A 57,483-nucleotide genomic window follows, 5' to 3' on the forward strand; every position below is an offset into this window, starting at 1 on the left:
TGTGGGGTCCTCGTGGGAGACGGTCCGTCTTCTGCGGGGGCCCCACACCCTTTTCTGCATCCACCCACACGCCACCGCACGGCGTGGTGCGGGCGGCGAGCGGGTCGGGTCAGCGCAGCCGCAGGACCGGGCCGGCCAACGGCTTCGGACGGAACGACGTGCTCTTGCGACTGAGCAGGTGCCCCTCGGCCAGCACCGCCCTGATCTCGGGCAGTGCTGTCGGCGGGAGCAGGACCGTCAGATGGTGGCCCGAGACGGACCGCAGGCTCGCGGCGACGTCGGGGACGTAGCGCACCTGGCGGTTCTCGACCCCGCAGGCGTGCAGGACCCCGTCGGTCCAGGCCGCGGCCCCCGTGATGTGGTGCGCCGGGATGCGCAGGACCTGGGAACCTTCGCGGGTCGCCAGGATGACCTCGGCGGTGTCGAGGCTCAGCTGCGCCACCACCGGGTCGGTCTCGTCGAGGAGGGGCCGCACCGAGTCCGCGTGGGCCCGGAGGGCGTCCGCCGCCCGGAGCGGCGCGACCCGGTGCAGGCTCAGGACGTCGACCGGCGTGGCCTCCTGGATCGCCAGGGCGACGAGCAGCCGGTTCTCCCCCTGCCCGGCGAGATGACGGGCCGCGGCGTAACGGTGGTGGCCGTCGGCGATGAGCGGGCGACGCGGGGCGAGGTCCTGCATGAGCGCCCCGCACCGTTCCGCGTCACTGATGTGCCACACCTCGACGTCCACCGGCTCCGCGTCCGGGGTGCGGGTCTGCAGCACCCGCCGGCCCCAGCGTTCGGGGGCCAGGACGGCGTCCCCGGCCAGGCCGGCCGTCTCGTCGAGCAGCAGCACCGGTTCGGAGTCCACCCGGGTGGCGCTCAACCGCCCGGCGCGGTTCACCACAACGTCGCCCATCGTGGCCTCGTGGGCCTGGATGCGGTGGTCGGTGGCCGGGCCGACGCGCAGGGCCGCGAGGAGGAAGGCGTGCAGCCGGTCCTGCTGCCGCTGCCGCACGACGTAGAAGCCGGGGCGGTCCTCGCGGACCGCGCCGGCGTGCAACCAGCGCAGGATGCCCGGCCCAGGTCCCGGGGAGTTCTCCGGGCGCTCGAGCCGCGTCACCGCGTAGGGCGAGGCTTCCATGCGGTGGGCGCGCTCGGACTGGCTCAGTTCCGTGTGCGGCGGGGCGAGGAGCGCCCCGACGTCCCCGACGACCTCGGGGTCGTAGCGCACACCCGAGAAGGGCATGAGCAGCGCCCCCGGCACCGGAGGCATGGGCAGGTGGTGGGGGGCGTCGGGCGCCGGCCCGACGAGGGTGGCTGCCTCCACCGGCAGGACCGGTGACTGCGTCCGTTGTTCACCCATCGGGGCATCCTACGGATGAGGTCTCCTCCTCTGCGTGTGACGCTGGGTCGACGGCACCCCGGTGGTGGGGCGGAAGGGGGCGGGACGCGTGAGCGACGAGGACGAGGGCCGAAACGGTCGACCCGCCGGAGACCTCTACGACTGGGTCCGACGCGCGGAGGAACTCCTCGCCCGGGGCGAGGCGGCCCAGGCGGCCGTCCTCCTGGGGCGTGCCCGGACGGAGGTGCCCGATTCCGTGGGGGTCCTGGAGGCCCTGGCCCGGGCCCAGTACGACTCCGGTGACGTCGGCGCCGCCGCCGACTCCTTCCGGACCATCGTCGGGCTGCGCCCCGACGCTGACTACGCTCACTTCGGTCTGGGGTTGTCCCTCAGCCGCCTGGGACGCTTCCATCTCGCCGCCGAGCACCTCGAGCTCGCCTCCGCGATGCGTCCGGACCGGGCGGAGTACCTCGACCGACTTCGACAGGTCCGCGCCACCTTGGCGGCGCGGCAGAGCCCGGGGAGCCCGTGAGCACCACGTCCACCGAACCCGCCGTCGACCCGACCCCCGCCACGCTGCGGTCCAGTCGTGGCACCTTGCTCGAGGACCACGACGCGCTGTTCCTGGACCTCGACGGGGTCGTCTACGTGGGCCCTCGCGCCGTCCCCCACGCCGTCGACGCCCTTGCGCACGCCCGCGCGGCCGGGCTACGGCTGGCCTACATCACCAACAACGCCTCCCGACCCCCCTCGGCGGTCGCGGAGCACCTGCGCGAGCTCGGCATCCCGGCCGAGGTCGACGAGGTCGTGTCCTCGGCGCAGGCCGCGGCGGCCCACCTGGCGGGCACGCTGCCCCCCGGTGCCCCCGTCCTCGTCGTCGGTGGGGCCGGGCTGCGGCTGGCCCTGGAGGCGGTCGGGCTGCGGCCGGTGTCCTCCCTCGCCGAGGAACCGCAGGCCGTGGTGCAGGGCTTCTCCCCGGACCTGGGGTGGCGTGAGCTCACCGAGGGCACGCACGCCGTCCGATCGGGGCTGCCCTACGTCGCGTCCAACCTGGACCGCACGGTGCCGCACCCCGGCGGCCCCGCCCCGGGCAACGGTCTGCTCGTCGACCTGGTGAGCAGGGCGGCCGGCCGTGGTCCGGACGTGGTCTGCGGCAAGCCGGAGCGACCCCTCTTCGACGAGGCGATCCGTCGCGCCGGGGTCCGCGCACCCCTGATGGTCGGCGACCGGTTGGACACCGACCTGCAGGGTGCGGTGACCGCCGGACTGCCCGGTCTGCTCGTGCTCACCGGGGTCACGGGGGTCGCGGAGCTCCTGGCGGCCGGCCCGCACGAACGGCCCCGGTTCGTGGCCGCCGACCTGCGGGGGACCGGGGACCGCCACCCGGGTGCCGAGGTCCACCTCGACGGCACGTCGACCACCGTCGTGGTGCGCGGGGCGGAGGTGATCGCCCGGGCCGGGACCGTGGAGGTCGTGCGCGATGCGACGGGCGAGGACGGACTGGACCTGCTCCGGGCCGCCGCCGAGGTCGCCTGGCAGTCCGCCGACGCCGGGCGCCCTGTGGACATCCCCGCGCTGGCGACTCGTGTCGGAGGCCGCCGGTAGCGTGGCCGCGTGACCGAGACCCCCCGCCCGGCCCCGACCCCCCGCCCGGCCCCGACGCCCCGTCCGGCCCCGACCCCCGGCCCGCCCCGTCCGTCGTCCGCCCCGTCGGCGGCGACCGCTGTCGGGGCGGCGTCCGCCGGGGAGTCCGCGACGACGTTGACCGGGGCGCTCGCGCGGCTGGACGATCTGGACGCCGTCGTCGTGCACGAGCACCCGGACGTCTTCGCCGCGGTGGACTCCGCCCTGCGGGCCCGGCTGACCGCGGCGGACGGCTGACGGTGCGGCGGCAACGGTTGGACGCCGAGCTCGTCCGGCGAGGGCTGGCGCGCTCGCGTCAGCAGGCGGCCGAGCTCGTCACGGCCGGTCGCGTCCGCGTCTCGGGCGCAGCCGCGACGAAGCCCGCCACCCAGGTCGACCTCGCCGTCGCCATCGTGGTGAGCGAGGTCGCCGAAGGGACCGGACCGGATTACGTCAGTCGGGGCGCGCACAAGCTCGTCGGGGCCCTCGACGCCTTCGACGTCCCGGTCGCGGGCCGGCGCTGCCTCGACGCCGGGGCCAGCACGGGTGGGTTCACCAACGTGCTGCTGCGGCGGGGGGCCGACCACGTGGTCGCGGTCGACGTCGGCTACGGGCAGATCGCGTGGTCGCTGCGCCAGGACGAACGGGTCACGGTCTTGGAACGCACCAACGTGCGCACCCTCGACCCGGCCCTGGTCGCGCCGGCCCCCTCGCTCGTGGTCGCCGATCTGTCCTTCATCTCCCTCACCCTGGTGCTGCCGGCGCTGCGGGCCTGCTCCGCGTCCGAGGCCGAGCACGTGCTCATGGTCAAGCCGCAGTTCGAGGTCGGCCGGGATGCGCTGGGCGCCGGGGGTGTCGTGCGCAGCGCCGAGCTGCGCGCCGGGGCCGTGCGCACGGTGGCCTCGGCCGCCCTCGACGTCGGGCTCGGGGTCCGTGGGGTGGCGGCGAGCCCGCTGCCCGGTCCGAGCGGCAACGTCGAGTACTTCCTGCACCTGCAGGCGGGAGCACCGCCGTTGGACGAGCAGGCGCTGGCCGCGGCGCTGGCCGCCGGCCCGCAGGACGGGCTGCGATGACCGGCGCGCACGAGCACCCGGCGGACGGTGCCGTGCCGGTGGACCGGGACGGCGTGGAGGCCACGGTGGAGTCGGCGACCTGTGCTCCCGGTGGTCGCGCCGTGCTCGTCCTGGCCCACACCGGTCGTCCCGAGGCGGTGGCGGCGCTCACGGAGGTGGTGCACCGGCTCAGCGCGGCCGGCGTGCGCCCGCTGGTGACCAGCGGGGAGGCCGCCAGTCTCGCCCCGCAGGACCGGGACCTCGTGAGCGAGTGCACGCTCGGCGGGGCCGTCGCCGACGCGGAACTGGTCGTCGTCCTGGGCGGTGACGGCACGATCCTGCGGGCGGCCGAGCTGGTCCGGGGCAGCGACGCGGTCCTGCTGGGCGTCAACCTCGGCCACGTCGGGTTCCTCGCCGAGGCCGAACGGGAGGAGCTGGCCGAGACGGTCGCGCGGGTCATCGCCGGGGAGTTCCGCGTCGAGGAGCGCATGACCCTGGACGTCCGCGTCCTGCAGGAGGGCCGGGTGCTGGCCGAGTCCTTCGCCGTCAACGAGGTCGCCGTCGAGAAGGCCAATCGGGAGCGGATGATCGAGCTGGTCGTCGACGTCGACGGGCGACCCCTGACCACCTTCGCGGGGGACGGGATCATCGCGGCGACCCCGAGCGGTTCCACCGCCTACGCCTTCAGCGCGGGCGGACCCGTCGTCTGGCCGGAGGTCGAGGCCTTCCTGGTCTGCCCGATCAGCGCCCACGCCCTGTTCGCCCGCCCCCTCGTCCTCGCCCCCACCTCCGTGGTCGGGGTGGAGGTGCTGCCCGCGGCCGAGGGCGCGGTCCTCTGGTGCGACGGCCGCCGCCTCTTCGAGGCCCCGGTCGGGGCGCGGGTCGAGGTCCGCCGCTCGGCGACCAGCGTGCGGCTGGCCCGCCTGAGCACGGGCATCTTCACCGACCGCCTGGTCGCCAAGTTCGGTCTGCCGGTGCACGGCTGGCGCGGCCCCCGACCGGGAGGTACCTCGTGATCGAGGAGATCCACATCCGCGACCTCGGGGTCATCCGGGACGCCCGGTTGCCCCTCGGGCCGGGCCTGACGGTCCTCACCGGGGAGACCGGCGCCGGGAAGACGATGGTGGTGACGGGTCTCGGGCTGCTCCTCGGTGAACGGGCCGACCCGGCCGCGGTGCGGGCGGGGGAGGCGTCGGCCGTCGTGGAGGGTCGGGTCCTGCTGGAGGCGGGCTCGCCGGTCCGTGACCGGGTCGCCGACGCGGGCGGGGACCTCGACGACGACGTCCTGCAGCTGGTCCGGGTGGTCGCCGCGGGCGGACGCAGCCGGGCCCACGTCGGCGGCCGGGGCGCCCCGGTGGGGGTGCTCGGGGAGATCGCGGAGCACCTGGTGGCCGTGCACGGCCAGACCGACCAGCTGCGGCTGCGTTCGGCGGCGCAGCAGCTCAGCACCCTCGACGCGTTCGCCGCGGCCCTGCCCGGCTCGGAGCTCGCGGCCCGGTCGGGCGACTACCGCCGGGAGTACGACGGTTGGCGGGCCCTGGCCGCCGAGGTCGACCGGCGGACGGCGTCGGCGCAGGAACGCGCCCGGGAGGCCGAGCTGCTGCGCCTGGGCCTGGAGGAGGTCGAGAAGGTCGCGCCGCAGCCCGGCGAGGACGTGGCGCTGCGCGAGGAGTCCGAACGGCTCGGCAACGTCGAACTGCTGCGGGCGGCCGTCGCCGGTGCGCACGCGGCGCTGACCGGGGAGGCCGACGGCGCCGACGACCCCGTCGGCGGCGGTGGCGCCCAGGGGGCCCTGCAGGGTGCGCAGCAGGCTCTGACGTCCGGGGCGGGGCACGACCCGGCCCTGGCCGCCCTGGCCGACCGGGGCGCGGAGGTCGGCTACCTGCTGGCCGACCTCGTCGCCGACGTCAGTTCCTACGCCGCCTCCCTGGAGGCCGACCCGCTGCGGTTGGCGGCGGTGCAGGAGCGACGGTCCCAGCTCACCGCCCTCGTCCGCCGCTACGGGGCCGAGCAGGTCGCCCACGAGGCCGGTCGCGACGGGCCCGGCGGGCCGGGGGCAGGCGTCGGGAGCGGGCCCGACGTGGACGCCGTGCTGCGCTGGTCGCGACGGGCGGCGGCCGCGCTCGCCGACCTCGACGACGACGAGCGCCTCGAGCGACTGGCCCGCGACCGCGACGCCGCTCTGGGGCGGGCCACCGCCCTCGCCGAGCAGGTGCGCGCCCTGCGGACCGGGGCCGCCCGGCTGCTGCAGGAGCGGGTGGACGAGGAGCTCGCGGCGCTCGCGATGCCGAGCGCCCGACTGCAGGTGCAGGTCGGTCCCGTGGAGCTCGGTCCCACCGGCGGCGACGCCGTCGAGTTCCTGCTCGCGGCGCACTCCGGGGCCGCGGCCCGACCGCTGGCCCGGGGCGCCTCCGGCGGCGAGCTCTCCCGGGTGATGCTGGCCCTCGAGGTCGTGCTCGCCGGTGCCGACCCGGTGCCTACCATGGTCTTCGACGAGGTCGACGCCGGGGTCGGGGGTCGGGCAGCGGTGGAGATCGGCCGACGCCTGAGCCGGCTCGCGCGCTCGACCCAGGTGCTCGTGGTCACCCACCTGCCGCAGGTCGCCGCGTTCGCCGACCACCACCTCACGGTCGTCAAGACGGACGACGGCAGCATCACCGAGTCCGGCGTCGCGCGCCTCGACGACGAGGGCCGCGTCGCCGAGCTCGCCCGCATGCTCTCCGGCCGCGGGTCGGGCACCGCCCGCGCCCACGCCCAGGAGCTGCTGACCTCCTCACGTCGGGAGGCCGGCGGGACCGGTTCCGGCACGCCGCGCCCGCGGCGCGCGACGTCGGCGGGGTCGCGGGCCGGACGCGTGGGACGATCGTCCGCGGTGTCCCCGGCGGTGTCCCCGGCGGTGTCTCCGGAGGCGTCCTCCGCGGAGCCCTCCGCGCGGGACTGAGCGGCGGGCACGCGGTGCCCGGGACGTCGGGCGGCGGGAACGGCAGCGCGAGCGGGCACGCAGGATCGAGTACGCAGGACCGGGCAGCAGCACCGGGCAGGGCAGTCGGGCAGGGATCGAGCACGGGAACCGAGGGGTGCAGGGTGCGACGGCGGGGTGCGGGGCGAGCGGAGGACCGGGCACGGTCGGTCGGCTCCGGGGTCCCCAGCGGCCTCGCCCGGGTCGACCGTCGGACGAAGCGGTTGACCAAACGTCTGCGACCGGGCGAGGTGGCCGTCATCGACCACCTCGACCTGGACCGGGTGTCGGCCGAGGCGCTGGTGGCCTGCAGCCCGGCCGCCGTGGTCAACGCCTCGCCCTCGACCTCGGGTCGGTACCCGAACCTCGGTCCGGAGATCCTGGTGGGGGCCGGCATCCCTGTCCTCGACGCCGTCGGGCCCGAGGTGATGACCGCGGTGCGGGAGGGCCGGCACGTCGAGGTCGGGCTGGAGGAGCTCCGCGTGGACGGCGAGGTCGTCGGCCGAGGTCGACGGCTGACGCCGGAGTCGGTGGCCGTCGACATGGAGGCCGCCCGGGCCGGCCTGTCCCTGCAGCTGGAGGCGTTCGCCGCCAACACCATGGAGTACCTGCGCCGCGAGCGCGAGCTGCTGCTCGACGGCGTCGGGGTGCCCGAGATCAGCACGGTGATCGAGGGACGGCACGTCCTGATCGTCGTGCGCGGGTACGGGTACAAGGAGGACCTGGTCACGCTGCGGCCCTACGTCCGTGAGTACAAGCCGCTGCTGATCGGGGTCGACGGCGGGGCCGACGCGATCCTCGAGGCCGGCTGGCGACCCGACCTCATCGTCGGGGACATGGACTCCGTCTCCGACGCGGCGCTGCGCTCCGGCGCGGAGATCGTCGTGCACGCCTACCGGGACGGCCGGGCGCCGGGCCTGGAACGCGTCCACGCCCTCGGCATCGACGCCGTCGTCTTCCCGGCGACGGGCACCAGCGAGGACGTGGCCATGCTGCTCGCCGACGACAAGGGCGCGAGCCTCATCGCGGCGGTCGGCACCCACGTCACCCTCGTGGAGTTCCTCGACAAGGGCCGCGCCGGGATGGCCAGCACCTTCCTGACCCGACTGCGGGTCGGGGGCAAGCTGGTCGACGCCAAGGGCGTCTCGCGGCTCTACCACTCCCGGGTCTCCGACCGGCAGGTCGCGATCCTCGTCCTCGCCGGTGTGCTGGCCCTGCTGGCCGCCCTCGCGGTGACCCCGACCGGGCAGGCGATCCTCGTCGTGACCGGCGCCCGGCTGGAAGGGTTCTGGGCCGACCTGATGAGCGTGCTCAGCGACCCGTGACCCGGCCCGAGCCCGCCCGCGACGCCCCACCCCCCGACAGACAGGACCCCCGGTGATCGACTTCCGCTACCACGTCGTCTCGCTGGTCTCGGTCTTCCTGGCCCTGGCCGTGGGCATCGTGCTGGGCGCGGGTCCGCTCAACGAGGGCATCTCCGTGGGCATCACCGACCAGGTCCGCCAGCTCACCCAGGAGAGCAACCAGCTGCGCAGCGAGCGCGACGAGGCGGCCGCCGGACTGACGTCGGCGGAGAACTGGGCCGCGGCCGTCGCCCCGGCCATGGTCGCCGGACGACTCACCGGACGCACCGTCGCCGTCGTCGAGCTGCCCGACGCCGACGGCGACCAGGTCGGCGCCACCCTCGACCTGCTCCGTTCCGCCGGGGCGGAGATCCGCAGCCAGGTCCGCGTCCAGGACGCCTTCTCCGACCCCACCACGCTGGCCGCGCGTCGCGGTACGGCCCAGGACCTGGCGCAGCGCTACTCCGCGGTGGTGCCCGCCGACCCGACCCCCGACTCCGGGGCCGACTCCGCGACCCTGACCGCCGACCTCCTCTCCCGCGAGCTCGCCGGTGCCCTGCTCACCACGGGCGCCGCCGACCTCGACCCGCTCTCGCCCGCGGCCGCGCAGGCCGGGCAGCTCCTCGGGCAGCTCGCCGACGCGGGGTACGTGGACGTCGAGAGCGGTGGGGACGGTGCGCCCCGGGCGGCGCTCGCGGTGGTCGTCGGCGCCGCCCCGGCCACGACGAGCGGGACCACCGAGGACGCGGCGGCCGCGGCCGGTCAGGTCGCCGCCCTCGCGCTGCTCGCAGCCCTGGACGCGGCCGGGTCCGGCACGGTGCTGGCCGCCCCCGCCGAGGCGGCCGACGACGGCGGCGTCATCGCGGCCCTGCGGGCCGACAACGACCTCAGCGACGACGTCAGTTCCGTCGACGGGCTGCAGACGCCCATCGGTCGGGTCAACGTCGTCCTGGCCCTGCGGGAGCAGGCCACCGGGGGCGCCGGCCAGTACGGCACGGCCGGTTCCGCCGACGCCGTCAGCCCCCCGCTCACCGAGACGGCGTCGTGAGCCGCCGGATCCCGACCGCGCCCCTCGCGCGGGCCGTGCCGGCCGCGGTGACGGCGGGCGTCGTCGGAGTCCTGGCCGCGCGACGGGTGCGCGCCGGAGAGGTGTTCGGCGGACGGGACCGCTGGGAGCGCGTCAACCACCGCGGGAACACGGTGACCCTGCTGGAGGGACCGGCGGCCGGTCTCGCGGCGCTCCTGGGCCTGGTGCCCGCCGGAGCCTGGGCGCCCGCGGGGGCGGTGGCCGTGCTCGGTGCGGGGGGTCTCGGGGCCCTGGACGACCTCACCGAGGCGAGCGAGGACCGGGCCGCCGGGACCAAGGGGTTGCGGGGTCACCTCGGCGCCCTGCGGCGGGGACGGCTCACCACCGGGGCCCTCAAGGTGCTCGGCATCGGGGCCACCGGGCTGCTCGCCGCGGCGCTGACGCCGGGCGGTCGGGCGGCCGGCGGGCGCCACCGTGTCACCGTCCGCGCCACCGCGCTCCTGCTCGTCGACGCCGGTGTCGTCGCCGGCTCGGCGAACCTGCTCAACCTCTTCGACCTGCGGCCCGGCCGGGCCCTCAAGGTCGCCCTGCTCACCGCGGCCGTGCTGCCCGGGGCCGGACGGGTCCCGGGGGCCGCCGTGGCCGGGGCCGCGGTCGCGCTGCTGCCCGACGACCTGGCCGGGCGCAGCATGCTCGGCGACACCGGGGCCAACGCCCTGGGCGCACTGCTCGGGGTCGGCGTGCTCGCCGGTCTCGCCCCTCGCGGCCGGGTCCTCGTCCTGGCCGGACTGACCGGGCTGACCCTGCTCAGCGAACGGGTGTCCTTCTCCGCCGTCATCGCCGCCACCCCCGGCCTGCGGGAGCTGGACGCGTGGGGCCGGTCGTGACCCGGTGCCCGTGAGACCGCGCACCATCGCCGCCGCCGCGGCCTCGGTCGCCCTGCTCACGGTCGCCGCCCGCGTCGCGGGCTTCGGTCGCCAGGTCGCCTACGCCCAGACGGTCGGCGACCAGTGCCTGTCCACCGCCTACACGAGCGCCAACCAGGTCCCCAACCTGCTGTTCGAGATCGTCGCGGGCGGGGCGCTGGCCGGGGTCCTCGTCCCGCTGCTGTCCGCCCGCCTCGCCTCCGAGGACCCGCAGGACCGGGCGGCCGCGTCGCGGACCGCCTCGGCGGCGCTGACCTGGAGCGTGCTGGCCGTCGGCCTGGTCGCGGCCCTCACCGCGCTGCTGGCCCGCCCCCTGATGGGGTCGCTGCTCGCCGGGCAGGCCAGCACGGGGTGCGCCGGCATCGTCGCCACCGGGGCCACGATGCTGCTGATCTTCCTGCCGCAGGTACCGCTCTACGCGGTGGCCGTCGTCCTGGCCGGGGTGCTGCAGGCCCAGCAGCGCTTCACCGCGCCGGCGGCCGCGCCGTTGGTCTCCAGCCTCGTCGTGGCGGCCTCCTACCTGCTCTTCGGTGCCCTGGTCGCCCCGACCACCCGCGCCGGCGACGACCTCACCGCCCTGCCCCCGGCGACCTGGACGGTGCTGGCGGGGGGCACCACGCTGGGGGTGCTGGCCCTCGCGCTCACCCACGCGCCCGCCCTGCGCTCGGGGGTGCGCTGGCGTCCCACGCTGCGCGCCGCACCGGGCGACGGCCCCCGGCTGCGCTCGCTGGCGCTGTCCGGGCTCGCGGTGGTCCTGGCCCAGCAGGTCGTCACCCTGGTCGTGCTGCGGCTCACCAACGCGGCCGAACCGGGCGCGCTGCCCCGCTGGAGCTTCGTCTGGGCCCTGTTCCTGCTGCCCTACGCCGTGCTGGCCGTCCCGATCGCCACCGCCGTCTTCCCGCGGCTGGCCCGCGCCGAGGGAGCCGAGCTCAGCGGGCTGCTGTCGCGGGCGGGACGCACCGTGCTGCTGAGCGCCTCCCTCGGCGCGGCCCTGCTGGTCGCCGCCGCCGACCCCCTCGCCGGGGTGTTCCTCGACGGGGAGGTGGGCTCGGGTCGGACCGGTGAGATGGTCGCCGCCCTCGTCGTCTTCGCGCCGGGACTGCTCGGGTACGGGGTGCTGGCCCTCTGGACCCGGGCCCTCTACGTCCTCGGGGCCGGACGGGCGGCCGCGGCCGGGACGGTCGCCGGGTGGGCGTCGGTCGCGGTGCTCGCGATCGCCGCGACGCGCGTCCCGGGCCTGCCCGTGGTGCCCGCCGTGGCGGGGGCCCACACCCTGGGGTTGAGCCTCGCCGCGCTCCTCCTCGGCCGCGCCCTGCACCGACGGCTCGGACCGGCCGCGACCGCCGGCGGGGTGCGGGCGGTGGCGGCCGGCACCGGCGCGGCGGTGCCGGCCGCCCTCGCCGGTCTCGCCGTCGCGTGGCTGCTCCCCGACCCGGGGGGCCTGCTCGCCCACGTCCTGCGCGGCGCGGCGCTCGCCGTACCGACGACCCTGGTCTGGATCGCCGGGGTGAGCCTCCTCGCCCGCGCCGACGTGCGCGAGCTCCGCACCACCCTGCGCCGGGGGCGCGGGCGGTCCCCACGGACGGAGGAAGCCCGATGAGCGTCCTGGTGCTGGTCCTGGGCAGCAGCGCGGGCGGGGTGGGTCGTCACGTCGCCTCCCTGGCCCGCGCGGAGGCCGGGGCCGGGACGCAGGTGCACGTGGTCGCCCCCGCCGAGACCCTGCGCCGCTTCGAGCTCGACGGACCCGGACTGCGCGCGCACCCGGTCGACATCGGGGCCTCCCTGGACCCGGTCCGTGACCTGCGCGCCGCCCGTGCCCTGCGCGCGCTCCTGCGCGAGCTGCCCGAGCCCCTGGTGCACGCCCACGGGATCCGGGCCGCCTCGGTGGCCGCGGCAGCCGTGCGTCCCAGCCGCCGCTCCCGGGTGCCGCTGGTCCTGACCCTGCACAACGCCGTCCTCGGCGGTGGTCCGCGGGCCGCGCTGGGACGGGCCGTGCAGCGGGTGGCGTGCCGATCGGCCGACGTCGTGCTGGGGGTCTCGGCCGACCTGGTGGCCCAGGCCCGCGCGGCGGGGGCCCCCGTCGCCGAGCGGGCGCTCGTCCCCGCGCCGGCCCGCCCACCGGCCCGTTCCGCGGCCCTGGTGCGGGCCGACCTCGGCCTGCCCGCCGACGTCCGGGTCGTGCTGACGGTGGCCCGCGCCGCGCCGCAGAAGGACCTCGGTCTGCTGCTCGACGCCCTGGCGCGTCGGGTCCCGCCCCCGGCCGGGCCCGACCTGCTCGCCCTGGTCGCCGGGGACGGACCCCTGCTGCCGGCCCTGCGGGCGCGCGTCGACGCCGAGCACCTGCCGGTCCGGCTGCTGGGGGCCCGCGACGACGTCGGCGACCTGCTCGCGGTGGCCGACGTGGTCGTGCAGACCTCGCGCTGGGAGGGACAACCCGTGTTCGTCCAGGAGGCCCTGCGGGCCGGGGCCGCCCTCGTCGCCACCGACGCCGGTGGGACCGCCGAGGTCACCGGTGACGCCGCGCTGCTGACCCCGGTGGGCGACGCCGCGGCGCTGGCCGCGGCCCTGCAGGCCCTCCTCGACGACCCCGACGCGCTCGCGCGGGCGCGGGTGCGGTCGCGGGCCCGGGCCGACGAGCTGCCCGGGCCGGAGGAGGCCCTGGCCCAGGTGCGACGGGTGTGGGGCGCCGCCCGGGCGCGGCGGGGGAGGAGAGGTCCGGGCGTCGGGTAACCTCGAAGTCCGTGGCGAACCGCAGCGGACCTGAGACCCTCACCCAGCACATCTTCGTGACGGGGGGAGTCGTCTCCTCCCTCGGCAAGGGGTTGACCGCCTCGAGCCTCGGCCGGTTGCTGCGCGCCCGTGGCCTGCGGGTGGCGATGCAGAAGCTCGACCCCTACATCAACGTCGACCCCGGCACGATGAACCCGTTCCAGCACGGCGAGGTCTTCGTCACCGACGACGGTGCCGAGACCGACCTGGACATCGGGCACTACGAACGTTTCCTCGACGTGCGCTTCGACGCCTCGGCCAACGTGACCACCGGGCAGGTGTACTCGGAGGTCATCGCGAAGGAGCGGCGCGGGGAGTACCTCGGCGACACCGTCCAGGTGATCCCCCACATCACCAACGAGATCGTCGACCGGATGCGTGCGCAGGCCCGTCCCGACATCGACGTCATCATCACCGAGGTCGGCGGCACCGTCGGCGACATCGAGTCCCTGCCGTTCCTCGAGGCGGCCCGTCAGGTCCGCCAGCGGCTCGGTCGCGACAACGTGTTCTTCGTCCACGTCTCCCTGGTGCCCTACATCGGCCCCAGCGGGGAGCTGAAGACGAAACCCACCCAGCACTCCGTGGCCGCCCTGCGCAACATCGGCATCCAGCCCGACGCCGTGGTCTGCCGGGCCGACCGCGACATCCCCGAGGGCGTCAAGCGCAAGATCGCCTCGATGTGCGACGTCGACGACGACGCGGTCATCGCCTGCGTCGACGCGCCCTCGATCTACGACATCCCCAAGGTCCTGCACCGCGAGGGGCTCGACGCCTACGTCGTGCGCCGCCTGAACCTGCCGTTCCGCGACGTCGACTGGACCACCTGGGACGACCTGCTGCGCCGGGTCCACCACCCGCGCAACCGGGTCGAGATCGCCCTCGTCGGCAAGTACATCGACCTGCCCGACGCCTACCTGTCGGTCACCGAGGCGCTGCGCGCCGGAGGTTTCGCCGAGGACGCGAAGGTCGACATCCGTTGGGTCGCCTCCGACGACTGCGCCACCCCGGCGGGGGCCCAGCGCCAGCTGCACGGGGTCGACGCGATCTGCGTCCCGGGGGGTTTCGGCGTCCGCGGCATCGAGGGCAAGCTCGGGGCCCTCACCTGGGCCCGGGAGAACCTCGTCCCGACCCTCGGGCTCTGTCTCGGACTGCAGTGCATGGTCATCGAGTACGCGCGAACCGTCGTCGGTCTGTCGGCCGCCAGTTCCACCGAGTTCGAACCCGACGCCGCGCACCCGGTCATCGCGACCATGGCCGAGCAGCAGGACATCGTCTCCGGCCAGGGGGACCTCGGCGGCACCATGCGCCTCGGTTCCTACGAGGCGGTCCTCGCCCCGGGTTCCGTCGTGGCCGCGACCTACGGCAGCGAGCGGATCTCCGAGCGCCACCGGCACCGCTACGAGGTGAACAACTCCTTCCGCGAGCAGCTCTCGGCCGCCGGCCTGAGTTTTTCCGGTCTCTCGCCCGACCGCGGTCTGGTCGAGTTCGTGGAACTGCCCGCCGACGTGCACCCCTACTACGTCGGGACGCAGGCCCACCCCGAGTTCAAGTCGCGGCCGACCCGCTCGCACCCGCTGTTCTCCGGCCTGGTGGCGGCCGCGCTGGAGCGGCAGCGTTCCGAGCGGCTGCTCGAGGTCGACCCGGCCCCGGCCGAGGAGGACCGGGCCGCGCCCGCGGTCGAGTCGCCCGGCGCGGAGTCGGAGCGGGTCCCCGAGGGCGTCGAGGCGCGTTCGTGAGCCCCGACGCGCAGGGTTCCCCGGACGGTCAGGGTTCCCCGGACGGTCAGGGTTTCCCGGACGAGCTGGGGGTCCCGGTCGTGGCCGGTGCGGACCTGCGCGACGAGGTCGAGCACCGGCGCGTCCGCTCCATCGAGGAGGTGTTCCACGGGCGCATCTGGAACGTCGTGCGCGAGGAGGTCGAACTCCCGGCGACGGAGGGGGAGCCGCAGACCCTCGTCCGCGACCTCCAGCAGCACCCGGGGGCGGTGACCGTCCTCGCGCTGGACGCCGCCGAGAACGTCTACCTGGTCCAGCAGTACCGCCACCCGGTGCGCCGGTTGCTGTGGGAGCTGCCGGCGGGCCTGCTCGACGTCGCGGGCGAGGCCCCCCTCGTCGCCGCGCAGCGGGAACTGGCCGAGGAGGCCGACCTGGTCGCCGGGGAGTGGGCCGTGCTGGCCGACTGGTTCAACTCACCCGGCGGTTCCAGCGAGGCCAACCGGATCTACCTGGCCCGGGGTCTGACCGCGGTGCCCCCCGCGCAGCGCCACGTCCGCGAGGACGAGGAACGCGACCTCGTGCCCGTCCGGGTCCCCCTGGACGAGGCGGTCGCCGCCGTCCTCGACGGTCGCTGCGCCAACCCCGGCACCGTCATCGGGGTCCTGGCCCTGCAGGCGGCCCGGGCCGCGGGCTGGAGCACCCTGCGTCCGGCCGACGCCCCCTGGCCCGAGGGGCTGACCCGGCCGGGCCAGGAGACCTGACCGGCCGGTCGGCCCCCGGTCCCGGGACGCTCAGCCCTCCCGGACGCTGGCGACGAAGCCCACCACCTGACGCTGCAACCCCGCCGCCGTCTCGGCCAGGCCCGGTTCCCCCGGGCCGCCGGAGACGGCGGCGGTGATGGCGGCCACCTCCTCGGCCATCCCCCGGATGCTGCCGACGACCCCCTCGATGACCCCGACCGCCGCCTCGGTGACCCCGAGGTTGGTGCTCACCTCGGCCGCGATCACCTGGTTGGTGCGGGCGGCCTCCTCGGCCAGCCGCTTCACCTCGTTCGCGACGACGGCGAAACCCCGGCCCGCGGTCCCCGCCCGTTCGGCCTCGATCCGGGCGTTCAGGGCCAGCAGGCGCGTCTGCGCCGCCACCCGTTCGACCAGCTGCACCGCCTCCGCGATGCGCGCCGAGGCCTCCCGCAGCGAGGTCACCGCCGTCACCGCCGCCTGCGCCTCGGCGACCGTCTCGACGGTGCTCCGGCCGAGCTGCTCGGCGCTGCCCTGCGCGGTCGAGGCCGCCTCGTGCACCCGGTTGCTGACCGCGAGCACGCCCGCCTCCAGCTCGTCGGCCAACCCGGCCCGGACCTCCGCGGAGCGCCGCAGCTCCTCCGCGGTCTGCTCCCCGGCCGCCCGGGCGTTCTCGATGATGCGGGCGCCGTTGCGGAAACTGCCCTTGGTCCCTGCCGGGAGGAACCGCCGGAAGTAGCGGCCCTCGCTGGCGGCGGTCAGCGTCGCCGAGGCGTCCCGGACGAACGCGTCGGTCATGTCCAGGCAGTGGTTGAACGCCCCCCGCAGTGCCACCAGGTGCTCGTCGTCGCCGAGGTGCGGGACCCGGGCCTCCAGGTCGCCCCCGGCCGCGCGGCCGGCCACCTCGGCCAGGACCTTCAGCGCCCGGTCCTGGTGGCGCACCGCCCGGCTCACGCCCGCACCGCCGTGCGCGCGAAGGACTCGGCCTCGTCGGTGATCCGCCAGAACCACCCGTCGTAGTCGGTGCCCTGCTGCTGCAGGATCGTCGAGAACAGCTCGCGCGAGGCCGCGGTGGCCTCCTTCGCCGAGCGGTGCGGGGCCTCGGCCTGCAGGAGCCGGTCGTAGACGCGCTCCACCTCCCGCACCGCGCCACGGGCCGGGACCCGACGGTTGGAGTGGTACCCGGTCACCTCCCCGTCGGGTCCGACGCTCGGGGTGACGTGGGCCAGGACCCAGTAGTGGGCGCCGTCGGCGGCCAGGTTGCAGATGTAGGCGAACATCTCCCGCCGTTCCAGCAGCGTCTGCCACAGCAGGTTGAAGACGCACCGCGGCATCCGGGGGTGCCGGATGAGGCTGTGCGGGCGACCGATCGCGTCCCGCTCCCGCAACGCCGAGACGCGCAGGAACACGTCGTTGGCGTAGGTGATGACACCCTTGGTGTCCGTCTTGGTGACGATGAGTTCGCTCTCGTCGAAGCGGCGCTCGACCCCGGTCGGGGAGGCGCCGCGGTGGGGGAGCAGGTGCATGGGATCGCCCTTCCGTGGCTCGGTACCCCTCCGTCGACCGGGACGCCGCCCCGCCTGACCGGTCCGGGACGAAGGTCCCACCCGGGCCCCGGTGGGGCCGGTGTGGGTCCGGGTGGGTCCGGGTGGGTCCCGGGGGTCCCGGTGGGGCCGGTGGGGACCGCGGCGGCTCGCCGATCACGCTGCCGGCCCGTGGGCCGCGGTCCCGGTCCCGGTCCCGGCCACTAGGCTCCGAGCGTGCTCGAGCCGGCCCCCGCCCCCGCGCGCGAGCCGTCGTCGGGCCTCGTCGGCGCCCTCGAGGAGTACCTCGGGCACCTGGGGGTCGAGCGGGGTCTGGCCGCCAACACCCTCGCCGCCTACCGCCGCGACCTGCAGCGCTACCTCCGCTTCCTGGCCGGCCACGGGGTGCAGCGGGTCGAGGACGTCCGCGCCGCCCACGTGGCCGACTTCGTCGCCGCCCTGCGCGGCGGCGAGGACGGCCTCGCCCCGCTCACCGCCGCCTCGACGGCCCGGACCGCCTCGGCGCTGCGCGGCTGGCACCGCTTCCTGCAGGCCGAGGGACGCTGCGCGGACGATCCCGCCGCCGCCGTCCGGCCCCCGGCCCCACCCCGGCGCCTCCCGCACGCCCTCACCGTCGAGGAGGTCACGGCCCTGCTGGCCGCGGCAGAGCAGGTGCCCGGCCCCACCGGGCTGCGCGACCGCGCACTGCTGGAACTCCTCTACGGCTGCGGCGCCCGGATCAGCGAGGTCGTCGGGCTCGACGTCGACGACGTCGCCCTGCTGCTGTCCGGGCCCTCGGCCGAGGACGGACTCATCCGGTTGCGCGGCAAGGGGTCCAAGGAGCGCGTGGTCCCCATGGGCTCCTTCGCGAGGGCCGCCGTCCAGGCCTACCTCGTGCGGGCCCGACCGGCGCTCGCCGTCCGCGGCGGTCCGGCCCTGTTCCTCAACGCCCGGGGCAGCCGGCTGTCCCGGCAGAGCGCGTGGGCCGTGCTCCAGGCCGCGGCCGGTCGCGCGGGCATCGAGCGCGCGGTGGGGCCGCACACCCTGCGCCACTCCTTCGCCACCCACCTGCTGCGGGGCGGGGCCGATGTCCGCGTGGTGCAGGAGCTGCTCGGGCACGCCTCCGTGGCGACGACCCAGGTCTACACGCAGGTCACCGTCGACACGCTGCGCGAGGTCCACGCCGAGACCCACCCGAGGGGTGGCTCGCGGGGGACGCGCGGGCCGGCGCGCCACCCCGGCCCCCGACCCGCGGCCGGCTGAGGCCGTCGGTGCGCGAGCCGTCGTGACGGTGCGCGAAGGGGCGGACTAAGGTCGTCGCGACCCGCCGACCTCGACGAGGAAGTGCCCCTCCTGTGACCAGCGAGCAGTCCTGGACCTCCGACCCCGTGCGCGACGCCGTCGTCGAGCCGGTCGTCGAGCCCGCCACCCCGGTGCCGTCCCACCGCACCGAGAGCGTCCTCGAGGGTCCTGACCAGCTCGCCGGGCCCGCCTCGCCGGAGCCGCACCTCGCTCCGGAGCCCGAGCCCGAGCCGTCGCCCGAGCCCGCACCCGAGGACGCCCCGGCCGACGACGGCCCCGGGCAGCAGCAGATCGCCATCGGACCGACCGCGGGACCCACGGGTCGCCCGTTGCCGGTCTTCCCCGTGCCGGCCCCCCTGGAGCAGCACGGTCCGGCCCGGGTCATCGCCATGTGCAACCAGAAGGGCGGCGTCGGCAAGACGACCACCACGATCAACCTGGGCGCGGCGCTGGCGGAGTACGGCCGACGGGTGCTGCTCGTCGACTTCGACCCGCAGGGCGCGCTCTCGGTGGGGCTCGGGGTGAACCCGCACGAGCTCGACCACACCGTGTACCAGCTGCTGATGGACCGCGGGGTCGACGTGCGCGAGGTCGTGCGCGAGACCGCGGTGCCGGGCCTGGACCTGCTGCCGGCCAACATCGACCTCTCCGCGGCCGAGGTGCAGCTGGTCGGGGAGGTGGCGCGGGAGAGCGTGCTGGCCCGCGCGCTGCGCCCCGTGCTGTCCGACTACGACGTCGTCCTCATCGACTGCCAGCCCTCGCTGGGGCTGCTCACCGTCAACGCGCTGACCGCCTCGCACGGCGTCCTCATCCCCCTGGAGTGCGAGTTCTTCGCGTTGCGCGGGGTGGCCCTGCTGGTCGAGACCATCGAGAAGGTCCAGGAACGGTTGAACCCGGCCCTGGAGATCGACGGGATCCTGGCCACGATGTTCGACGGCCGGACGCTGCACAGCCGCGAGGTCGTCGCCCGGGTCGTCGGCGCGTTCGGCGACGACGTGTTCCACACGGTCATCGGACGCACCGTGAAGTTCCCCGACGCCACCGTGGCCGCCGAACCCATCACCTCCTACGCGAGCACCCACGCGGGCGCCCAGGCCTACCGCCAACTGGCGCGCGAACTCATCGCCCGCGGCGACGCGGCCTGACCCGCCCCGGGGCGGACGGCGACCGTTGCTCCGCCCGGGTGAACACCTCACGGTGACGGCTTCGCGACGCTGAGTCGACTTCACCCACCGGACGGACCTCTGTGCGGCGCAACAGGGTTCAGAGCTCCCGGCCGTGTCGGAATTCCGGGCTACAGTCCCCGTCACCAGACGATGGGGGGAACGATGGGCGACCATCAGCTCGGCGCGGCCGGGGACGCGGGGGCGTTCCCGACCGGAGCGGACCGGACGGGAACCGGAGCGGACCGGACGGGAACCGGAGCGGACCGGACGGGGATCGCGCCGGACCAGGACGGTGGCGCGACGCGAGAGAACAGGCACGTCCCGCGGCACTCCAGCGCCCACCCGGTGACCGCGTTCGCACCCCTGACCGAGGAACTCGCCCAGGGACACCTGATGCCCCGCATCGTCGAGGTCGCCCTGGCCCGCGCCGGTGAGGTGGTCGTCGCCGACGACCGGGCCGCGTTGACGGGGGCCGACCTGCTGCGGAGGGCCGCGAGCGTGCGCGCGGCCGTGCTGCGGTCGGGCAGCGACGCGCCGGTGGCGGTGCTGCGCGGTCACGACGTGGGCGCGGTCGCCGCGATCGTCGGGGTCGTCGCGGCCGGGGTCCCGGTCGTCGTGCTGGACCCGACGACGCCGGCCCCGCGCCTGCGCCACTACGTCCAGGCCGCCGGGACCACCGTCTGCATCAGCGACGCCGCCCGGGCCGCGACCGCGGCCGAGGTCGCCGAGCTGGTCCTCGACCCGGAGCGCGACGACCCGCCCGGATCCCACGACCCGGCCACCCTCCCCGCCGTCGCCGCGGAGCTGCTGGCCCGCACCGCGCGTCCCGAGGACGTCGCCCTCATCGTCTACACCTCCGGCTCGACCGGGGCCCCCAAGGGGGTGGCCTGCGACCACCGCTCGATCCTGCACGACGCCTGGGTGAACTCCACCGGCACCGACTGCTACGGCGCCGGACGCACCGTGGTGCACCTCCTCCCGATGGCCTTCAGCGCCGGGATCTGCGTGACCTTCGCCGGCCTGCTGTCCGGGGCGACGTTGCAGCTGTTCGACCCGCGCAGCCGTTCGGTCTCGGAGCTGCCGGCCTGGATGCGGCAGGTCGGGGCCGACACCCTGCTGGCCTCACCCGCGATCCTGCGCGGGGCGCTGGCCGCACTGGGACCCACGGGCCGTCTCGACGGGCTGCGGTCGCTGACGATGGCGGGGGAGACCGTCCACGGGCGCGAGCTGGAGGCGATCCGCCGGGCCGTCGGTCCGGGCTGCTCGCTGCGCAACCGCTACGGCTCCACCGAGACCTGGTTGATGACCGAGTACGCCCTGGAGGCTGACGACCCCTCGCCGAGCGGGGCCACCCCGGTGGGGTGGGCGGTGCCCGGGGCCACGCTCGCCGTCGAGGACGAGCAGGGGGTGCGCCACACCGAGGGCACCGGCCGCGTCGTCCTGCGCAGCCGCTGGCTGGGGGGCAGCTACTACCGCGACCCGGAGCGGACCGCGGCGGTCTGGACCGAGCACCCCGACGGCACCCGGTCCTTCCGCACCTCCGACATCGGCACGCTGGGGTCCGACGGCTGCCTGCGGCTGCTGGGGCGCAGCGACCACAGCGTCAAGATTCGTGGTCTCCTCGTGGAGCCCGGCGAGGTGGACGCCCTGCTGTTCACCCAGCCCGACGTGCGCGAGGCCCTCACGGTGGGCCGGCCCTCGCCCCGCACCGGGCGCACCGTCCTGGTCAGCTACGTGGTGCCCGACGGTCCCCGTCCCCAGGCCTCGGCCGTGCGGGCCGCCGTCCGCGCCGAGCTGCCCTCGCACTTCGTGCCCGAGCACGTCGTGTTCCTGGACGCGCTGCCGCGCACCGAGCGCGGCAAGCTCGACCGCTCGGCGCTGCCCGAACCCCCGCTCAGCTCCGCGCCGTGGGAGGCGCCGCGCAGCAGCTGGGAGGAGATCGTCTTCGAGCAGTTCGCGGCCGTCCTGGAGCTCGACGAGTTCAGCATCCACGACGACTTCTTCGAGCTCGGCGGTGACTCCCTCGCCGCCGAGGCCCTCGTCAGTCGCATGCTGGCGGTCGCCGGCGAGCGGGTCGGGACGCTGAGCACGTCGGTGCTCGCCGAGGCGCCCACGGTCGCCCGGTTCGCCGACGTCGCCCGGGCCGGGACGCGCACGTCCACCCCGACCCTCGTCCCGTTGCGGCCCGAGGGGCAGGGCCGGGCGCTCTACCTGGTCGCCGGGGCCGGCAGCGCGGCCCTGGCCCTGCGCACGCTCGCGCACCGGATCGAGGCCGACGTCCCCGTGATCGGGTTGCAGGCCCACGGGTTGGAGAACCGGGGGATCCCGGACTGGTCGGTGCGCGCCATCGCCCGTCGTCACCTGAAGGTGGTCCGGGCCCGTCAGCCCGAGGGTCCCTACCGGCTGGCCGGGCACTCCTTCGGTGGCCTCGTCGCCCTGGAGATGGCCCAGCAGCTGCGGGCCGCGGGCCAGGAGGTGGAACTGCTGGCCGTCCTGGACTCCTTCCCGCCGGAACCGGGTCTCGCCCCCCACGGGGAGTTCCCGACGCTCACGGCGAAGGCCAAGGAGGCGGTCTCGCTGGCCCTCACCGGGATCGCGCCGCACCCGGGGCTCGGTCACTACATCCGGTTCTTCCGCCAGGGCATGTTCCTGCAGCGCTTCTACCGCACCGACGTCTACCCGGGCCGGACCGTCGTGGTCGTGGCCGCCGACGACGTCGACGCGGCCGCCCGGCGCAAGTGGGACGACCACCTGTCCGGCCCGGCGCGCATCATCGACGTGCCCGGTGAGCACATGTCGATCCTGCGCGAACCCCGGGTGGGGGCGGTCGCCGACATCCTCTCCGCCGCCCTGCGCGAGACGGACGGCACCCCCGCCCCCTGATCACCCGTCCCGTCCCGAAGGCCCCCGTCGTCCGCGACGGGGGCCTTCGTCGTCGCGGTCCGGGGACAGCCGACGCGTCCCGAGAGCAGGTTCCGGACGCGCCGGCGGGCAATCCACAGACGATCACCCGGAGTGCGGAATTCCCCGCCGGTGATTCGTCGGGCCGGGTGATCACCACGCGTCCGTCCGGGGGGAAACCCCGCCCGACGTGGTCGCGACGCCCGCCGATGGTGTGATGCTCGAACTGTTCGGCGGAGCGAAGGAACTCCGACCGCCGACTCGTCCGCTCGTCCGGACCCCCTGTGCCGCAAACAGTTCGTCCGTCGCGTCCGGGGACCGCGCGTTCCGCGGCGACCCGAACCCCGTCCCGCCCCGGACGCCGGCCGTCCCCGGCCGGGACGACCCACCCCCACCGAACCGCAAGGAGGAACCATGCGCGCCGCCACGCTCGACCGGCCGGCACGGGAGGCCACCCGCCGCCCGCTGACCCCCGTCCGCGAACGCCGTCCGGGGCTGGCCGCGCTCGGCGCGGTCCTGGTCCTCGGGGGCACGCTCGGCGGTGCGCTCCTGGTGCACCGCAGCGGCGACCGCGCCGAGGTGGTCGTCGTCACCCGCGACGTGGCCCCGGGGGCCCGGATCACGGCGGAGGACCTCGGGACGACCCGGGTGGCCGCGGACGGGGCCGCCCTCGTCCCCGCCGCCTCCGCCGCGGCCTTCGTCGGCAGTTCCGCCGGGACGCGCATCCCGGCGGGAACCCTGCTGAACCCGGCCATGACCGTGGCCGGTGACGCGGTGCCCGAGGGGGCCGTCGTCGTGGGCGCGGTCCTGTCCGACGCGCAGCGCCCCAGCGCACCCCTGGCCGTCGGCGACGTGGTCCGGGTCTTCCTGGTCGCCGACACGGCCGCGGCGACCGGTGCGGCCCCGGCGGCCGGTTCGCCCGGCGACGTGCTCGTCCCCGCCGCCCGCGTGCTGGCCACCGGCGCCGGTGCCGACGCCGCCGCAGGGGCCGGGCTGACCGCGGCCGGCACGGGCAGCGACACCGTGTCCCTGCTGGTGGACGAGGAGCAGGCGCCCGCCGTCGTCGCGGCCGCCGCGGCCGGGCAGATCGCCCTGGTACGGCTCGCCGCCACGACCACCCCCACCGTCGACCTCCTCCGGGCGGGCTGAGCCGTGGCCGTCGTCGCGTTCTGCTCGGCCACCGGGGCCCCCGGCGTCAGCACGGTCGCCACGCTCACCGCCGCGCTCTGGCCGCGCCCCGCGGTGGTCCTCGACGCCGACCCGTCCGGCGGTGACGTCGCCCTGCGCCTGGGCTCGCGGTCCGGGGGCGAGGACTCCGGGATGCTGCGCCTGCTCACCGCGGCCCGCCACGGCCTCGACGCCGCCGACGTCCTCGCCGAGACCCGCACCCTCGACGGGGGGCTGCCCGTGATCAGCGGGCTCGGCCGTCCCGAGCAGGCCGAGGCCGCCCGCACGTCGTGGACCGTGCTGGCCGGGGCGGTGCGGGCCGCCGGGACCGCCACCGACCTGATGGTCGACACCGGGCGGCTCGGGTCGCCCTCGAGCGCCCCCACGGCGCCGCTGCTGGCCGTCGCCGACCTCGTCGTCGTCGTGCTCACCCCCGAGCTGGCCGCACTGGCCCACACCCGGACCCGCGCGGTGGCCCTGGCCGACGTCCTCACCCGCTCCGGTGGGACCGTCCCCGTCGTGGCCCCGCTCGTCGTCGGGGGCACCCGCCGTGACGCGGGCACCGCCGTCGCGGTCCTGCAGGACACCGCCCGCCGCAGCGGGCTGGGCGTCCTCGACCTGTCCCCGCTGCCGCACGACCCCGCCGGGGCGGCCGTCTTCGCCGGGACCCCCGGACCCCGCCCGGAACGCACCGCCCTGGTGCGGGCCGGCCGTGGCCTCGTCCGCGCCCTGGCCGAGCACCTCGACCATCTCGCCCATCTCGCCCATCTCGCGACCGCGCCGCCGACGGCCGTGCCCAGCCTGACGGGGGACCGCCCATGAGCACCCCGGTCCCCGCGCCGCGCGACCCCGGTGCCGGCCCCCGCGGCCCGCTCCGGCGCATCGACCACGACCTCGTCCGGGCTCTGCGCAGCCGCGTCGCCGACCTGCTGAGCGACCGACGGCGGGCCGAGGACGCCCGACCCCTCGACCCCGAGGACGAGCGGGCCTACGCCCGTTCCCTCGTCGTGCAGGTCCTCGAGGACCACGCCCGCGCCGAGGTCGCCGCCGGACGCCCGCCGCTGTCCGCCGTCGCCGAGGAGCTGCACGCGGCGGCCGTCGTCGCCGCCCTGTTCGGCGTCGGACGCCTGCAACCCCTGCTCGAGGATCCCGACGTCGAGAACGTCGACGTCAACGGCTGCGACCGCGTCTTCGTCGGCTACGCCGACGGTCGCGAGGAACTCCTCGACCCGGTCGCCGATACCGACGACGACCTCGTCGAGCTCGTCCAGGTGCTCGCCGCCAACGTCGGGCTCAGCTCCCGGGCCTTCGACGCGGCCAACCCGCAGCTCGACCTGCGCCTGCCCGACGGGTCCCGGCTGTCGGCGGTCATGGGCGTCTGCCGCCGCCCGGCCCTCAGCATCCGCCGCGCGCGGCTGACCGAACCCACCCTGGCCGACCTCGAACGCAACGGGACCCTCGACGCCGACCTCGCCGACTTCCTGGCCGCCGCCGTCCGTGCCCGGAAGAACATCATGATCGCGGGTTCCACGAACTCCGGGAAGACGACCCTGCTGCGCGCGCTGGCCGCCGAGATCCCGCCCGCCGAGCGGCTCATCACCGTCGAACGCGCCCTGGAGCTCGGCCTGGACGCCTCGGCGGCGCACCCCAACTGCCTGGCCCTCGAGGAACGCCTCCCCAACGCGGAGGGGCGCGGCGCGGTGACCCTGGCCGACCTCGTGCGCCGCTCGCTGCGCATGAACCCCAGCCGGGTCATCGTCGGGGAGGTCCTCGGCGACGAGATCGTCACCATGCTCAACGCCATGAGCCAGGGCAACGACGGCTCGCTGTCCACGATCCACGCGAACTCCTCCGCCGCCGTCTTCGACCGCGTCGCGACCTACGCGCTGCAGGCCGCCGAACGCCTCCCGGTCGAGGCCACCCACCACCTCCTCGCCGGAGCGCTGGACCTCGTCGTCTTCCTGCGCCGCGGCCCGGGGGCCGACGGGACGCTCCGTCGTCGGGTCGCCAGCGTCCGCGAGATCACCGGGGTCGACGGCCGCGTCCTCTCCAGCGAGATCTTCGCGACCCCGCCGCGCAGCGAGGGGCCCGCCCGACCGGCGACCCCACCGGCCTGCGGCGAGGACCTCGAGGCCGTCGGCTGGACCGGGTGGGACGCCTGGCTGGCAGGGACCCGATGACCGTCCCCACGACCCTGCTGACCCTGACCGGGACCGGGGTGGGCCTCGGGCTCTGGCTGCTCACCCTCGCCTCGCTGCCCCGCGCCCGCCCGCGACCCGGGACCCCCGTCCGGCCCCGCACCCCCGCGCTCACCCCGGCCCGTCGCCGCCGGTGGCTGCTCGCCCTCGCCGCCGCCGTGCTCACCCTCGTCGCGACCCGGTGGGTCGTGGCCGCGCTCGGCGTCGGGGCGCTCGTCCTCGGTTGGGAACGACTCGTGGCCACCACCGGCGACCACGGCCGGGGCACGGCCCGGCCGGAGGCCCTGGCCGGGTGGACGGAGTCGTTGCGCGACAGCATCGCCGGCTCGGTCGGCCTCGAACAGGCCGTCCACGCCGGGGCGGGCACCGCCGGGCCCGCGCTGCGCCGCCCCCTGCACCGCCTGGTCGACCGGCTCCGGATGCGCGAACCCCTGCCCGGTGCCCTCCTCCGCCTCGCCGACGACCTCGACGACCCGGCCGCCGACGTCGTCGTCGCCGCCCTCGTCCTCAACGCCCGGCTGCGCGGCCCCGGCCTGCGCGACGTCCTGACCGCCCTGGCCGTCTCCACCCGGGAGGAGCTCGACGCCCGCCGCCGCGTCGAGGCGGAACGCCGCAGCATCCACCGCAGCGTCCGCATCGTGCTCGTCGTCGTCCTCGGGGTCATGGCCCTGCTCACCCTCACCAACCGCAGCTACGTCGCCCCCTACGCGACCCTCGGCGGCCAGCTCGTCCTCGCCCTCGTGGCCGGGTTGCTGCTGCTGGGACTGCTCTGGCTGCGCCGCCTCTCCGCCCCCGAGACCCCCGCCCGGCTCCTCGTACCCGCCGTCGGCACCCACCCCGGGAGGACGTCGTGACCGGCGCCGCTCTCACCGGGGCGCTCGTGGGGTTCGGCCTGCTCCTGCTCGCCCACGCCCTGCTGCCCGCCCGTCCGGCCCTGGCCACCCGCCTGGCCCGCCTCGACGCGCCGACCCGACCCGCCGGTCCGACCGCCGGTCCGACCGCCGGTCCGACCGCCGCCCCGACCGCCGACCTCACCCCCGGCCGCCCCCGCCTGGCCGACCGGTGGGGCCCCCGGCTGCTGGACCTGCTGGACCGGCACGGACCCCGGCTGCCGCGGCTGCGCGCCGACCTCGCCGTCTGCGACCGCGACCCCGGCGCCTTCCTCGCCACCAGCCTCCTCGTCGGGCTCGTGCTGCTGCTCACCGCTCCGGCGGCCTGGATCGGCCTGCGCCTGACCGGGGTCCCGCTGCCCGCGACCGTCCCGCTCGTGGCGGCCCTCGCGCTGGCCGCGACCGGCGCCCTCGCCCCCGCCCTGGCGCTGCGCGCACAGGCCCGCACCCGTCGCCGGGAGTTCCGCCGCGTCGTCGGCGTCTTCGCCGACCTCGTCGCCATGAACCTCGCCGGGGGCCGCGGACTGCCCGAGGCCCTCCTCGCCTCGACCAGCATCAGCGAGCACTGGGCGATGCAGCGGCTGCGCCGCGCGCTCACCGAGGCCCGCCTGCACGCCACCTCCCCCTGGCAGGCCCTGGCCGCCCTGGGCGAGGACGTCGCCGTCGACGAACTGCGCGACCTCGCCGGCACCCTCACCCTCGCCGCCGAGGACGGCGCCACCATCCGCGCCAGCCTCGCCGCCCGCGCCGCCACCCTGCGGCGCAAGGAGATGTCGGACACCGAGGGCGAGGCCGGGGAACGGGCCCAGTCGATGCTCGTGGCGCAGCTGCTGCTCTGCACCGCGTTCCTGGTCTTCCTCGCCTACCCGGCGCTCGCGAGCCTGCTGGCCCAGACGTGACCGCCCCCCGCACCCGCGCCGCCCGGCACCACGGCGACCCGGACCTCCACCCGAACCTCCACCCGAACCTCCACCCGAACCTCCACGAGAAGCCCGACCAGAACCCCGACCAGGAGACCCGCGATGACCGCCACCCTCGTCCGCACGCCCGCCCCGCGCCGCACCCCGTCGAGCCCCCCGCACCCGCCCGCGACCCGCACGACGCGCCCCTCCCCGCGCCTGCTCGGACTCACCCTGCTCACCCGCCTGCGCCACGAGCACCGCACGGTCCGCGACCTCGGCGCCTCCGCGCTGGAGTGGGCGGTGATCGCGGCGGTCGTCGTCGTGGCCGCCTCGGTCATCGGTGGAGTGGTCTACGGGATCGTGCAGCAGAAGAGCGCTGCCCTGCAGACCTGCGCCTCCGCGGCCGTCGGCACCTCCTGCTGACCCCCCGCGGCACCGGCACGCGCGACCGGGGTTCGGCCGCCCTCGAGCTCGCCGTCGTCGCCCCGGCCCTGCTCCTCCTCGTCTTCACCGCCGTCCAGGTCGGGCTCTGGGGCTACGGACGCGCCGTGGCCCAGCAGGCCGCCCGGGAGGGGGTCTCGCAGTACCGGCTCGCCGCCGACGCCCGCACCGCCGAGCTCTACCGACCCGTCGTGGAGGCCCACGTGCGCGGCTACGCCGGGACCCTCGGTCGCGAGGCGCTCACCGACGCCACCGTCGCCTCGACGTGGGTCACCGACCCCACCGGCCGGCCCCGCGTCGAGGTCGCGGTCACCGGGACGACCATCACCCTCGTCCCCGGCCTGCACCTCGCCGTCACCGGCCGGGCGCAGGGGTCCGTCGAACGCTTCGGCGACGGCCGATGACCCCCCGGACCACCCGCCGGACCACCCGCCGGGGTCCCGCCGACGCCGGGACGGCCGCGCTCGAGCTCACCCTGGCCGCCCCCGTCCTGCTCCTGCTCCTCGCCCTGCTGCTGACCTGGGCCCGGCTCGGGCACGTCCACGCCGCCCTCGACGCCGGCGTCCGCGACGCCGCGCGCACCGCCACCGGACAACGCTCGGCCGGCGACGCGGCGCTCGCCGCGCGCAGCGTCGTGCTCGACGCGCTCGGCCCCGGGGACTGCGCGGACTCCCTGCAGCTCGACCCCGTCGGACCCTTCACGCCGGGCCGGGCGGTCACCGTCCGCGCGCACTGCCGCTTCTCGGTGCTCGACCTGGGACTGCCCTCGGCCCCCGGCGAACTCCGCCTGAGCAGTTCCTTCTCCTCACCGCTCGACCCCAACCGGGAGGTCTCGTGAACCACCGACCCCTCCGCCCCGACCCCACCCCCGTCCCCGTTCCCGCCACCGCGCGCGAGGACGGGTCGATCGGCGTCGCCGTGCCCGCCCTCGCCCTCGTCCTGCTCCTGCTGGCCGGACTCGTCGTCGACTCCGCCCGCCAGCTCGACGCCCGCGGCCAGGCGGTCGGCTACGCGGAGGAGGCCGCCCGCGCCGGCGCCGCCGCCGTCGACCTCGACTCCGCCGAGCTCCGGCTCGCCCCCGAGGCCGAGGTGCGCGCCCGCGTCGTCGCCTACTGCCGCGACGCCGTCGCCGCCGGAGCCCCCATCCGCGACCCCGACGGCTGCTTCCGCGGCATCGACGCGGTCGGCGCGGGCGACCCGCGCCGTCTCGTCGTGCAGGCCCACGTCGACGTCGTCCAGCCCGCCTCGCTGCTCGGGCTCGTCGGGGTCCGCGAGCTGCACGCCTCCGGCGAGGGTCGCGCCCGACCGGTCGACGGCATCCGCTTCCAGGACGCCCGGTGAGCCCCCGCCGACCCACCCGGCCCACCACCCGGCCCACCACCCGGCCCACCACCCGGCCCACCGCCCGCCTGATCGGTGGCCTCACCGCGGTGGCGGCGCTCGTCGTCACCGGCACCGTGCTCACCGCGCGCGCCCCCGCCGACCCCGACCCGCCGGCCGTGCGGCCCCCGACCGCCGCACCGGCCCACCCCGCCCACCTCCCGATCGGCACCGGGGCGCGCGCGGACACCGACCCGCTCGACGTCGACCCGGTGGACGGCGACCCGGTCGACGTCGGCACCCGCGCCGCCGCGCAGGCCGCCCTCGACGCCTACCTGCGCGCCGAGGCACGGGCCGTGAACGCCGCAGGCGCGCCCGGGGCCGACCCGGCGACCGTCACCGCGACCCGTGCCGACCTGCTGCGGACCCTGACCCCGGCGGCCGCGCGCTGGGCCCTGCCGCAGCTCGCGGCCGACACCGGCGACGTCATGCCCGGGCCCTACCCCGTCGGGGTCCTGCGCACCGAGACCCTCGGGCCGGACCGCCTCGCCCTCGACCTCTGCCTGCAGGACCGCGGCTGGCAGCACGACCGGCGCACGGGGCGTCCCCTCGGCGACCCCCACCTCGGCATCGCCCGGGCCGTCCTGCAGCGCGTCGGCGACGACTGGCTGCTGGCCGATCTCGTCGCCGGGACCGACTGCAGCGCAGCCGAGGCGAGCACCGTGACGACGGAGGAGTTCTGATGTCCGGCACGACCCGCCCCCGTCCGACCGGGGCAGCCCCGGTCGCCGCCCTGCTCGTCGTCCTGGCGGTCGTCGTCACCCTGCTCGGGCCGACCACCCCCGCCGTGGCCGCGGAGGCCGGGGCCGCCCGCCCGCAGAGCACCGACGTGCGCAGCACCCGGGTCAGCGGGGCCTGCGTCCTCTGGTCGAACTCCTCCGGCGGGTACGGACGCAGCTGCGCCAAGGGGCGCTGGCGGAGCTTCCGAGACCTCCTCGACGGGGCCGTCGCCCCGACCTGCTGGCTGCTGCCCGCCGGGGCCCGCGACCTCGCCCCCGACCGGGTCAGCGCCCCGCCCCGACCCGCGCCGACCCCCGTCCCCACCGCGACCCCCACCGCGACCCCCACCGCGGAGCCCGCACCGACCCCCACGGCGGCGCCCGTCGACGCCCCGCCCACCCCCGCCCCGCTGCCGACCCCGGCCCCGCTGCCCACCCCCGTGGTCGCGGCCCCCACCACCGCCGCGCCCGAGGAATGGACCCAGGTCTGCCTCTCCCCACCCGTCGACCCCACGACCGGCATCCCCACCGGTCCCGTCCAGCTGGTCACCTCCGAGGTCGTGCTCAGCGCCGACGACCCGGACCGACCGCCGTTCTGGTGGGAACTCACCCCGGGACAACGCGCCTACGCCGACCTGCGCGAGGAGCGCGCGGGCGCCATCACCGTCGGGCGCCTCGTGGTCAGCCCGGTCCTCAGCCCGCGGGTCCGGCAGCCGGTCGCGTTCTCCCTCGTCGGGACCTCCGCCCCGACGCTGCCCGGGCCGGTCCTGCTCCGCGCCCGCCTGCTCGACCTCACCGTCGACGGCGGCGACCCGGACGCCCGACCGACCCGCTGCCTCGGCTCCGGCCGGCTCCTGCTGGCCGGCACGGACGACCGCGCCGGGCCCGACGTCTGCGCCTACGAGTACCGCAGGACGTCCTACGACGCCGGCGCGGGATCGGCCGTGACCGCCCGCGACGTGTTCACCGCCCGGGCGGAGGCCACCTGGCGCGTCGAGTTCAGCGACGACGACGGGGCGAGCTGGCAGACCTTCCGCGACGTCCTCGTGCCGCGAAGCACCGGGGTCCGCGTCACCGAGGTGCAGACCCTGGTGGTGCCGTGACGCCGCCGGGTGCGCCCGACGGACCCGCCCCCCACCCGACCCGTCCCCGAGAGGAACCACCCGTGCCGACCTCGCCCCGGCTTCAGTCCCGGCTTCCGCGCCGGCCGCTCACCGCCCGGGAACGCTCCGGCGAACTCCTCCGCGGGGCGCTCGCGGTCCTGCTGCTGGTGGGGCTCGTCGTCGGGGTGCCCGCGGGTCTGCTGATGCTCGTGGGCGACCCGCTGCCGAGCACGCCCCCGGGTCCGGACTGGCTGCTCGCCCCCCTCGGGCCAGGGGCCGTCCTCGACCTCCTCGCCGTCCTGCTCTGGGCCGCCTGGGCCCACCTGCTCGGCTGCCTCGTCCTGGAGGTGCGAGACCACCGGCGCGACGTCGTCCGGCCCACCCCCGCCGGCCCCACCCGGGCCGTGGCCCGCCGCCTGGTGGCCACCGTCCTGCTGCTCGGCGCGGGCGTCCCGGTCGCCGTCGCCGCGCCCCCCACGGCTCCACCCCCGGCCGACCGGCCCGTCGTCACCTCCGCCGGGCCCCGCACCGCGGCGCCCACCGACGTCCCGACCGGGCTGCCCGACCCGGCCTGGGGCGGGCGTACGACGACCGGACCCACCTCGGCCCCCGTCCCGGACCTCCGCCCGACCCCGGTCCCGGACTCGACCCCGGACCCGACCCCGGACCCGACCCCGCACCCCGCCGCCCGGGAGACCGTCGCCCGCGAGGCCGCCCCCGGCCCGGTCTGGGTCGTCCGGCCGCCGCAGGGCCGCCACCACGAGTGCCTGTGGGACATCGCCGAGCGCACGCTGGGCGACCCGCTCCGGTACCGGGAGATCTACGACCTCAACCGCGACCGCGTGCAACCCGACGGCGGACGGCTGCTCGACGCCGACCTGATCCGTCCCGGCTGGACCCTGCAGCTGCCCGCGGACGCCCGGGTCCCCGCGGGCTGAGCTGGTCGGGCCGCGGGCCCGACCTCGGTACCGTGACCCCCGTGAGCGTCGACCCCGCCCTGCTGGAGCCGGGTCCCGCCGACCCCGCGCCCGCGGCGGGTGCCGTCCCGGGTCCGGACGGGCCGGGGTCCCCGGGCGGGTCCCGGCGGGCGTTCCAGGTGCACCTGGCCAACTTCGACGGTCCCTTCGACCTGCTCCTCGGGCTCATCACCAAGCACCAGCTCGACATCACCGAGGTGGCCCTCGCGAGCGTCACCGACGAGTTCATCGCCCACCTGCGGGCGGCGACCACGGCGGGTCGGACGGGGCAGGACTTCGACCTGGACGAGGCCAGCGAGTTCGTCCTGGTGGCCGCCACCCTGCTGGACCTGAAGGCGGCCCGGCTGCTGCCCGCCGCCGAGGTGGAGGACCCCGAGGACCTCGCGCTGCTCGAGGCCCGCGACCTGCTCTTCGCCCGCCTGCTGCAGTACCGGGCGTACAAGCAGGTGGCCGAACTGCTGGGGGAGCGGCACGCCGAGTCCTCGCGCCGGGTGGCCCGGGCCGTGTCCCTGGAACCCCACCTCGAGAAACTCCTCCCCGAGCTGGTGCTGCGCATCACGCCCGAGCAGTTCGCGGCGATCGCCGCGCGGGCCATGACGCCGAAACCCGTGCCGCTCGTCGGGCTGGACCATCTGCACGCCAGCACCGTCAGCGTCCGGGAGCAGGCGGCGGTCCTGGTGGCCCGGCTGCAGCGCAACGGGTCCGCCACGTTCGCGGACCTCGTCGCCGACGCCGGGGACGGTCCCGAGGGAACCCTGGTGACCGTGGCCCGGTTCCTGGCGGTGCTGGAACTCTTCCGGGAACGTCGGGTGCGGCTGGAGCAGGACGACGCGCTCGCCGACCTGGTCGTCCGCTGGGACGACGCGACCGGGGACGATCTGGACACCGACGCGGTCCTCGGCGGCGTCGACGAGTTCGAGGGCGCCGAACCGACCGTTCCCGGGAGGGACGCATGAGCACGACCGACCCCACCGGCGCGACGCCCGTGACGTCCCTGAACGGCGGACGGCCCGAGGACGCACTGCCCCAGGACGAGGACGCGGGCGCCGGGTTGACCACCGACGTCGGGCTGCGGGCCGCCTTCGAGGCCGTCCTCATGGTGGCCGACGACCCGGTGCCGGCGGCGGCCCTCGCCCGGGCCACCGGCATCGAGACCGACGACGCCGCGCAGGCGCTGCGGGAGCTGGCCGGGTCCTACGACGAGGAGGGCCGGGGTTTCGAGCTGCGCGAGGTGGCCGGAGGGTGGCGGATGTACTCGCGGGCCGCGCACGCCGACGTCGTCGAGGCGTTCCTGCTCGACGGGCAGACGGCCAAGCTCACCCAGGCCGCGCTGGAGACCCTCGCCATCGTGGCCTACCGCCAGCCGGTCAGCCGCTCGCGCGTCTCGGCGGTCCGCGGTGTCGCCGTCGACGGCGTGATGCGGACGCTGCTGACCCGGGGCCTGGTCAGCGAGGCCGGGGTCGAGGCCACCAGCGGCGCGACCCTCTACCGGACCACCGCGGAGTTCCTGCACCGTATGGGGCTGGAGAGCCTTGAGCAGCTGCCGCCGCTGGCCCCGTTCCTGCCCGACGACGTGCCGGTCGAGGACGTCGGGCCGCCGGAGGTGCTGGCCGTCCCCGCCCGGGTCCCCGCCGTCGCACCCGCCGCGGACGTCGAGGGGTCGTCGATGAGGGACAATGAGTCCTTTGCCGCGGTCGCGCCGGACGGCGACGCGTCGGGCCCGGACCGAGAACCGGACGGGACGTCGGCGACGGATCCCGTCGAGGACCCGCGGCACGACCAGCAGCCAGACCAGCAGCACGACCAGCAGGAGGAACGATGAGCCCGTCCGCACCCCGTGGAGGCGGCGCCGGCCGCGGTGGCGGAGCCGGGCGCCGTGGTGGCGGCCCGCGCCCGGCCCAGGGCCGGGGCGGCGCCGGGAAGCCCGCGCGCGGCGGGAAACCGTTCGGCGGCAAGGGGAGCGCGGCCGGTGGGCCCAAGGGGGCGGGCAAGAACCCCGGGGGTTCCGGCAAGGTCGCGGGCCGTCGGGGGGCCGCCCGCCGGATGACCGACGACATCAAGCCCGCGCCCGCGCCGCCGCGTCGGGGTGCCCCGCCGGTCCGGCCCGGGGCCGACGTCCACGACCCCGAGGGCGTGCGGCTGCAGAAGGTGCTGGCCCAGGCCGGGGCCGGGTCGCGCCGCGCCTGCGAGGAGATGATCGCCGCCGGACGGGTCACCGTCGACGGCGAGGTGGTCACCGAGCTGGGGGTCCGCATCGATCCCACCCGGCAGGTCGTCCACGTCGACGGCCTCCGCTTCGCCATCGACGACGACCTCGTCTACATCGCCGTGAACAAGCCCGTCGGCGTCGTCTCGACGATGTACGACGACGAGGGCCGGTTGAACCTGGCCGACATGGTCGGGCCCCGCGAGGAGCGGCTCTTCCACGTCGGGCGCCTCGACATGGAGACCGAGGGGCTCATCCTCCTCACCAACGACGGCACCCTGACCCACCGGCTGCAGCACCCCTCGTTCGGGGTCAAGAAGACCTACCTGGCCGAGGTCCGCGGCCCCGTCAAGCGGGAGCTCGGCAAGAACCTGCGGGCCGGGATCGAGCTGGAGGACGGGCCGGTCCAGGTCGACTCGTTCCGGGTCGTCGACTCCAAGCCGGGCTACGCGCTCGTCGAGGTCGTCCTGCACGAGGGGCGCAAGCACGTCGTCCGCCGACTGCTCGAGGCGGAGGGGTACCCGGTCCTCAAACTCGTCCGGACCCAGCTCGGGCCGATCGTCCTGGGCGACCTCAAGCCCGGGAAGAACCGGCGCCTCACCAAGGGCGAGGTCCAGCAGCTCATGGCCGCGGCCGGCTTGTGACCGGTCGCGGCGCGGTGCCCGCTCACCCGGGTGGTCCAGACGGGTGCGACCCGCGCGGCGGATGTCGCTACGGTGAGGCCCGTGCCTGAACCCGTCACCGCCCCCCGTCGCGTCCGAGCGGTCCGCGGGGCCGTGCAGATCGACGTGGACGAGCGTGAGGAGATCCTCTCCGCGACCCGGGAACTGGTCACCGAGGTCATCTCCCGCAACGGGTTGCACCTCGACGACTTCATCAGCGTGATCTTCACGTCGACCGCCGACCTCAGCGCCGAGTTCCCGGCGGTGGCCGCGCGCGAACTCGGGATGGGCGACGTCCCCCTGATGTGCGCTCGCGAACTGGAGATCGCCGGGTCGATGCCCCGGGTGATCCGGTTGATGGCCCATGTCGAGACCGGTCTCGCGCGGGCCGAGGTCCAGCACGTGTACCTGCGTGGCGCGGTCGCCCTGCGGCGCGACATCGCGCAGTGACGACCGCCCGGCAACCCGACGCGAACCCCGCCCTGAATTCCGACCCGACGCCGCCACGACGATGACGCTCGACGCCTCCGCCCCCGCGCGCACCACCGGCACCGTCCGGGTGGTGGGCACCGGCCTGCTCGGGACCTCCGCGGCCCTGGCCCTGCACCAGCGGGGGGTCGACGTCGTCCTGGCCGACCCCTCGCCCACGGCGATGGCCCTCGCCCGCGACCTGGGGGCCGGCCGGTTCCCGGGTCCCGACGACGACCCCCGCCTGGTCCTCGTGGCCTGCCCGCCCGACGTGGTCGCCGACGTCGTGGCGGCCGAGCTGGCGAGCCACCCCTCCGCGGTCGTCACCGACGTCGCCAGCGTCAAGAACGGTCCGCTGCTGACCCTCCGGGCCGCCGGCGCCGACCTCAGCCGCTACGTCGGCGGGCACCCGATGGCGGGCCGGGAGCGGCACGGCGCGGTCGCCGCCCGCAGCGACCTGTTCGCCGGACGCCCGTGGGTGCTGACCAGCACCGCCGAGACCCGACCGGGCGCCCTTGAGCTGGTCCGCGACCTGGCCGTCGACTGCGGGGCCGCGGTCGTGACCATGGGGGCCGAGGAGCACGACGCCGCTGTCGCCGTCGTCTCCCACGCCCCCCAGGTCGCGGCCAGCCTGGTCGCGGCCCGGCTGCGCGAGGCCAGCGAGCCCGCGGTGGCCCTGGCCGGGCAGGGCCTGCGCGACGTCACCCGGATCGCGGCCAGCGACCCGGCGCTCTGGGCGCAGATCCTCGCCGGGAACGCGGCCGAGGTCGCCGACGTGCTGGCCGAGCTGCGCGCCGACCTCGACGAGGTCATCGGCGCGCTGCGGGCGCTCACCGCCGACCCGGCGGCCCCGGGGGCCCGCGGCCGGCTGGCCCGGGCGATCGCCGACGGGGGGAGCGGACGCGACCGGATCCCCGGCAAGCACGGCAGCGCGCCGGCCGCCTACGCCACCGTGGTGGTCGTCGTGCCCGACCAGCCCGGAGAGCTCGCCCGCCTGCTGGGCGACGTCAGCGCGGCCGGGGTGAACCTGGAGGACCTGCGCCTGGAGCACTCGGCCGGGCAGCGCGTGGCCCTGGCCGCGGTGGACGTGCTGCCGGCGGCCGCCGAGCACCTCGCCACCGCCCTGCGCGCGGGTGGCTGGACCGTCCCGCTCTGAGGCGGTCCCGACCCGGGGCGGGGACGGTCCGGCGACCGGCGGGCCCCGGTCGAGCGGGTAACCTCGTGCGGTGCCCAGCTCCACCGATCCCGCCCCCGTCGACGTGCCCGACAACCCCGTCCCCGCCCGGCGCGGCGCTCTCGTGGTAGCCGTCGACGGCCCCTCCGGGTCGGGCAAGTCCAGCGTGAGCCGGGCGGTCGCGGCCGAGCTCGGCGTGGCCTTCCTGGACACCGGCGCCATGTACCGCGCCGCCACCTTCTCGGTCCTGGCCCACGGGGTCGACCTGACCGACCGGGCCGCCGTCGCGGCCCACGTGCGCGGGGTCGCCCTCGACCTGGACCTCGACGCCGAGGCCGGGGACCGGGCCGAGCTCGTCGTCCTGGTGGCCCCCGACGGTGCGCGTCGCGACGTGACGACCGAGATCCGCGGGGCCGAGGTGACCGCTGCGGTCAGCGCGGTGGCCGCCGTCCCGGAGGTGCGTTCCGACCTCGTCCTGCGCCAGCGCGCCATCATCGAGTCCGCCTGCGCCGCACCGCGTCCCGGTCGGCAGCCGGGCATCGTGGCCGAGGGGCGCGACATCACCACGGTCGTCGCCCCCGACGCCGACGCCCGCATCCTGCTGACCGCCTCCGAGGCCGTGCGGATGGCCCGGCGCGCCGGTCAGGACGGTGCTCCCGACGCGACGTCCGAGGCCGTCCGGGCCGCGGTCGTGGGCCGCGACGCCCTCGACGCGCGCACCACGTCCTTCACCACCGCCGCCGACGGGGTGACCACGGTCGACTCGACCGAGCTGGACTTCGCCGGGACCGTGGCGGCCGTGCTCGCGGTGGTGCGCCGGTGAGCGGCCCGCGTCCGGCCGACCCGGCGCCCTGGACCCGCGCCGTCGGCAAGCTGCTGGCCCACGGCGTCTGGAACGCGAAGGTGCTCGGCGCCGAGAACGTGCCCCGCACCGGTCCGGTGCTGTTCGCGGCCAACCACGCCTCGATCCTGGACGGGCCGCTGCTCTACGGCGTGACCCCGCGCCCCGCGCACTTCCTGGTCAAGAAGGAGTTCTTCGAGGGCTCCGCACCCGCCCAGCGCATCGCCGGGTGGGGCCTGCTGAAGGCGGGGCAGATCCCGATCGACCGCAGCCGCGGCGACCGCGACGCGCTGTCGGCCATGCTCGGGGTCCTCGCCGAGGGGGGTGCCGCCGGGATCTTCCCGGAGGGCACCCGGGGCAGCGGTGACGCGTCCTCGGTGCGCTCCGGCATCGCCTGGGTCGCCCTGCAGTCCGGCGCCCCGGTCGTGCCGGTGGCCTGCCTGGGGGCGCACCGGCCGGGGGAGAAGCACCGCTCGACCCCGCCGCTGCGCCGCAAGCTGTTCTTCTGCTTCGGCGAACCGTTCACCGTCGTCAAGGCCGCGGGCGTCCCCGGTCGGGTCGCCCTGGCCGACGCGGTCGAGCAGGTCCGCCGCAACCTGTCCACCCACGTGCTGCACTCGTTGCAGCGCACCGGGATCCACACCCCGGAGAACCGCGAGGCGGCCGACGAGCTCGGCCTGGGCGACCTCGCCTCCGACGACCTGCCGGGAGGCACCTCGTGACCGATCCGTCCGACGCCCTGAAGCACCACGCCGAGCGCGAGGTCGAGGAGAACATCGAGGCCGCGCTGCGCAGCGGCCTGGAGGACTACGACCTCTCCGAGGAGGACGCGGCCCTCCTCTCCGACGACGGGTCGGGCGACCTCGACGACGGCCCCCGCGGGCCGCTGCCGGTGCTCGCCGTGGTCGGGCGCCCCAACGTGGGCAAGTCGACCCTGGTGAACCGCATCATCGGCCGCCGCGAGGCGGTCGTCGAGGACGTTCCCGGGGTGACCCGGGACCGGGTGTCCTACCCGGCGACCTGGGCCGGACGCGACTTCACGCTGGTCGACACCGGGGGCTGGGAGAAGAACGTCGAGGGCATGGCCGCCCGGGTCGCCGAGCAGGCCGAGATCGCCGTCGAGCTGGCCGACGCGGTCGTCTTCGTCGTGGACGCCACCGTGGGCGCGACCGCGACGGACGAGCAGGTCGTCCGGCTGCTGCGCCGGTCCAAGCGACCGGTCGTCCTGGTCGCGAACAAGGTCGACGGCCCCCGGCAGGAGGCCGACGCCACCGAGCTCTGGTCGCTCGGTCTGGGCGAGCCCTACCCGGTCTCGGCCCTGCACGGGCGGGGCACGGGGGACGCCCTCGACGCCGCGGTCAAGCTGCTGCCCGAGGTCTCCGCGGTCGGCGGGGCCCTGCCCACCGGCGGCCCCCGTCGCGTCGCCCTGCTGGGGCGGCCCAACGTCGGCAAGTCGAGCATGCTGAACAAGCTGGCCGGCTCCGAGCGCGTCGTCGTCCACCCGACCGCGGGCACCACCCGCGACCCGGTCGACGAGATGATCGAGCTCGGCGGGCGCACCTGGCGCTTCGTCGACACCGCCGGGATCCGCCGCCGGGTGCACCTGACCAAGGGTGCGGACTTCTACGCCTCGTTGCGCACGCAGGCCGCGCTGGAGAAGGCCGAGGTCGCGGTCGTCCTGCTCGACTCCAGCGCCCCGCTCACCGAGCAGGACATCCGGATCGTCACCACGGTCGTCGAGTCCGGCCGGGCCCTGGTGCTCGCCTACAACAAGTGGGACCTGACCGACGAGGAACGCCGCCACTACCTGGAGCGCGAGATCGAGAAGGAACTCGTCCAGACGCCGTGGGCGCCGCGGGTGAACGTGTCGGCCATGACCGGGCGGCACCTGGAGCGGCTCGTGCCGGCCCTCGACACGGCTCTGGAGAGCTGGGACTCCCGCATCCCCACGGGGCGGCTGAACTCGTTCCTGGGCACCGTGGTCGCCGCCCATCCGCACCCGGTGCGCGGCGGCAAGCAGCCCCGCATCCTGTTCGGGACCCAGGCCTCGACGCGCCCGCCGCGGTTCGTGCTGTTCGCGTCGGGCTTCCTGGAGGCCGGCTACCGCCGCTTCCTCGAGCGCCGGCTGCGCGAGGAGTTCGGCTTCGAGGGCACCCCGATCGAGGTCAGCGTCCGGGTGCGGGAGAAGCGCAAGCGATGAGGTAGGGTTTCCCTCGGTTCGAACGGCCCGCGAGGGCGGTGAGAGCCATCGGGCTGTGGCGCAGCTTGGTAGCGCACTTGACTGGGGGTCAAGGGGTCGCAGGTTCAAATCCTGTCAGCCCGACCAGCGGAAGCGCAGGTCAGAGCGGGTGCTCGTCTTCGGACGGGCACCCGCTTCGTCGTTGCGGCCCCACCGGGCCGGGATCAGGGGCGGGTGAGGCGGCGGGAGCGGCCGCGGGTGAGCAGGTGGATGACGAGCCCGACGACGAGCAGGACGGCGGCCCGCCACCAGACGTCGGCCTCCAGCTGGGTCATCAGGGCGAGCGAGCAGACCACCCCGAGGACGGGGAGTGCCGTGGGGGCGCGGAAGTGGGCGTGCTCGACCCGGTCCCGACGCAGCCGCAGCACCGCCAGGTTGGTGCTGACGAACACCACCAGCAGCAGGAGCACGACGGTTGCGGCCAGCGAGGCGAGGGACCCGCTGGCCAGCAGGAGGCCGGAGGCCGCGGTGGTGACGAGGATCGCCACCCACGGGGTGCGCCGCCCCGGAAGCACGCGGGCCAGCACCGGCGGGAGCAGGCCCTCACGGGCCATGCCGTAGGTGAGCCGGCTGCTCATGATCGAGGTCAGCAGGGCGCCGTTGGCGACGGCGACCAGCGCGACGACGGCGTAGAGCCACCCGGGGACCCCGACGTCGGCGACCCGCACGACCTCGAGCAGGGGGCCGTCGGAGTCGACGATGGCGGCGGTGTCGACCGTGGCCCCGACCGCGAGCCCGACCAGGACGTAGACCGCCCCCGCGACGGCCAGACCGCCGAACAGGGCGCGCGGGTAGGTGCGTGAGGGGTCGAGCGCCTCCTCGGCGAGGTTGGCCGAGGTCTCGAACCCGACGAAGGAGTAGAAGGCGATGACCGTCGCGGCCAGGATCCCGACGGCGGGGGAGTGGTCGGGGGAGAACTCCACGACCCGCTCCAGCGATCCCTCCCCGCGACCGAGGACGAGGACCCCCAGGGCCACGACGAACAGCAGCCCGGCGACCTCGACCACGGTCATGACCACGTTGGCGCGCAACGAATCACGGATCCCGCGCAGGTTCAGCAGGGCCACCAGGGCGAGGAACACCAGGGCCGCCGGCACGGCGGGGACGTCCAGCAGCGCGCCCAGGTAGTCCCCGGAGAACGCCAGGGCCAGCCCGGCGACGCTGGTGATCCCGGCGGCCAGCATGCAGAACCCCACGAGGAAGGAGACCGTGTCGTGGCCGAAGGCGCGCTGCGCGAACACCGCGGCGCCCCCGGCGCGCGGGTACTTGGTGACCAGCTCGGCGTAGGAGGACGCGGTCAGCAGGGCCAGCAGCAGGGCCGCGAGCAGGGGGACCCAGATCGCCCCGCCCACCTCGCCGGCGAGCGTCCCCACGAGCGCGTAGATCCCGGCCCCGAGGACGTCGCCGAGGATGAACAGGAACAGCAACCGTCCGCTCACCACGCGCTTGAGCCCGGGGGCGGTGTCGGTGTCGGCGCTCATCGGGGCACCGGGACGGTGCGGGGGGCAGCGGGCATCGGGGACTCCCGGGTGAGAACTGGACGGCCGGTGGGGCCGGGGTCTCGACCGCAGCCGACGCTAAACCCGTCGCGAGGCCGCGCAACCCGGTGCGCCGCGATCAGATCGGGTCGGGGGAGTGGGTGTGCATCCGCGCGCCGGTCTCGTCGAAGATGCTCAGCACCTGCGCGGGCCGGGGACCGCTCGCGGCCATGGCGTGCGGCACCCGGGTGTCGAACTCGGCCGCCTCCCCGCGGTCGAGGACCAGATCCTGCTCCCCGAGCCGGAGCCGTAGTTTCCCGGACAGGACGTAGAGCCACTCGAAACCCTCGTGCACCCGCAGCCGTTCGACGCTGCCCCCGGGCGGGTAGGTGATCTTCCAGGCCGCCACCGGGGAACCCTCGGGTGTGAGCGGGGTGACCGCCAACCCGTTGCGCTGCATCGTGGCCCGTCGGACCCGGGGATCGGGGGCGGCGGTGCGGACCAGGTCGTCGAGGGAGATCCCGAGCTGCCGCGTGAGGGGGAGCAGCAGTTCCAGCCCCGCCTGGCGCTTCCCCGACTCCAGGCGGGAGAGGGTGCTGACGGACATCGCCGTCCGACCGGCCAGGTCCTCCAGCGTCCAGCCGCGCCGCGTCCGCGCGGCCCGCAGTCGGGGACCCACGTGCTGCAGGGCGTCGTCCACGACCCCTCCTTTGCCGATCCTGCAAAGATGTTTGCGATCAGAGCCTAACTCCTCCCACCCTGGACGCATGGGAACGGACTGGGACGCGATCGTCGTCGGTGGGGGAGCGGCCGGACTGGCGGCGGCCCTGATGCTCGGGCGGTCGAGGCGCCGGATACTCGTCCTGGACGCGGGTGAGCCGCGCAACCGCTTCGCCGCGCACATGCAGGCGGTCCTGGGTCACGACGGGGTCCCGCCGGAGCAGCTGCTGGCCCGCGGCCGGGAGGAGGTGCGCCGCTACGGGGTGCAGGTCGAGGAGGCGGTCGTGCACGGGGTCGCGGAGGACGCGACGGGGCTCGCTGTCGAGACCGACGGGGCCGCGCTGCGCACCCGCGCCCTGGTCGTCGCGACGGGTGTCCGCGACACGCTGCCGCCGGTGCCGGGACTGGCCGAGCACTGGGGGCGCAGCGTCCTGCACTGCCCCTACTGCCACGGCTGGGAGGTCCGCGACCGCGACCTCGGTGTCCTGGTGCAGTCACCCATGGGGGCCCACCAGGCCCAGCTCGTGCGCCAGCTCAGCGACTCGGTGACGGTCTTCACCGGCGTGGCGGGGACGCCCGCCGACGTGCTCGGCCCGGCCGCCGAGCGGTTGCGTTCCCGCGGCGTCCGCATCGTGCCCGAGCCCGTCCTGGACGTCGTCGGGTCGGACTCCGCGCTGCAGGCGGTGCGGACCGCGGACGGGACCGAGCACCCGGTGCAGGCGTTGTTCGTGGCCGCGGCGCTGCAGCCGCTCGACGGGTTCCTGTCCGGGCTCGACCTGGCCCGGGCCGACACCCCGGTCGGACGGTTCCTGGCGGTGGACCCCATGCAGCGCACCAGTTCTCCGCGGATCTGGGCCGCGGGGAACGTGGCCGCCCCGATGGCCAACGTCCCCCTCGCCACCGCGGCCGGGACGATGGCCGGCGCGGCGGTCAACGCGGCGCTCACCGAGGAGGACTTCGACCGAGCCGCGTGGGCCGCGGGTACCCCGTCCTGATCCCCGTCCTGACCCCGCCTCAGCCCTGGTCGAGCACCGCGTAGCCGAACGGGTCGAGGTCCAGCCGGTCGGCACCCCGGTGCAGCCCGCGTTCCAGCACGACCCGGGCCGCGCCGATCCCGGTGAGGTCGGACCCCGTGCGGGCCCCCGAGGGGTTCAGCGCGACCACCAGGGACCCGCCGCGGACGTAGACGAACGGGTAGTCGTGGTGCAGCACGTCCAGGTCGGCGTCGACCCGCAGCCGGTCGTCCCGGCTCCGGAGGCCGATGACCGCCCGGGTGAAGGCGAGCAGGGAGGAGGGATCGATCCGTTGGTCGGCCACCGTGGGCCGGTCCGGTCGCGGGTCCTGCGGCAGGTAGCGCGACTCCCGGGCCGTCTCGGCCCCGCCCCAGGGCATCGGGGTCCGCGATCCGGCCCGTTCGTAGCGCGGGCCGAGGCTCGAACCCTCCAGCGGTCCGACCCCCTCGACGTAGCGCATCCCGATCTCTTCGCCGTAGTAGAGGGAGGGCAGGGCCGCCCACGTGAGCGTCAGCAGCGTGACGATCCGCGCCTGGTCGGCGTCCCGGGGCCCGGCCACGGGTCGGGTCACGTCGTGGTTCGCGGTCGGCAGACCCACCACGCCGGGCCGCGGCCCCGCGGCGATGGCGGCCGCGGCGCGTCGCCAGGCGGTGACGAAGGTCCGCGTCGTGCCGCGCCCGGCGGCGTCGGCCCAGCAGGTCTTCTGGTTCCAGTGCTCGTGGACGGTGCCGACGCCGTTGTTCCAGAGCGAGCGCCAGGGCAGCCCGTCGTCCTCGCCGCCGAACTGCAGCAGGAAGTCGGCGTGGAACCCGGCGGGGACCGAGGTCGCCGGGTCACCCCACTCCGCGATCAGCACCCGTCCCGGGTAGGTCGCCTCGATCCAGTCGCGCAGCTGCGTCCAGAGTTTCCGGGTCTCGACGTGGCCGGGATCGTCCTTGACCAGGGAGGCCGCCATGTCGACGCGGAACCCGGCGACCCCGCGGTCGAACCAGAAGGACATGATGTCGCGCAACGCCTTCCGGTTGGCCCGCGGTCCCGGGGCGTCGACGTCCTGCCGCCAGGGCTCGGCCGGGTCCTCCCGGGCGTAGCCGTAGTTCAGGGCCGGTTGGCAGGCGAAGAAGTTCGGGAGGTACCACCAGTCCGCCCCGCCCGGGCCCGGGACGAACCCGTCGGCGGGGACGTCGGACCGGATGTAGCGGTCGGGCTCGTCCCGGAACCAGGGGTGGGTGTCGGAGGTGTGCCCGGCCACCAGGTCCAGCAGGACGGCGATCCCCCGCGCCCCGGCCTCCCGGGTCAGCGTCCGGAGGTCCTCCTCGGTGCCGTACCGCGGAGCGATCCGGGTGAAGTCGGCGACGTCGTACCCCGCGTCGGCGAAGGGTGAGGCGAAGCACGGGCTCAGCCAGATCGCGCCGACCCCCAACCAGGCCAGGTGGTCCAGGGCCGCCACGATCCCGGGCAGGTCCCCGATGCCGTCGCCGTCGGCGTCGGCGAAACTCTGCGGGTAGATCTGGTAGAGCACCCCGGTCTGCAGGTCGAGCGACGTCATCGCGGTCCTTCCTCCTCCGGGTCGACCCCGACCCGGACCAGCTCGGCCCGGGTCCCTCCAGCCTCCTGCACGAGCCAGGCACCGTGGCGGGCGGGGAGGGTGAACCGGGGGTGCAGGGGGGCTCCCTCGTGGGAGACGAGGACCCGCGCGGGCCACGGGGACACGTTCAGGACGTGGGTGATCCGGGTCCCGTCCGGCGTCGCGGTGGGGACGAGCACCACACCCGGGACGTCGCTGTCGAGCTCGAACCGGGGGCGCGCGCCCAGCCGGTCGAGGAACGCCCGCCAGAGCCCGAGCCGGCAGGGCAGGTCGGCGGCCACCACGACCACCCGTCCTCGGTCGAGAGGACGCTCGACCGCGCACGGGGTTCCGTCGCCGACGATGCGGGCCAGGACGTGCTCGTCGGGCACGCCCCGCAACGGCTGGACGAATCCCGCCCGGACCTCGGCCCGGTCGGGGCCCGGGAGGGCGAGGCCGGGGGAGGGACGGACCGAGCAGAACCGGGTCGGCCCCGACTCCTGCCGCTCGCCCACGTCGAGCCCCAGCGCCTCGCTCAGGACGTCGACCGGCCGCCCGAGGAGGTCGTGGGTGGGGAAGGGGCCGTGCAGCAGCAACCGGCCGCCGCTCCGGACCCAGGCCACGAGGCGTTCCTGGAGGTCGGCGTCGAGGTAGGGGGTGGGGGCCAGGGCCAGCACCCGGGCGCGGTCCAGCTCGAGGACGGGGGCCCCGAGGTCGACGGCGTCGGGGGCGAAACCCGAGAACAGCAAGGACCGGACGAGGATGCTGCGCGGTCCGCACCCGCGGAACCGGTCCAGGTCCTCGGCGACCCGCGCGGCCAGGGGGGAGTGCGGCGCGCAGAACTCCGTCGCGAAGTGGTCGGGGACGAATCCCAGCGTCACCCCGTCGGAGACGGGACGCGCCGCTCGGAGGAGCGCGGAGTTCCCCCGCAGCGAACCCAGCGCCGCGACCAGGGCCGGGTGGTCGGGGGAGGTGCGCCCCTCCGGGTCGACGGGGGCGCTGAACCCGTGCCGTTCCCCGGTGGTGGCGATCCGGTCGTTGCCGTCCGCGGGTGGGGTGTCCACCAGGTCGGCGTCGAGGACGGGGTTCCGTCCGCCGGCCCAGAGGTAGACGTTGAGGAACGTGTTGCCCTGCGCCACGAACAACTGGGCCTTGAGGGGAGCCGCCTCCGGTCCGCTGACGATCTGCAGGGCCTCCCCGTAGTCGCTGCCCCGGCTCACCTCGAACTCCAGGCACCCGGTGGCCTGGCCGGGGGAGAGGGTCGCGGCGAGGAAGGCGTTCGCGGCCCACAGCGCCGGCAGCTTGTCCGGATCCGGGTCCCCGAGGTAGAAGTCGGTCCCCGGCAGGATCCGGGGGTCTCGCCAGGTGTCGCGCAGTTGCGAGATGCCGATCGGGAACCGTTCCGCGCGCTCGGCCCAGCACCCGTGCACGTTGACCAGCAGCGGCACGGTGACGCCGAATTCCCGGGCCAGGTCGGCCAGGGCCGCCACGTACGCGGCGTAGGTGCGGCGGTGGTCACGGGCCACAGCCCGCTGGATCCGCAGGACCAGGTGCTCCGGGGGGCGGCGGACGAGGTCCGTCCAGGCGGGCAGGTCGTCGGGCCCGAGGCCGGACTCCGCGCGGACCCGCTCCGGGCCGAGGTCGTCCACCAGGTCGCGGACGACGCGGGCCACGGTCCGCTCCGAGAGGTCGGGACTGTTCGCGACCCACGGGAGCATCCCGATCTCGTTGTCGAGCTGCACGGCGACGACCCCCGGCCCCGGGCCCGGCCGCGGGGTCGTCAGCAAGGGCAGCACGGCCGCGAACCACCCGCGCACGGCGGTCAGGAACCGTGGGTGGCCGTAGTCGACGATCGTCTCGGTGGGTCGTCGACCGTCCCACCCCGGGGGCCGCAGGTCGTCGGCGGCGGCGCCGAGGGAGTAGGGCAGGCCCTCGTTCTTGAGCTCGGCCATGACGAAGGGACCCGGCCGCGCGATGACCCCGAGGCCGCGCTCGGCGCAGAGGTCGAGGAAGCGCCCGAGGTCGCGCGCCGGGTGGGTGCGACCCGAGAGGTCCACGACCCGGCGGGAGCCGGTGCCGCGCACCTCGTGCCAGAGCCAGGGGACGTAGGTGGCGACGGTCGTCAGCCCGGCCGTGACGGCGCCGTCGAGCCGGTCGACCCACTCGTCGGGGTTCAGGCGGAAGTAAGGGATCTCCCCGGCCAGGACGAGGTCCGGGCCGAGGTCGGTGGGTCCTCCGGGGGCGCTCCCGGGGACGGTGACGGGTGGGGGCGACGGGACCATCGGCGGTCTGCCTCCAGGGATCGGGAGCGGGGACGGCGCTGGATGTAACCGGATACATCGGCTAGCTTAGGTCATGTAGCCGGTTACATGGCCGACTCGATCACGACCGTCCAGCATCCGGGGAAGGAGGTGGATCATGGAGGACGGACGTCGACCGACCATCCGTGACATCGCCCGCGAGGCGGGGGTCTCGGTCGCGACGGTCTCGCGCGTGACCCACGACGACGCGCGGGTGGTCGCGGCGACCCGGCGCCGCGTGCAGGACGCCATCGACCGCCTCGGCTACTCGCCCTCGGCGTTGGGTCGCGGCCTCGCGACGCGACGCACGAACACGCTCGGGATCGTCCTCCCGGGGCTCGGCGGCCCCTACTTCGCCGAGCTGGTGCAGGGCGCGGAGAGCGTCGCCGTCGAGCGGGGCACCGCCATCAACGTCCTCGGCACCCACCTGCGGCCCGACGCCGACGGGGCCGTGCGCGACCTCGCCGCCCGCACCGACGGGCTGATCGTCGCCGGCGGCACCGTGGGGGAGGACCTCCTCGTCCGGCTCAGCGCCGGGACCCGCGTGGTCCTGGTGGCGGGGCGCTCCGACGTCGTCCCGACGGTGCGGACCGACGGACGGGCCGCGGCGATCGCGCTGACCAAGCACCTCGTCGCTCCGCGGGAACGCGGCGGGCACGGCTACCGGAGGCTCCGGTTCCTCGGGGAACCCTCCGGCTCGCCCGACACCCACCTGCGCTACAGCGGGTTCCGTCAGGCCCTCGGCGACGCCGGGCTGGCCGAGTGCGGTGAACCGTTGCGCTACGGCCTCGAGGTCGGTTCCGGGGCCCTGGCCGCCCGCCGGTTGCACGAGCAGCACCGCGACGGCGACCGGCTCCCCGAGGCGCTGGTCTGCGCCAACGACGAGCTGGCCTTCGGCATGCTGATCACGTTGCCGGGTCTCGGGTACCGGCTGCCCGACGACGTGGCCATCACCGGTTTCGACGACCAGGACCTCGCGGCGCTGGCCTCGCCCACCCTGACGACGGTCCACCAACCGGTCCACGACCTCGGGGCCCGTGCCGCGGCCCTGGCGCTCGACGGGACCGGGGGTCGTGGCCCCGTCGGTCCACCGGGGACCGACGTCGTCCTCCCCACCGAACTGGTGGTCCGGGAGTCCTGCGGCTGCTCCGCCGCCTGACCCTCCCGGACCGCCGCCCCGACCGGGCCGCCGGCGCCGACGCCGCACGACCCCGTCCGTGACGACGACCACCACGACCACCACGACGCACGAGACGCACGAGACGCACGAGACGCACGACGGGCAGCGGCCCGGGAACGAGGAGGTTCCGATGAGCAGGACGCGCACCACGGCCGTCGCGACGGTGCTGGCGGCGGTGATGACCGTCCCGGCCTGCGCGAACATCGGCCTGCAACCGGCCCCCGAGGCCCCACCGGGATTCATCGGCGAGCTGCGGATGCCCTCGGAGGCCGGCGGTTCGGTGCAGGGCCTGGAGAACTACAACTGGCTCTCCCCGAACGCCAGCGTGCAGACCTGGCTGTTCGAGCCGCTGATGATCCGGGACCGGTTCACCTGCGAGGCCGTGCCCATGCTCGCCACCGGGTACGACTGGACCAGCACGAGCCGACTGGTCCTGCACCTGCGCGAGGGGGTGCGGTGGAACGACGGCGAGCCGTTCACCGCCGACGACGTCGCGTTCTCCATGAACGCGGCCAGGGAGTACCCGGGGATGGACCGTTCCGGCCTCTGGAGCGACCTCTTCGGGGCGCCCGCCACCGCGGTGACCGCGACCGACGACCGGACGGTCGTCGTGGACTTCGCGGGCAACGCCACCGCCAAGACCGACTCGATCCTCGACCTGCGGCCGCTGCCCGAGCACGTCTACGCCTCGGTGGGGGATCCGACCCGCTACGTCGACACCGAGGGCGTGGCCACCGGGCCGTTCATGCCCGACGCGTACAACGGGCGCCGGGTGACGCTGCAGCGCAACCCCGACTACTGGCAGGCGGACAAGGTGAAGGTCCAGCGGCTGGTGCTCGAGGGCCAGTTCGACGCGAACTCCGGTGCGCTGCGGTTGCGGTCGGGGGCCCTGGACCTCTACTCAGGCGACATCCCCAACCCCGAACGCTCGATCGTCGCGCCCGACCCCGAGCACAACCACTACTTCTTCCCCCCGGACTCCACCACGGTGCTGGCGATGAACACCGAGAAGCCGGTCCTCGACGACCCCCGCTTCCGTGAGGCGATCGCGCACGGCATCGACCGCGAGGGCCTGGCCCTGCGTTCCAGCTTCGGCATCATGGAACCCGCCTCGCAGACCATGCTGCTGCTGCCCTTCCAGGCCGCCGACGTCCCGGAACGCTGGCGCGGCAAGGAGTACGTCGGCTACGAGCCCCGACGGGCCGAGCAGCTGCTCGACGCGGCGGGGTATCCCCGGGGCGCCGACGGCTGGCGGACCGGGCCCGACGGGGCGCCCCTCGACCTCGTGCTGTCCATCCCGGCGGGGTGGATGGACTTCATCGCCATGGGCGACGTGCTCGTGCGGAACCTGCGTGCGGTCGGCGTGCAGGCCCGCATGGTGGCCACCGACCCCAACGCGGTGGAGTCGATGAAGAAGTCCGGTGACTTCGACCTGGCCCTGGACTTCGTGGCGGGCGGCTGCCAACGGTCGCGCGACCTCGGGGCGACGCTCTCCAGCGCCCAGATCTCCAGCGGTGACGAACTGCTGCTCAACCGCGCCCGGTTCTCCGACCCGGAGGTCGACGCGTTGCTCGCGGAGTGGTCGGCGACCCTGGACCCGGCCCGGGCGAAGGAGATCGAGGGGCAGGTCATCGACGTCTTCATGACCGAGTACCCCTACATCGCGCTGCAGTACGCGCCGAGCCGGTTGATCTACCGGACCGAGAACGCGGTGGGCTGGCCGAGCGAGGAGAACCCCTACCCCGTCGACAAGCTGATCCGGTTGGCGACGCGCTGGCAACCGCCCGCGGGTGCGGACGCGACCCGGGCGCTCGGAGAGGAGAACTGACGTGCGGTACTACGTGCGCAAGACCGGGTACTTCCTGGTGACCCTCTGGGCCGCGGTGACCCTGAACTTCGTCATCCCGCGGTTCCAACCGGGCGACCCGGCCGAGGTGATGGTCACCCAGATGACCGGGCGCGGCGAGGTCGACCCGGCCCAGGTCCAGGCCGTCCGGACCATGCTCGGCTACGGCGACGAGAACGTGCTCGTGGCCTACTGGCAGTACCTGGGCCAGTTGCTGCGCGGGGACCTCGGCATCTCCTTCACCTACTTCCCGTTCCCGGTCACCGACGTCATTGCCCAGGCCCTGCCGTGGACCCTCGGGCTCGTCGGCATCGCCCAGGTGCTGTCGTTCGTGCTGGGCACCACGCTCGGAGCGGCGGCCGCCTGGCGTCGCAACAGCCGCTTCGACAGCACGGTGTCCATCGGCTCGACCTTCGTGGGCAACCTGCAGGCCGTCTGGATCGGGCTCATCGTCCTGTTCGTGCTGGCCTACCAGCTCGGGTGGTTCCCGGCCGCGGGAGGCTGGGGACTCACCGACCCGGGCTGGAACTGGATGTTCGTCGCCGACGTGGTGGCGCACGGGTTCCTGCCGGCCCTCACGCTCATGGTGACCGCGCCCATCGCGTTCATCCTCTCGATGCGCAACACGATGGTGCAGGTCCTCGGCGAGGACTACATCCGGCTCGGGACGGCGGCCGGGCTGCGGGAACGCACCGTGGCGTTCGGCTACGCCGCCCGCAACGCGCTGCTGCCGGTGGTCACCGGCTTCGCCCTGTCGCTGGGGGTGCTGATGAGCGGCTCGATCCTGGTCGAGTCCATCTTCGACTACCCGGGGATGGGCCGGTTGATGGGCGAGGCGACGGCGGCCCGGGACTTCCCGCTCATGCAGGCGGTCCTGCTGGCCACCATCGTCATCGTCCTCACCGCGAACTTCGTGGTCGACCTGATCTACCCCCTCATCGACCCCCGCGCCCGCCGCGCGGCCCGCTGACCCGGAACGGAGACGATGATGTCCCTCACCCCCCTGAGCAGTCCGTTCGTCCGGCGCGGCGCCCGCAGCTCCGACGAGACCGAGGCCTGCGCGGGTCCGCCCCGCTGGTACTCGATCATCTGGACCTCGCGCAAGGCGCGCATCGGCATCCTGATGCTGGGCTTCTTCCTGCTGGTGGCGCTGTTCGCACCGCTCATCGCCCCGCACTCACCCGACGACGCCGGTTTCGTCCCCGTGCAGGACCCGAGCTGGTCGCACTGGCTGGGGACCAACACCCTCGGCTACGACATCTGGGCCCAGCTGGTCCACGGCACCCGCCTGTCGCTGGCCATCGGCCTGCTGGGTGGGACGGCCACCATCCTCATCGCCCTGGTGATCGGCCTCCTCGCCGGTTACGCCGAGGGGACCTTCCTCGACGACTCGCTCTCCTTCCTCACCAACCTCGCCCTGGTCGTCCCGGTGCTGCCGTTGATGATGGTCATCGTCGCCTACAGCGAGACCCGCGGTCTGGGTCTGCTGGTGGTCGTCGTCGCGGTCACCAGCTGGGCGGGGGCGGCCCGGGAGATGCGTTCCCTCATCATCTCGATGCGCAACCGCGACTACGTCCAGGCCGCCCGGTTCGGCGGGGACCGCACGGGACGCATCGTGTTCCGGGAGATCCTGCCGAACATGAGCTCGCTGCTCGTGTCGGGGTTCATCGGTGCCTGCACGGCCGCCATCGCGGCCGAGGCCGGGTTGTCCTTCCTCGGCTTCGGCGACCCGAACACCGTGAGCTGGGGCCAGATGCTGGCCCAGGCCAACGCCAACGGTGCCCTGGTGCAGGGGCTGTGGCTGTGGCTGGCCGCCCCCGGCCTCGTGCTGGCCCTGCTGATGACGTCGTTGACCTTCGTGAACTTCGGCGTCGACCTGTTGAGCAACCCCCAGCTGCGCGAGGAGGAGAACGCCCGATGAGCACCCTGGTGAACGACGCGCGGACCGAGCGGCCGGACCGGGAGACCCCGGTCCTCGACGTCCGGAACCTCTCGGTCCGCTACGAGCCGCGGATCGGGCGTCCGGTGGACGCCGTGCGCGACGTGTCCCTGCGGGTCCGCCCCGGTGAGTTCGTCGGCCTGGCGGGGGAGTCCGGGTCGGGCAAGACGACCCTGGCCCAGGCGGTCCTGCGGCTGCTGCGCCGGCCCGGACGGATCACCGGGGGCCAGATCCGCTGGGGCGAGCACGACGTGACCCACCTCGACCCGCAGCGCGACGCCGAGGCGCTGCGCCCGCTGCGCTGGAGCTACGTCTCCACGGTCTTCCAGTCCAGCATGAACTCGTTGAACCCGGTGCGGCGCGTGCGCTCGGTGTTCGAGGACGTGCTCGGCCAGCACGACGGGCTCGACCGTGAGGCCGCCCGGGCCCGGGCCGCGGAACTCTTCGACCTGGTCAGCGTCGACGCCCGGTTCCTCACGATGTACCCCCACGAACTGTCCGGGGGGATGCGGCAACGGGTGAACCTGGCTCTCGCGCTGGCCCTGCGTCCCCGCCTGGTCCTGTTCGACGAGCCGACCACGGGCCTCGACGTCGTGGTGCAGCGCTCCATCCTGGACAAGATCCGGGAGCTGCAGGAGCGTGAGCGTTTCGGCGCGGTCCTCATCACCCACGACATGGGGACCCTGCTGGAGTTCTCCGACCGGGTGGCCGTCATGTACGAGGGGGCCGTGGTCGAGGACGTGGCGGCCACGACCGCGGTGCGCGAGGGACCGAGCCACCCGTACTCGGTGCACCTCGTCGGGTCTTACGCCCAGCTCGTCGGTGACGTCGCCCCGGCCGAGGGCGTCCCCGGGTACCAGGGGGCCCGGGTCGCGGACCCCGACGCGGTCGCCCAGGAGGCACCGGCCGCGGCGGGTGCCGCCGCCCGCATCCTCGACGTGGAGGGTCTGGGACGCCGCTTCGAACGCCGCCGCGGTCTGCGCACCGAGGTGGTCGACGCCGTGAAGGACGTCGGCTTCACCCTCGACGAGGGCGAGGTGACCGCCCTGGTGGGGCAGTCCGGGTCGGGGAAGTCCACCATCGCGCGGATCCTGACCCGCATCGACAGCCCCACGGCGGGTCGGGTGCGCTTCCACCCCCGCGGGTCGGAGCCGGTCGACCTCACCGCGCTGCGCGGCGACGTCGCCCAGGAGTACCTGCGTGCCGTCCAGTACGTGTTCCAGGACCCCTACGCGGCGCTCAACCCGACCCGGACCGTCGGACAGGCCCTGGTCCGCCCGCTGCAGAACTTCCACGGGATCTCCCGGGCGGAGGCCCTGGACCGCGCGGGCGACCTGCTGGGCTCGGTCGGTCTCGCCCCCGCCGGACGCTTCCTGAACCGGTTCCCGCACGAACTGTCCGGCGGTCAGCGCCAGCGCGTCGTGATCGCCCGGGCGCTGGCCCCCGAACCCCGGCTGATCGTCGCCGACGAACCCATCGCCAGCCTGGACGTCTCCATCCGGGCCGAGATCCTGGAACTGCTGCAGTCCCTGGTGTCGGAGCGGGGCGTGGGGATGCTCTACATCACCCACGACCTGCTCTCGGCCCAGACCCTGGCCAACCACGCCCTCGTGCTGCGGCACGGGGAGCTGGTGGAGTCCGGTCCCGCGCGGCGCGTCATCGAGGACCCGCACGCGGAGTACACCCGCGAACTCCTGGCCGCCATCCCCAACCCCTTCCGGAAGGCCGTCGCATGACCTCCGCCCCGACCCTGACCGCCCTGGACCCCGACGTCCGCCGCGCGCTGGACGCCGAGGTGGACGCCTCGATCCGGTGGCTGTGGCGGTTCTCCACCGCCGACCCCAGCTCCCCCGGCTGCGGGTTGGTCCTGGACCGCGACGACGAGCCGGGCATCGGCACGGTCGCGGCGACGGGTTTCGCGCTGGCCGCCTGGTGCGTGGGCGTCGAACGGGGGGTGCTCGACCGGGCCGCGGTGCTGGAGCGGGTCCGCGGCACCCTGCGCACGCTGGAGTTCTCCGTGCCGCACCGCAACGGGTTCCTGGCCCACTTCGTCGACCCGGCCACCGGGGCCCGGCACGGCCGCTCGGAGTACTCGACCATCGACACCACCCTGGCGCTGCTGGGGGCGGTGGCCGCGGCCGGGTACCTCGACGAACCCGACGTCCGCGACACCGTGGACCGGTTGCTGGGGCGCATCGACTGGACGTGGCTGGTGGCCCGGGAGGACGGGCGCACCGTGCTGCGGATGGCGTGGGTCGCCGACGCGGGGGACGACTACGGTGCGGAGGCCGACGCGGGGGGTTTCGTGAGCTCCTGGTCGATGACGGCCGAGCAGCTGCCGATGTACCTGCTCGCCGCCGGGCATCCCGGCGTCCCGGCGGGGCTGGCCCGCGCCCTCTGGGACGGGTTCGAGAAACCCCGGGGCGAGTTCGGTGGTCACGGGTGCGTCTACGAACCCGGCGGAACCCTCTTCACCTACCACTTCCCTATCGCGTTCTTCCCGTTCGGCCGGTTCCGGGACGTCGACGGGAGGGACTGGTGGGCGAACGCCCGCGAGGCCACGCTGGCCTCCCGGGCGTGGTGCGCGGCCGAGTCGCACCGGTTCCGGACCTTCGCGGCGGGGCTCTGGGGCCCGGCGGCCGGGCTCGGGCCGGACGGGTACGTGGTCAACGGCGCGAAACCCTGCCGCGCGCCGGAGCCGCACTGCGACGGCACCGTCCCCCCCGTCTCGCTCCTCGGCGCGCTGGCGCTGGCCCCGGCGGAGACCCAACCCGCCCTGCGGCGACTGTTCACCGAGCACCCCGCCGCCTCGGGGGAGTGGGGGCTGACCGACGGGGTGAACCTGGAGGGACCCGAACCCTGGTACGCGCCGGCCCGGTTCGGGCTCAACAAGGGGGCGGGGGCGCTGCTGGGGGCCGTCGCGCTGGGCAGCACGCTGATCTGGGACGCCGTCGAGTCGCACCCCTGGACCCGGCGGGGCATCGCGGCGCTGGGTTTCTCCGCGGCGTCCTGACCCGGGCCTGGCCGGGGCCCAGGACCGGAGCCGGAGGCGGGACGTGACTCAGGGACGCCGACGGGCGAGCAGGGTCGCGTCCTCGATGTCGTGCTCGACCCCGTCGCGCACGACCCGCCGCGGTCGTTCCTCGGCGACGAGCACTTCGAAGGCGTCGTCCAGGGCGCCGAGCAGGTCCGCGGCGCGGAACATCGCCGCCCGGTGCGCGGCGTTCAGGTGGGTGAAGAGCTCGGAGGGGGCGTGACCCACGACCAGCAGGTGCCCGCCCGGGGCCACCGCCGGGGCGAGCCGCGCGACCACGGCGGCCATCCCCGCGTCCGGCGGGTGCAGGAAGTGGGTGGTCACCAGGTCGAACTCACGTCCGTCCGCGTCGAACTCGCGGGCGTCCACCTCCCACACGTCCACCCGCCCGCCGACCCCGGCCTCCTCGGCGTGGCGGCGGGTGCGGGCGAGCCCGTTGGTCGAGAAGTCCGCCCCGGTGACCTGCCAGCCGCGCGAGGCCAGCCAGACGACGTCGCCCCCCTCGCCGCAGCCGAGGTCCAGCGCGGTGCCCGGCGGCAGGTCGGCGACCTCGGCGACGAGCTGCGCGTTCGGGCCTCCGCTCCACACGCGCTCCTCGCCCGAGTAGCGCTCCTGCCACGAGGCTGGTTCGAAGGGGTCCTCGGCGACGCTCATGGGCCGAGTCTGCCAAGTCGCCCCGTCCGCTCGTGCCGTACCCGCCCGGGGCTTTCGCCGACCCCCGGTGATCTGACAGAGTGATCTGTCAGGATGTCAGGACAAGCACAACCGTCGGTCACGGTCGACCGGGAGATGGGCAGAGCACATGCGCGCGACAGTCGCCGGGGCACCGGTCAGCTTCGGGGTCTTCGAACTGACCCCCGAGGGGGCCGAGGTGCTCGGCCCCGACGACATGCTGGAGATCCTCGTCGAGACGGGCTACGCCGGTGTCGACCTCGGCCCCGAGGGGTTCCTCGGTCGCGGGCGTGAGCTGCAGCAGCGGCTGCAGCGGTTCTCCCTGGAGCTCGCCGGCGGCTGGGTGCAGCTGCCCTTCTCCGACGACGAGGCGTTCGCCGCCGCGCTGCCCGAGCTCGACCGCGCGCTGGCCGTGTTCGCCGACGCGGCCGAGCTGGGGCCCGCGCGGTTGCCCAAACCCACCCTGGCCGACGGCGGCTCGGCCGCGCGGCAGGCCAGCCCCGGCCGGGGGGCCGAGGTGGACGCGCTGGCCGAGGAGTCCTGGTCGCGGTTGGTGCGCAACTGCGCCGTCGCCGCCGAGCGGGTCCGGGCCGCGGGCCTGGAGCCCACGTTCCACCACCACGCCGGGACCTACGTCGAGAACCCCGCGGAGATCGACCGGTTCCTGGCCGAGGTCGACATCGACCTCACCCTGGACACGGGCCACCTGCTCATCGGCGGGGGCGACCCGCTGGACGTGCTGCGCCGCTGGGGTTCCCGGGTCAACCACCTGCACCTGAAGGACGTGGACCGCGCGTTGCTGGACGCCACGGTGGCTGCCGGTGGGGGGATGCCCGAGGTGTGGTCCTCGGGGGCGTTCACCGCCTTCGGTCGCGGCGACATCGACCTCACCGCGGTGATGGACGCGGTCGACGCGCTGGGTTTCGACGGCTGGGTCGTGGTCGAGCAGGACGTGCTCAACACCCCCGACGTCTCGCTTGCCGAGTTCCGCACCGAGCGCACCGCCGACCAGCGGGTCAACCGCGAGGCGTTGCGGGCCTGGGTCTGAGGCGGGCCCGCACCGCCACCGTCGCGCAGGTCGGCACGACCAGCGCACCCACCACGGTGACGGGCGGCACGGTCTCGCGCAGGAGCAGGGCCGCCCAGGCGATGCTAAGGACCGGTTGCAGCAGCTGGACCTGGGCTACCTGGGCGACCGGGCCGATGGCCAGCCCCCGGTACCAGGCGAAGAAGCCGAGGAACATGCTGACCGAGGCCAGGTAGCCGAAGGCCGCCCATCGGGTCGGGTCGGCGGTGGGTGCCCCCGCCCGCAGGCTGATCACGAGCAGCACGAGCCCGGTGAGCGGCACGGTGAAGCCGAAGGCGGGCCACCCTCGGCCGTCCCCACGCGGGGCCGGAGATCAGAGATGGCGGGAGGTGTTCTTCCGCGACGGCGCTGTCCTGCTGGTTCACGCATCGTGGTGGCCGCAGGTGGCCTGGGCGGGGGAGAGTCCCGGAACACCCGCGATCGCAGGGTGGAATTCTATAGAGGGCTGGGTAAGACTGGCGGGGTACGCAAGGACGGACGAAGGAGTCGACGATGGCACGCCCGATCACCCTCTTCACCGGCCAGTGGGCCGACCTGCCCTTCGAGGAGGTCGCGCGGCTCGCGGGGGAATGGGGTTACGACGGCCTGGAGATCGCCAGCTGGGGCGACCACCTCGACGTGTCCCGGCACGCGGACGCGGCCTACGTCGCCGGACGCCAGGAGATCCTGCAGCGCAACGGTCTCCAGGTCTGGACGATCTCCAACCACCTGGTCGGTCAGGCCGTCTGCGACGACCCGATCGACGCTCGTCACCGCGGGATCGTCCCGGACCGCGTCTGGGGGGACGGCGAGGCCGAGGGGGTCCGCCGGCGTGCGGCCGAGGAGCTGAAGGACACCGCCCGCATGGCGGCGGCGCTCGGGGTGAAGACCGTCACCGGGTTCACCGGCTCCTCGATCTGGAAGACCGTGGCGATGTTCC

53 protein-coding genes, 1 tRNA gene and 1 pseudogene (1 of these 55 only partly in view) are annotated in these 57,483 nt (G+C 75.4%); 46 read left to right on the forward strand and 9 right to left on the reverse strand.

The window, feature by feature from the left end; genetic code table 11:
* Positions 1–109: 109 nt before the first annotated feature.
* A complete protein-coding gene (locus tag ACFFKU_RS00005; protein WP_380134184.1) occupies positions 110–1,342 on the reverse strand; it encodes a DUF1015 family protein in 1,233 nt (410 codons plus the stop codon).
* A gap of 88 nt (positions 1,343–1,430) precedes the next feature.
* On the opposite strand from ACFFKU_RS00005, the gene ACFFKU_RS00010 reads away from it, so the two are divergent.
* The 13 genes from ACFFKU_RS00010 to ACFFKU_RS00070 all read left to right on the forward strand — a co-directional run bounded on the left by ACFFKU_RS00010 (position 1,431) and on the right by ACFFKU_RS00070 (position 15,496).
* A complete protein-coding gene (locus tag ACFFKU_RS00010) occupies positions 1,431–1,853 on the forward strand; it encodes a tetratricopeptide repeat protein (RefSeq protein WP_380134186.1) in 423 nt (140 codons plus the stop codon).
* Entirely contained in the window at positions 1,850–2,926 is a 1,077-nt protein-coding gene (locus tag ACFFKU_RS00015; protein ID WP_380134189.1) for an HAD-IIA family hydrolase, read from the forward strand. Before ACFFKU_RS00010 ends, ACFFKU_RS00015 begins: the two co-directional genes overlap by 4 nt.
* Before the next feature lie 9 nt (positions 2,927–2,935).
* The gene (locus ACFFKU_RS00020; protein WP_380134191.1) at positions 2,936–3,202 is read left to right on the forward strand and encodes a hypothetical protein; all 267 of its coding nucleotides are present in this window, start codon (positions 2,936–2,938) and stop codon (positions 3,200–3,202) included.
* Complete coding sequence (locus tag ACFFKU_RS00025; protein WP_380134422.1) at positions 3,199–4,017, forward strand: TlyA family RNA methyltransferase; 819 nt, start codon at positions 3,199–3,201, stop codon at positions 4,015–4,017. Before ACFFKU_RS00020 ends, ACFFKU_RS00025 begins: the two co-directional genes overlap by 4 nt.
* A complete protein-coding gene (locus ACFFKU_RS00030) occupies positions 4,014–5,012 on the forward strand; it encodes an NAD kinase (RefSeq protein ID WP_380134194.1) in 999 nt (332 codons plus the stop codon). The genes ACFFKU_RS00025 and ACFFKU_RS00030 overlap by 4 nt, the downstream gene beginning before the upstream one ends.
* Entirely contained in the window at positions 5,009–6,937 is a 1,929-nt protein-coding gene (locus tag ACFFKU_RS00035; RefSeq protein ID WP_380134195.1) for a DNA repair protein RecN, read from the forward strand. The genes ACFFKU_RS00030 and ACFFKU_RS00035 overlap by 4 nt, the downstream gene beginning before the upstream one ends.
* Before the next feature lie 143 nt (positions 6,938–7,080).
* The gene (steA, locus tag ACFFKU_RS00040; protein ID WP_380134196.1) at positions 7,081–8,280 is read left to right on the forward strand and encodes a putative cytokinetic ring protein SteA; all 1,200 of its coding nucleotides are present in this window, start codon (positions 7,081–7,083) and stop codon (positions 8,278–8,280) included.
* A 52-nt stretch (positions 8,281–8,332) separates the two neighbouring features.
* The gene (locus ACFFKU_RS00045) at positions 8,333–9,346 is read left to right on the forward strand and encodes a copper transporter (protein ID WP_380134198.1); all 1,014 of its coding nucleotides are present in this window, start codon (positions 8,333–8,335) and stop codon (positions 9,344–9,346) included.
* On the forward strand, positions 9,343–10,212 hold the full coding sequence (locus tag ACFFKU_RS00050; protein WP_380134201.1) for a hypothetical protein: 870 nt from the start codon (positions 9,343–9,345) through the stop codon (positions 10,210–10,212). Before ACFFKU_RS00045 ends, ACFFKU_RS00050 begins: the two co-directional genes overlap by 4 nt.
* A 10-nt stretch (positions 10,213–10,222) precedes the next feature.
* Entirely contained in the window at positions 10,223–11,851 is a 1,629-nt protein-coding gene (murJ, locus tag ACFFKU_RS00055; RefSeq protein WP_380134204.1) for a murein biosynthesis integral membrane protein MurJ, read from the forward strand.
* Complete coding sequence (locus tag ACFFKU_RS00060) at positions 11,848–12,981, forward strand: glycosyltransferase family 4 protein (RefSeq protein WP_380134207.1); 1,134 nt, start codon at positions 11,848–11,850, stop codon at positions 12,979–12,981. Before murJ ends, ACFFKU_RS00060 begins: the two co-directional genes overlap by 4 nt.
* A gap of 11 nt (positions 12,982–12,992) precedes the next feature.
* Positions 12,993–14,756, forward strand: coding sequence for a CTP synthase (gene pyrG, locus ACFFKU_RS00065; protein WP_380134210.1), 1,764 nt, complete (start codon positions 12,993–12,995; stop codon positions 14,754–14,756).
* Between the two features lie 65 nt (positions 14,757–14,821).
* Positions 14,822–15,496: an NUDIX domain-containing protein gene (locus ACFFKU_RS00070; RefSeq protein ID WP_380134425.1), complete on the forward strand. Its 675-nt coding sequence runs from the start codon at positions 14,822–14,824 to the stop codon at positions 15,494–15,496.
* A gap of 30 nt (positions 15,497–15,526) precedes the next feature.
* Here ACFFKU_RS00070 and ACFFKU_RS00075 read toward each other — a convergent pair whose 3' ends face one another.
* Together ACFFKU_RS00075 and ACFFKU_RS00080 are read right to left on the reverse strand one after the other, a co-directional pair.
* Positions 15,527–16,426, reverse strand: coding sequence for a methyl-accepting chemotaxis protein (locus ACFFKU_RS00075; protein ID WP_380134213.1), 900 nt, complete (start codon positions 16,424–16,426; stop codon positions 15,527–15,529).
* Positions 16,423–16,998, reverse strand: a complete 576-nt coding sequence (locus tag ACFFKU_RS00080) for a PAS domain-containing protein (protein ID WP_380134216.1) — start codon at positions 16,996–16,998, stop codon at positions 16,423–16,425. The genes ACFFKU_RS00075 and ACFFKU_RS00080 overlap by 4 nt, the downstream gene beginning before the upstream one ends.
* Before the next feature lie 234 nt (positions 16,999–17,232).
* On the opposite strand from ACFFKU_RS00080, the gene ACFFKU_RS00085 reads away from it, so the two are divergent.
* From ACFFKU_RS00085 to ACFFKU_RS00200, 24 genes are all read left to right on the forward strand, one after another.
* Positions 17,233–18,258, forward strand: a complete 1,026-nt coding sequence (locus ACFFKU_RS00085; RefSeq protein ID WP_380134218.1) for a site-specific tyrosine recombinase XerD — start codon at positions 17,233–17,235, stop codon at positions 18,256–18,258.
* 329 nt (positions 18,259–18,587) lie between these two features.
* Positions 18,588–19,442 carry a ParA family protein gene (locus tag ACFFKU_RS00090; protein WP_380134428.1) on the forward strand — a complete coding sequence of 285 codons (855 nt, stop codon included), beginning with the start codon at positions 18,588–18,590 and terminating at the stop codon, positions 19,440–19,442.
* Positions 19,443–19,808: 366 nt separating this feature from the next.
* A complete protein-coding gene (locus ACFFKU_RS00095; protein WP_380134220.1) occupies positions 19,809–22,346 on the forward strand; it encodes an AMP-binding protein in 2,538 nt (845 codons plus the stop codon).
* A 432-nt stretch (positions 22,347–22,778) separates the two neighbouring features.
* Complete coding sequence (locus ACFFKU_RS00100) at positions 22,779–23,513, forward strand: SAF domain-containing protein (RefSeq protein ID WP_380134222.1); 735 nt, start codon at positions 22,779–22,781, stop codon at positions 23,511–23,513.
* A gap of 3 nt (positions 23,514–23,516) precedes the next feature.
* Entirely contained in the window at positions 23,517–24,353 is an 837-nt protein-coding gene (locus tag ACFFKU_RS00105) for a hypothetical protein (protein WP_380134224.1), read from the forward strand.
* Positions 24,350–25,711, forward strand: a complete 1,362-nt coding sequence (locus tag ACFFKU_RS00110; RefSeq protein WP_380134227.1) for a TadA family conjugal transfer-associated ATPase — start codon at positions 24,350–24,352, stop codon at positions 25,709–25,711. The genes ACFFKU_RS00105 and ACFFKU_RS00110 overlap by 4 nt, the downstream gene beginning before the upstream one ends.
* Positions 25,708–26,583, forward strand: coding sequence for a type II secretion system F family protein (locus ACFFKU_RS00115; RefSeq protein ID WP_380134230.1), 876 nt, complete (start codon positions 25,708–25,710; stop codon positions 26,581–26,583). Before ACFFKU_RS00110 ends, ACFFKU_RS00115 begins: the two co-directional genes overlap by 4 nt.
* On the forward strand, positions 26,580–27,518 hold the full coding sequence (locus ACFFKU_RS00120) for a type II secretion system F family protein (RefSeq protein WP_380134233.1): 939 nt from the start codon (positions 26,580–26,582) through the stop codon (positions 27,516–27,518). Before ACFFKU_RS00115 ends, ACFFKU_RS00120 begins: the two co-directional genes overlap by 4 nt.
* Positions 27,519–27,641: 123 nt before the next feature.
* Entirely contained in the window at positions 27,642–27,944 is a 303-nt protein-coding gene (locus ACFFKU_RS00125) for a hypothetical protein (RefSeq protein ID WP_380134235.1), read from the forward strand.
* Positions 27,941–28,366 (forward strand): TadE family protein, encoded by a 426-nt coding sequence (locus ACFFKU_RS00130; protein ID WP_380134431.1) that lies wholly within the window; start codon positions 27,941–27,943, stop codon positions 28,364–28,366. The genes ACFFKU_RS00125 and ACFFKU_RS00130 overlap by 4 nt, the downstream gene beginning before the upstream one ends.
* Complete coding sequence (locus tag ACFFKU_RS00135) at positions 28,363–28,800, forward strand: TadE/TadG family type IV pilus assembly protein (RefSeq protein ID WP_380134237.1); 438 nt, start codon at positions 28,363–28,365, stop codon at positions 28,798–28,800. The genes ACFFKU_RS00130 and ACFFKU_RS00135 overlap by 4 nt, the downstream gene beginning before the upstream one ends.
* Positions 28,797–29,303: a pilus assembly protein TadG-related protein gene (locus tag ACFFKU_RS00140; RefSeq protein ID WP_380134238.1), complete on the forward strand. Its 507-nt coding sequence runs from the start codon at positions 28,797–28,799 to the stop codon at positions 29,301–29,303. The genes ACFFKU_RS00135 and ACFFKU_RS00140 overlap by 4 nt, the downstream gene beginning before the upstream one ends.
* Complete coding sequence (locus tag ACFFKU_RS00145; RefSeq protein WP_380134241.1) at positions 29,300–30,025, forward strand: hypothetical protein; 726 nt, start codon at positions 29,300–29,302, stop codon at positions 30,023–30,025. Before ACFFKU_RS00140 ends, ACFFKU_RS00145 begins: the two co-directional genes overlap by 4 nt.
* Positions 30,025–31,164, forward strand: a complete 1,140-nt coding sequence (locus ACFFKU_RS00150; protein ID WP_380134243.1) for a hypothetical protein — start codon at positions 30,025–30,027, stop codon at positions 31,162–31,164. Before ACFFKU_RS00145 ends, ACFFKU_RS00150 begins: the two co-directional genes overlap by 1 nt.
* A gap of 62 nt (positions 31,165–31,226) precedes the next feature.
* Positions 31,227–32,102, forward strand: coding sequence for a LysM peptidoglycan-binding domain-containing protein (locus ACFFKU_RS00155; RefSeq protein ID WP_380134245.1), 876 nt, complete (start codon positions 31,227–31,229; stop codon positions 32,100–32,102).
* Between the two features lie 41 nt (positions 32,103–32,143).
* The gene (locus ACFFKU_RS00160; protein ID WP_380134248.1) at positions 32,144–33,097 is read left to right on the forward strand and encodes a segregation and condensation protein A; all 954 of its coding nucleotides are present in this window, start codon (positions 32,144–32,146) and stop codon (positions 33,095–33,097) included.
* Positions 33,094–33,963: an SMC-Scp complex subunit ScpB gene (scpB, locus tag ACFFKU_RS00165; protein ID WP_380134250.1), complete on the forward strand. Its 870-nt coding sequence runs from the start codon at positions 33,094–33,096 to the stop codon at positions 33,961–33,963. Before ACFFKU_RS00160 ends, scpB begins: the two co-directional genes overlap by 4 nt.
* A complete protein-coding gene (locus ACFFKU_RS00170) occupies positions 33,960–34,991 on the forward strand; it encodes a pseudouridine synthase (RefSeq protein ID WP_380134253.1) in 1,032 nt (343 codons plus the stop codon). Before scpB ends, ACFFKU_RS00170 begins: the two co-directional genes overlap by 4 nt.
* Positions 34,992–35,072: 81 nt before the next feature.
* Positions 35,073–35,459 carry a chorismate mutase gene (aroH, locus tag ACFFKU_RS00175; protein ID WP_380134256.1) on the forward strand — a complete coding sequence of 129 codons (387 nt, stop codon included), beginning with the start codon at positions 35,073–35,075 and terminating at the stop codon, positions 35,457–35,459.
* A 61-nt stretch (positions 35,460–35,520) separates the two neighbouring features.
* Positions 35,521–36,633: a prephenate dehydrogenase gene (locus ACFFKU_RS00180; protein WP_380134258.1), complete on the forward strand. Its 1,113-nt coding sequence runs from the start codon at positions 35,521–35,523 to the stop codon at positions 36,631–36,633.
* Positions 36,634–36,736: 103 nt separating this feature from the next.
* Positions 36,737–37,474 (forward strand): (d)CMP kinase, encoded by a 738-nt coding sequence (cmk, locus tag ACFFKU_RS00185; RefSeq protein WP_380134434.1) that lies wholly within the window; start codon positions 36,737–36,739, stop codon positions 37,472–37,474.
* Positions 37,471–38,214, forward strand: a complete 744-nt coding sequence (locus ACFFKU_RS00190; protein ID WP_380134261.1) for a lysophospholipid acyltransferase family protein — start codon at positions 37,471–37,473, stop codon at positions 38,212–38,214. The genes cmk and ACFFKU_RS00190 overlap by 4 nt, the downstream gene beginning before the upstream one ends.
* A 53-nt stretch (positions 38,215–38,267) precedes the next feature.
* Positions 38,268–39,692, forward strand: coding sequence for a ribosome biogenesis GTPase Der (gene der, locus ACFFKU_RS00195; RefSeq protein ID WP_380134436.1), 1,425 nt, complete (start codon positions 38,268–38,270; stop codon positions 39,690–39,692).
* 49 nt (positions 39,693–39,741) lie between these two features.
* Positions 39,742–39,818 (forward strand) — tRNA-Pro (locus ACFFKU_RS00200).
* 77 nt (positions 39,819–39,895) lie between these two features.
* On the opposite strand, the gene ACFFKU_RS00205 is transcribed toward ACFFKU_RS00200, so the two are convergent.
* Positions 39,896–41,212, reverse strand: coding sequence for an APC family permease (locus ACFFKU_RS00205; RefSeq protein ID WP_380134263.1), 1,317 nt, complete (start codon positions 41,210–41,212; stop codon positions 39,896–39,898).
* 136 nt (positions 41,213–41,348) lie between these two features.
* Positions 41,349–41,909 carry a helix-turn-helix domain-containing protein gene (locus ACFFKU_RS00210; protein ID WP_380134265.1) on the reverse strand — a complete coding sequence of 187 codons (561 nt, stop codon included), beginning with the start codon at positions 41,907–41,909 and terminating at the stop codon, positions 41,349–41,351.
* A gap of 67 nt (positions 41,910–41,976) precedes the next feature.
* Here ACFFKU_RS00210 and ACFFKU_RS00215 point away from each other — a divergent pair, with 67 nt between their 5' ends.
* Positions 41,977–42,924 (forward strand): NAD(P)/FAD-dependent oxidoreductase, encoded by a 948-nt coding sequence (locus tag ACFFKU_RS00215; protein ID WP_380134268.1) that lies wholly within the window; start codon positions 41,977–41,979, stop codon positions 42,922–42,924.
* 19 nt (positions 42,925–42,943) lie between these two features.
* On the opposite strand, the gene ACFFKU_RS00220 is transcribed toward ACFFKU_RS00215, so the two are convergent.
* Entirely contained in the window at positions 42,944–44,488 is a 1,545-nt protein-coding gene (locus tag ACFFKU_RS00220) for an alpha-amylase family glycosyl hydrolase (protein ID WP_380134270.1), read from the reverse strand.
* Entirely contained in the window at positions 44,485–46,788 is a 2,304-nt protein-coding gene (locus ACFFKU_RS00225; RefSeq protein ID WP_380134272.1) for a beta-galactosidase, read from the reverse strand. Before ACFFKU_RS00225 ends, ACFFKU_RS00220 begins: the two co-directional genes overlap by 4 nt.
* A gap of 136 nt (positions 46,789–46,924) precedes the next feature.
* Here ACFFKU_RS00225 and ACFFKU_RS00230 point away from each other — a divergent pair, with 136 nt between their 5' ends.
* The 6 genes from ACFFKU_RS00230 (at position 46,925) to ACFFKU_RS00255 (ending at position 54,784) form a co-directional block, all read left to right on the forward strand.
* Positions 46,925–47,965, forward strand: a complete 1,041-nt coding sequence (locus ACFFKU_RS00230; protein WP_380134275.1) for a LacI family DNA-binding transcriptional regulator — start codon at positions 46,925–46,927, stop codon at positions 47,963–47,965.
* Positions 47,966–48,116: 151 nt separating this feature from the next.
* Positions 48,117–49,814: an ABC transporter substrate-binding protein gene (locus tag ACFFKU_RS00235; RefSeq protein WP_380134278.1), complete on the forward strand. Its 1,698-nt coding sequence runs from the start codon at positions 48,117–48,119 to the stop codon at positions 49,812–49,814.
* Between the two features lies 1 nt (position 49,815).
* A complete protein-coding gene (locus tag ACFFKU_RS00240; RefSeq protein ID WP_380134281.1) occupies positions 49,816–50,802 on the forward strand; it encodes an ABC transporter permease in 987 nt (328 codons plus the stop codon).
* 18 nt (positions 50,803–50,820) lie between these two features.
* Complete coding sequence (locus tag ACFFKU_RS00245; protein WP_380134283.1) at positions 50,821–51,753, forward strand: ABC transporter permease; 933 nt, start codon at positions 50,821–50,823, stop codon at positions 51,751–51,753.
* Positions 51,750–53,507, forward strand: coding sequence for an ABC transporter ATP-binding protein (locus ACFFKU_RS00250; protein ID WP_380134284.1), 1,758 nt, complete (start codon positions 51,750–51,752; stop codon positions 53,505–53,507). Before ACFFKU_RS00245 ends, ACFFKU_RS00250 begins: the two co-directional genes overlap by 4 nt.
* Positions 53,504–54,784, forward strand: coding sequence for a glucoamylase family protein (locus ACFFKU_RS00255; protein ID WP_380134286.1), 1,281 nt, complete (start codon positions 53,504–53,506; stop codon positions 54,782–54,784). The genes ACFFKU_RS00250 and ACFFKU_RS00255 overlap by 4 nt, the downstream gene beginning before the upstream one ends.
* Before the next feature lie 48 nt (positions 54,785–54,832).
* On the opposite strand, the gene ACFFKU_RS00260 is transcribed toward ACFFKU_RS00255, so the two are convergent.
* Positions 54,833–55,459, reverse strand: coding sequence for an SAM-dependent methyltransferase (locus tag ACFFKU_RS00260; RefSeq protein ID WP_380134287.1), 627 nt, complete (start codon positions 55,457–55,459; stop codon positions 54,833–54,835).
* A gap of 148 nt (positions 55,460–55,607) precedes the next feature.
* On the opposite strand from ACFFKU_RS00260, the gene ACFFKU_RS00265 reads away from it, so the two are divergent.
* The gene (locus tag ACFFKU_RS00265) at positions 55,608–56,525 is read left to right on the forward strand and encodes a sugar phosphate isomerase/epimerase family protein (RefSeq protein WP_380134290.1); all 918 of its coding nucleotides are present in this window, start codon (positions 55,608–55,610) and stop codon (positions 56,523–56,525) included.
* Here ACFFKU_RS00265 and ACFFKU_RS00270 read toward each other — a convergent pair.
* Positions 56,494–56,811: pseudogene (locus ACFFKU_RS00270) on the reverse strand (DMT family transporter); the annotation flags it as partial. The gene ACFFKU_RS00265 and the pseudogene ACFFKU_RS00270 sit on opposite strands and share 32 nt — an antisense overlap.
* A gap of 245 nt (positions 56,812–57,056) precedes the next feature.
* On the opposite strand from ACFFKU_RS00270, the gene ACFFKU_RS00275 reads away from it, so the two are divergent.
* Positions 57,057–57,483: the beginning of a sugar phosphate isomerase/epimerase family protein gene (locus tag ACFFKU_RS00275; protein ID WP_380134291.1), read on the forward strand. It continues 578 nt past the right edge of the window; only the first 427 of its 1,005 coding nucleotides appear in the window; the start codon lies at positions 57,057–57,059; the stop codon falls past the right edge of the window.

Origin of the sequence: Kineococcus gynurae (assembly GCF_042433995.1) — a bacterium.
Lineage (GTDB): Bacteria > Actinomycetota > Actinomycetes > Actinomycetales > Kineococcaceae > Kineococcus > Kineococcus gynurae.

Excerpts from the sequence above, each read along its gene's own strand:
- ACFFKU_RS00005 (WP_380134184.1), bottom strand. The coding sequence starts at position 1,342 with ATGGGTGAACAACGGACGCAGTCACCGGTCCTGCCGGTGGAGGCAGCC.
- ACFFKU_RS00030 (WP_380134194.1), top strand. The coding sequence starts at position 4,014 with ATGACCGGCGCGCACGAGCACCCGGCGGACGGTGCCGTGCCGGTGGAC.
- ACFFKU_RS00060 (WP_380134207.1), top strand. The coding sequence starts at position 11,848 with ATGAGCGTCCTGGTGCTGGTCCTGGGCAGCAGCGCGGGCGGGGTGGGT.
- ACFFKU_RS00080 (WP_380134216.1), bottom strand. The coding sequence starts at position 16,998 with ATGCACCTGCTCCCCCACCGCGGCGCCTCCCCGACCGGGGTCGAGCGC.
- ACFFKU_RS00100 (WP_380134222.1), top strand. The coding sequence starts at position 22,779 with ATGCGCGCCGCCACGCTCGACCGGCCGGCACGGGAGGCCACCCGCCGC.
- ACFFKU_RS00110 (WP_380134227.1), top strand. The coding sequence starts at position 24,350 with ATGAGCACCCCGGTCCCCGCGCCGCGCGACCCCGGTGCCGGCCCCCGC.
- ACFFKU_RS00115 (WP_380134230.1), top strand. The coding sequence starts at position 25,708 with ATGACCGTCCCCACGACCCTGCTGACCCTGACCGGGACCGGGGTGGGC.
- ACFFKU_RS00125 (WP_380134235.1), top strand. The coding sequence starts at position 27,642 with ATGACCGCCACCCTCGTCCGCACGCCCGCCCCGCGCCGCACCCCGTCG.
- ACFFKU_RS00135 (WP_380134237.1), top strand. The coding sequence starts at position 28,363 with ATGACCCCCCGGACCACCCGCCGGACCACCCGCCGGGGTCCCGCCGAC.
- ACFFKU_RS00150 (WP_380134243.1), top strand. The coding sequence starts at position 30,025 with ATGTCCGGCACGACCCGCCCCCGTCCGACCGGGGCAGCCCCGGTCGCC.
- scpB (WP_380134250.1), top strand. The coding sequence starts at position 33,094 with ATGAGCACGACCGACCCCACCGGCGCGACGCCCGTGACGTCCCTGAAC.
- ACFFKU_RS00170 (WP_380134253.1), top strand. The coding sequence starts at position 33,960 with ATGAGCCCGTCCGCACCCCGTGGAGGCGGCGCCGGCCGCGGTGGCGGA.
- ACFFKU_RS00180 (WP_380134258.1), top strand. The coding sequence starts at position 35,521 with ATGACGCTCGACGCCTCCGCCCCCGCGCGCACCACCGGCACCGTCCGG.
- ACFFKU_RS00205 (WP_380134263.1), bottom strand. The coding sequence starts at position 41,212 with ATGAGCGCCGACACCGACACCGCCCCCGGGCTCAAGCGCGTGGTGAGC.
- ACFFKU_RS00215 (WP_380134268.1), top strand. The coding sequence starts at position 41,977 with ATGGGAACGGACTGGGACGCGATCGTCGTCGGTGGGGGAGCGGCCGGA.
- ACFFKU_RS00220 (WP_380134270.1), bottom strand. The coding sequence starts at position 44,488 with ATGACGTCGCTCGACCTGCAGACCGGGGTGCTCTACCAGATCTACCCG.
- ACFFKU_RS00225 (WP_380134272.1), bottom strand. The coding sequence starts at position 46,788 with ATGGTCCCGTCGCCCCCACCCGTCACCGTCCCCGGGAGCGCCCCCGGA.
- ACFFKU_RS00230 (WP_380134275.1), top strand. The coding sequence starts at position 46,925 with ATGGAGGACGGACGTCGACCGACCATCCGTGACATCGCCCGCGAGGCG.
- ACFFKU_RS00235 (WP_380134278.1), top strand. The coding sequence starts at position 48,117 with ATGAGCAGGACGCGCACCACGGCCGTCGCGACGGTGCTGGCGGCGGTG.
- ACFFKU_RS00245 (WP_380134283.1), top strand. The coding sequence starts at position 50,821 with ATGTCCCTCACCCCCCTGAGCAGTCCGTTCGTCCGGCGCGGCGCCCGC.
- ACFFKU_RS00250 (WP_380134284.1), top strand. The coding sequence starts at position 51,750 with ATGAGCACCCTGGTGAACGACGCGCGGACCGAGCGGCCGGACCGGGAG.
- ACFFKU_RS00255 (WP_380134286.1), top strand. The coding sequence starts at position 53,504 with ATGACCTCCGCCCCGACCCTGACCGCCCTGGACCCCGACGTCCGCCGC.
- ACFFKU_RS00260 (WP_380134287.1), bottom strand. The coding sequence starts at position 55,459 with ATGAGCGTCGCCGAGGACCCCTTCGAACCAGCCTCGTGGCAGGAGCGC.
- ACFFKU_RS00265 (WP_380134290.1), top strand. The coding sequence starts at position 55,608 with ATGCGCGCGACAGTCGCCGGGGCACCGGTCAGCTTCGGGGTCTTCGAA.